General features: G+C 60.7%; 52 protein-coding genes, 2 tRNA genes, 1 rRNA gene and 3 pseudogenes (1 of these 58 running past the window's edge). 37 read left to right on the top strand and 21 right to left on the bottom strand.

Features of this window, described 5'->3' with window-relative positions; genetic code table 11:
• Positions 1-50: the 3' portion of a uracil-xanthine permease family protein gene (locus tag CAF77_RS21750; RefSeq protein ID WP_064383992.1), read on the top strand. 1,225 nt of this gene lie to the left of the window's left edge; only the last 50 of its 1,275 coding nucleotides appear in the window; the start codon falls outside the window, past its left edge; the stop codon is at positions 48-50.
• Positions 51-138: 88 nt separating this feature from the next.
• Here the strand turns inward: CAF77_RS21750 and hemH are convergent, their stop codons facing one another.
• Together hemH and CAF77_RS21740 are read right to left on the bottom strand one after the other, a co-directional pair.
• Positions 139-1,164, bottom strand: coding sequence for a ferrochelatase (gene hemH / locus CAF77_RS21745; protein ID WP_085655273.1), 1,026 nt, complete (start codon positions 1,162-1,164; stop codon positions 139-141).
• Between the two features lie 13 nt (positions 1,165-1,177).
• Positions 1,178-2,080: a TIGR01777 family oxidoreductase gene (locus CAF77_RS21740; RefSeq protein ID WP_064383994.1), complete on the bottom strand. Its 903-nt coding sequence runs from the start codon at positions 2,078-2,080 to the stop codon at positions 1,178-1,180.
• A 197-nt stretch (positions 2,081-2,277) separates the two neighbouring features.
• Between CAF77_RS21740 and CAF77_RS21735 the strand changes: the two genes are divergently transcribed.
• From CAF77_RS21735 to CAF77_RS21680, 12 genes are all read left to right on the top strand, one after another.
• Positions 2,278-3,264 (top strand): NAD(P)/FAD-dependent oxidoreductase, encoded by a 987-nt coding sequence (locus CAF77_RS21735; RefSeq protein WP_064383995.1) that lies wholly within the window; start codon positions 2,278-2,280, stop codon positions 3,262-3,264.
• Positions 3,261-3,476: a TIGR02450 family Trp-rich protein gene (locus tag CAF77_RS21730; protein ID WP_064383996.1), complete on the top strand. Its 216-nt coding sequence runs from the start codon at positions 3,261-3,263 to the stop codon at positions 3,474-3,476. Before CAF77_RS21735 ends, CAF77_RS21730 begins: the two co-directional genes overlap by 4 nt.
• Before the next feature lie 112 nt (positions 3,477-3,588).
• Positions 3,589-4,551: a DUF523 and DUF1722 domain-containing protein gene (locus CAF77_RS21725; RefSeq protein WP_011335909.1), complete on the top strand. Its 963-nt coding sequence runs from the start codon at positions 3,589-3,591 to the stop codon at positions 4,549-4,551.
• The gene (locus CAF77_RS21720) at positions 4,551-5,492 is read left to right on the top strand and encodes a MerR family transcriptional regulator (RefSeq protein WP_064383998.1); all 942 of its coding nucleotides are present in this window, start codon (positions 4,551-4,553) and stop codon (positions 5,490-5,492) included. Before CAF77_RS21725 ends, CAF77_RS21720 begins: the two co-directional genes overlap by 1 nt.
• A 20-nt stretch (positions 5,493-5,512) precedes the next feature.
• The gene (gene phrB / locus CAF77_RS21715) at positions 5,513-6,958 is read left to right on the top strand and encodes a deoxyribodipyrimidine photo-lyase (protein WP_139831619.1); all 1,446 of its coding nucleotides are present in this window, start codon (positions 5,513-5,515) and stop codon (positions 6,956-6,958) included.
• Positions 6,951-7,373, top strand: coding sequence for a nuclear transport factor 2 family protein (locus tag CAF77_RS21710; RefSeq protein ID WP_064384000.1), 423 nt, complete (start codon positions 6,951-6,953; stop codon positions 7,371-7,373). The genes phrB and CAF77_RS21710 overlap by 8 nt, the downstream gene beginning before the upstream one ends.
• Positions 7,370-8,152, top strand: coding sequence for an SDR family oxidoreductase (locus CAF77_RS21705; protein WP_064384001.1), 783 nt, complete (start codon positions 7,370-7,372; stop codon positions 8,150-8,152). The genes CAF77_RS21710 and CAF77_RS21705 overlap by 4 nt, the downstream gene beginning before the upstream one ends.
• Positions 8,149-9,396: an NAD(P)/FAD-dependent oxidoreductase gene (locus CAF77_RS21700; RefSeq protein WP_064384002.1), complete on the top strand. Its 1,248-nt coding sequence runs from the start codon at positions 8,149-8,151 to the stop codon at positions 9,394-9,396. Before CAF77_RS21705 ends, CAF77_RS21700 begins: the two co-directional genes overlap by 4 nt.
• Positions 9,393-10,208 (top strand): DUF1365 domain-containing protein, encoded by an 816-nt coding sequence (locus CAF77_RS21695; protein ID WP_085655272.1) that lies wholly within the window; start codon positions 9,393-9,395, stop codon positions 10,206-10,208. The genes CAF77_RS21700 and CAF77_RS21695 overlap by 4 nt, the downstream gene beginning before the upstream one ends.
• A complete protein-coding gene (locus tag CAF77_RS21690; protein WP_011335916.1) occupies positions 10,195-11,466 on the top strand; it encodes a cyclopropane-fatty-acyl-phospholipid synthase family protein in 1,272 nt (423 codons plus the stop codon). The genes CAF77_RS21695 and CAF77_RS21690 overlap by 14 nt, the downstream gene beginning before the upstream one ends.
• A complete protein-coding gene (locus CAF77_RS21685; protein ID WP_064384005.1) occupies positions 11,459-11,950 on the top strand; it encodes a DUF2878 domain-containing protein in 492 nt (163 codons plus the stop codon). The genes CAF77_RS21690 and CAF77_RS21685 overlap by 8 nt, the downstream gene beginning before the upstream one ends.
• Positions 11,951-12,002: 52 nt before the next feature.
• Positions 12,003-12,308, top strand: coding sequence for a YkgJ family cysteine cluster protein (locus CAF77_RS21680; protein WP_064384006.1), 306 nt, complete (start codon positions 12,003-12,005; stop codon positions 12,306-12,308).
• Between the two features lie 57 nt (positions 12,309-12,365).
• Here CAF77_RS21680 and CAF77_RS21675 read toward each other — a convergent pair whose 3' ends face one another.
• From CAF77_RS21675 to hemA, 6 genes are all read right to left on the bottom strand, one after another.
• Positions 12,366-12,884 carry an acyloxyacyl hydrolase gene (locus tag CAF77_RS21675; protein ID WP_039766327.1) on the bottom strand — a complete coding sequence of 173 codons (519 nt, stop codon included), beginning with the start codon at positions 12,882-12,884 and terminating at the stop codon, positions 12,366-12,368.
• Positions 12,885-12,996: 112 nt separating this feature from the next.
• Entirely contained in the window at positions 12,997-13,788 is a 792-nt protein-coding gene (gene murI / locus CAF77_RS21670; RefSeq protein ID WP_085655271.1) for a glutamate racemase, read from the bottom strand.
• Complete coding sequence (locus CAF77_RS21665) at positions 13,781-14,536, bottom strand: molybdopterin-synthase adenylyltransferase MoeB (protein WP_064384008.1); 756 nt, start codon at positions 14,534-14,536, stop codon at positions 13,781-13,783. The genes murI and CAF77_RS21665 overlap by 8 nt, the downstream gene beginning before the upstream one ends.
• A complete protein-coding gene (gene prmC, locus CAF77_RS21660; RefSeq protein ID WP_085655270.1) occupies positions 14,530-15,360 on the bottom strand; it encodes a peptide chain release factor N(5)-glutamine methyltransferase in 831 nt (276 codons plus the stop codon). Before prmC ends, CAF77_RS21665 begins: the two co-directional genes overlap by 7 nt.
• Positions 15,361-16,443 carry a peptide chain release factor 1 gene (gene prfA / locus CAF77_RS21655; RefSeq protein ID WP_007951714.1) on the bottom strand — a complete coding sequence of 361 codons (1,083 nt, stop codon included), beginning with the start codon at positions 16,441-16,443 and terminating at the stop codon, positions 15,361-15,363. It lies immediately after the preceding gene.
• Entirely contained in the window at positions 16,440-17,726 is a 1,287-nt protein-coding gene (gene hemA / locus CAF77_RS21650; protein WP_007951716.1) for a glutamyl-tRNA reductase, read from the bottom strand. The genes prfA and hemA overlap by 4 nt, the downstream gene beginning before the upstream one ends.
• A gap of 182 nt (positions 17,727-17,908) precedes the next feature.
• Here hemA and CAF77_RS21645 point away from each other — a divergent pair, with 182 nt between their 5' ends.
• The 8 genes from CAF77_RS21645 to ychF all read left to right on the top strand — a co-directional run bounded on the left by CAF77_RS21645 (position 17,909) and on the right by ychF (position 24,833).
• Positions 17,909-19,633 (top strand): tetratricopeptide repeat protein, encoded by a 1,725-nt coding sequence (locus tag CAF77_RS21645; protein ID WP_085655269.1) that lies wholly within the window; start codon positions 17,909-17,911, stop codon positions 19,631-19,633.
• Positions 19,634-19,636: 3 nt separating this feature from the next.
• Positions 19,637-20,254 (top strand): lipoprotein insertase outer membrane protein LolB, encoded by a 618-nt coding sequence (lolB, locus tag CAF77_RS21640; protein WP_064384011.1) that lies wholly within the window; start codon positions 19,637-19,639, stop codon positions 20,252-20,254.
• Positions 20,255-20,257: 3 nt separating this feature from the next.
• Positions 20,258-21,109: a 4-(cytidine 5'-diphospho)-2-C-methyl-D-erythritol kinase gene (gene ispE / locus CAF77_RS21635; protein ID WP_064384012.1), complete on the top strand. Its 852-nt coding sequence runs from the start codon at positions 20,258-20,260 to the stop codon at positions 21,107-21,109.
• 37 nt (positions 21,110-21,146) lie between these two features.
• Positions 21,147-21,221, top strand: a tRNA-Gln gene (locus CAF77_RS21630).
• A gap of 47 nt (positions 21,222-21,268) precedes the next feature.
• Positions 21,269-22,210, top strand: coding sequence for a ribose-phosphate pyrophosphokinase (locus tag CAF77_RS21625; protein WP_003171603.1), 942 nt, complete (start codon positions 21,269-21,271; stop codon positions 22,208-22,210).
• A gap of 141 nt (positions 22,211-22,351) precedes the next feature.
• Positions 22,352-22,954, top strand: coding sequence for a 50S ribosomal protein L25/general stress protein Ctc (locus CAF77_RS21620; RefSeq protein ID WP_011335926.1), 603 nt, complete (start codon positions 22,352-22,354; stop codon positions 22,952-22,954).
• A 171-nt stretch (positions 22,955-23,125) separates the two neighbouring features.
• Positions 23,126-23,710, top strand: a complete 585-nt coding sequence (gene pth, locus CAF77_RS21615) for an aminoacyl-tRNA hydrolase (RefSeq protein WP_007951726.1) — start codon at positions 23,126-23,128, stop codon at positions 23,708-23,710.
• 22 nt (positions 23,711-23,732) lie between these two features.
• Positions 23,733-24,833, top strand: coding sequence for a redox-regulated ATPase YchF (gene ychF / locus CAF77_RS21610; protein ID WP_064384013.1), 1,101 nt, complete (start codon positions 23,733-23,735; stop codon positions 24,831-24,833).
• A 63-nt stretch (positions 24,834-24,896) separates the two neighbouring features.
• Here ychF and CAF77_RS21605 read toward each other — a convergent pair whose 3' ends face one another.
• Positions 24,897-26,114, bottom strand: a complete 1,218-nt coding sequence (locus CAF77_RS21605; protein ID WP_039766351.1) for an MFS transporter — start codon at positions 26,112-26,114, stop codon at positions 24,897-24,899.
• A gap of 333 nt (positions 26,115-26,447) precedes the next feature.
• On the opposite strand from CAF77_RS21605, the gene CAF77_RS21600 reads away from it, so the two are divergent.
• The 4 genes from CAF77_RS21600 to CAF77_RS21585 all read left to right on the top strand — a co-directional run bounded on the left by CAF77_RS21600 (position 26,448) and on the right by CAF77_RS21585 (position 30,431).
• Positions 26,448-28,505, top strand: a complete 2,058-nt coding sequence (locus tag CAF77_RS21600) for a methyl-accepting chemotaxis protein (protein ID WP_064384014.1) — start codon at positions 26,448-26,450, stop codon at positions 28,503-28,505.
• 115 nt (positions 28,506-28,620) lie between these two features.
• Positions 28,621-28,697: transfer RNA gene (locus CAF77_RS21595), tRNA-Met, on the top strand.
• Between the two features lie 224 nt (positions 28,698-28,921).
• The gene (locus CAF77_RS21590) at positions 28,922-30,184 is read left to right on the top strand and encodes an S-type pyocin domain-containing protein (protein WP_084777071.1); all 1,263 of its coding nucleotides are present in this window, start codon (positions 28,922-28,924) and stop codon (positions 30,182-30,184) included.
• On the top strand, positions 30,174-30,431 hold the full coding sequence (locus tag CAF77_RS21585) for a bacteriocin immunity protein (RefSeq protein WP_064384015.1): 258 nt from the start codon (positions 30,174-30,176) through the stop codon (positions 30,429-30,431). The genes CAF77_RS21590 and CAF77_RS21585 overlap by 11 nt, the downstream gene beginning before the upstream one ends.
• Positions 30,432-30,508: 77 nt before the next feature.
• Here CAF77_RS21585 and CAF77_RS21580 read toward each other — a convergent pair.
• A pseudogene (locus CAF77_RS21580) lies at positions 30,509-31,614 on the bottom strand (DUF2817 domain-containing protein).
• Positions 31,615-31,769: 155 nt separating this feature from the next.
• Here CAF77_RS21580 and ggt point away from each other — a divergent pair.
• From ggt to CAF77_RS21565, 3 genes are all read left to right on the top strand, one after another.
• Positions 31,770-33,602, top strand: a complete 1,833-nt coding sequence (ggt, locus tag CAF77_RS21575; RefSeq protein WP_064384017.1) for a gamma-glutamyltransferase — start codon at positions 31,770-31,772, stop codon at positions 33,600-33,602.
• A 263-nt stretch (positions 33,603-33,865) separates the two neighbouring features.
• The gene (locus CAF77_RS21570) at positions 33,866-34,168 is read left to right on the top strand and encodes a type II toxin-antitoxin system HigB family toxin (protein WP_064378527.1); all 303 of its coding nucleotides are present in this window, start codon (positions 33,866-33,868) and stop codon (positions 34,166-34,168) included.
• Positions 34,169-34,171: 3 nt separating this feature from the next.
• On the top strand, positions 34,172-34,543 hold the full coding sequence (locus tag CAF77_RS21565) for a type II toxin-antitoxin system HigA family antitoxin (RefSeq protein ID WP_085655268.1): 372 nt from the start codon (positions 34,172-34,174) through the stop codon (positions 34,541-34,543).
• A 136-nt stretch (positions 34,544-34,679) separates the two neighbouring features.
• On the opposite strand, the gene CAF77_RS21560 is transcribed toward CAF77_RS21565, so the two are convergent.
• The 4 genes and pseudogenes from CAF77_RS21560 to CAF77_RS21550 all read right to left on the bottom strand — a co-directional run bounded on the left by CAF77_RS21560 (position 34,680) and on the right by CAF77_RS21550 (position 38,114).
• Positions 34,680-35,279, bottom strand: a complete 600-nt coding sequence (locus tag CAF77_RS21560; RefSeq protein ID WP_064378528.1) for a flavin reductase family protein — start codon at positions 35,277-35,279, stop codon at positions 34,680-34,682.
• Between the two features lie 87 nt (positions 35,280-35,366).
• Positions 35,367-35,798 (bottom strand): annotated as a pseudogene (locus CAF77_RS29775) (methyl-accepting chemotaxis protein); the annotation flags it as partial.
• 156 nt (positions 35,799-35,954) lie between these two features.
• Positions 35,955-36,593, bottom strand: a pseudogene (locus CAF77_RS29770) (PAS domain-containing protein); the annotation flags it as partial.
• 207 nt (positions 36,594-36,800) lie between these two features.
• Positions 36,801-38,114: an MFS transporter gene (locus CAF77_RS21550; RefSeq protein ID WP_064378530.1), complete on the bottom strand. Its 1,314-nt coding sequence runs from the start codon at positions 38,112-38,114 to the stop codon at positions 36,801-36,803.
• Between the two features lie 200 nt (positions 38,115-38,314).
• Between CAF77_RS21550 and CAF77_RS21545 the strand changes: the two genes are divergently transcribed.
• From CAF77_RS21545 to CAF77_RS21525, 5 genes are all read left to right on the top strand, one after another.
• Positions 38,315-39,733, top strand: coding sequence for a short-chain fatty acid transporter (locus CAF77_RS21545; protein ID WP_085655267.1), 1,419 nt, complete (start codon positions 38,315-38,317; stop codon positions 39,731-39,733).
• Between the two features lie 199 nt (positions 39,734-39,932).
• Positions 39,933-41,630 carry a molecular chaperone HscC gene (locus CAF77_RS21540; RefSeq protein WP_085655266.1) on the top strand — a complete coding sequence of 566 codons (1,698 nt, stop codon included), beginning with the start codon at positions 39,933-39,935 and terminating at the stop codon, positions 41,628-41,630.
• A gap of 11 nt (positions 41,631-41,641) precedes the next feature.
• A complete protein-coding gene (locus tag CAF77_RS21535; RefSeq protein WP_085655265.1) occupies positions 41,642-43,369 on the top strand; it encodes a J domain-containing protein in 1,728 nt (575 codons plus the stop codon).
• Between the two features lie 61 nt (positions 43,370-43,430).
• On the top strand, positions 43,431-44,603 hold the full coding sequence (locus CAF77_RS21530) for a hypothetical protein (RefSeq protein WP_064378534.1): 1,173 nt from the start codon (positions 43,431-43,433) through the stop codon (positions 44,601-44,603).
• A gap of 180 nt (positions 44,604-44,783) precedes the next feature.
• Positions 44,784-45,308 carry a hypothetical protein gene (locus CAF77_RS21525; protein WP_064378535.1) on the top strand — a complete coding sequence of 175 codons (525 nt, stop codon included), beginning with the start codon at positions 44,784-44,786 and terminating at the stop codon, positions 45,306-45,308.
• Between the two features lie 8 nt (positions 45,309-45,316).
• Here CAF77_RS21525 and can read toward each other — a convergent pair whose 3' ends face one another.
• Positions 45,317-45,961 (bottom strand): carbonate dehydratase, encoded by a 645-nt coding sequence (gene can / locus CAF77_RS21520; protein ID WP_011335942.1) that lies wholly within the window; start codon positions 45,959-45,961, stop codon positions 45,317-45,319.
• A 141-nt stretch (positions 45,962-46,102) separates the two neighbouring features.
• Here can and CAF77_RS21515 point away from each other — a divergent pair, with 141 nt between their 5' ends.
• Entirely contained in the window at positions 46,103-46,507 is a 405-nt protein-coding gene (locus tag CAF77_RS21515) for a hypothetical protein (RefSeq protein WP_064378536.1), read from the top strand.
• Between the two features lie 124 nt (positions 46,508-46,631).
• Here CAF77_RS21515 and rimI read toward each other — a convergent pair whose 3' ends face one another.
• Both rimI and CAF77_RS21505 read right to left on the bottom strand, forming a co-directional pair.
• A complete protein-coding gene (gene rimI / locus CAF77_RS21510; protein ID WP_007951758.1) occupies positions 46,632-47,084 on the bottom strand; it encodes a ribosomal protein S18-alanine N-acetyltransferase in 453 nt (150 codons plus the stop codon).
• Positions 47,077-47,823: a hypothetical protein gene (locus CAF77_RS21505; RefSeq protein ID WP_064378537.1), complete on the bottom strand. Its 747-nt coding sequence runs from the start codon at positions 47,821-47,823 to the stop codon at positions 47,077-47,079. The genes rimI and CAF77_RS21505 overlap by 8 nt, the downstream gene beginning before the upstream one ends.
• A gap of 231 nt (positions 47,824-48,054) precedes the next feature.
• Between CAF77_RS21505 and mksB the strand changes: the two genes are divergently transcribed.
• Genes mksB through mksF form a run of 3 tightly spaced genes read left to right on the top strand, consistent with a single transcriptional unit; the run spans position 48,055 to position 52,863 of the window.
• Complete coding sequence (mksB, locus tag CAF77_RS21500; RefSeq protein ID WP_170928981.1) at positions 48,055-49,335, top strand: Mks condensin complex protein MksB; 1,281 nt, start codon at positions 48,055-48,057, stop codon at positions 49,333-49,335.
• Positions 49,325-50,026 carry an Mks condensin complex protein MksE gene (mksE, locus tag CAF77_RS21495; RefSeq protein ID WP_085655264.1) on the top strand — a complete coding sequence of 234 codons (702 nt, stop codon included), beginning with the start codon at positions 49,325-49,327 and terminating at the stop codon, positions 50,024-50,026. The genes mksB and mksE overlap by 11 nt, the downstream gene beginning before the upstream one ends.
• Positions 50,023-52,863, top strand: a complete 2,841-nt coding sequence (mksF, locus tag CAF77_RS21490; protein WP_064378540.1) for an Mks condensin complex protein MksF — start codon at positions 50,023-50,025, stop codon at positions 52,861-52,863. Before mksE ends, mksF begins: the two co-directional genes overlap by 4 nt.
• Before the next feature lie 214 nt (positions 52,864-53,077).
• On the opposite strand, the gene CAF77_RS21485 is transcribed toward mksF, so the two are convergent.
• The 4 genes from CAF77_RS21485 to rrf all read right to left on the bottom strand — a co-directional run bounded on the left by CAF77_RS21485 (position 53,078) and on the right by rrf (position 56,908).
• On the bottom strand, positions 53,078-55,381 hold the full coding sequence (locus CAF77_RS21485; RefSeq protein WP_064384018.1) for a PqiB family protein: 2,304 nt from the start codon (positions 55,379-55,381) through the stop codon (positions 53,078-53,080).
• Positions 55,374-55,997 (bottom strand): paraquat-inducible protein A, encoded by a 624-nt coding sequence (locus CAF77_RS21480; RefSeq protein WP_085655263.1) that lies wholly within the window; start codon positions 55,995-55,997, stop codon positions 55,374-55,376. Before CAF77_RS21480 ends, CAF77_RS21485 begins: the two co-directional genes overlap by 8 nt.
• A complete protein-coding gene (locus tag CAF77_RS21475; RefSeq protein WP_085655262.1) occupies positions 55,984-56,643 on the bottom strand; it encodes a paraquat-inducible protein A in 660 nt (219 codons plus the stop codon). The genes CAF77_RS21480 and CAF77_RS21475 overlap by 14 nt, the downstream gene beginning before the upstream one ends.
• Before the next feature lie 149 nt (positions 56,644-56,792).
• Positions 56,793-56,908 (bottom strand): 5S ribosomal RNA (gene rrf, locus CAF77_RS21470).
• Positions 56,909-56,918 lie beyond the last annotated feature (10 nt).

Here is a 56,918-nt window from a genome sequence, read left to right as displayed (position 1 = left end):
CGGGCAACGACAGCTGGAAACAGAAGAAGGCGGATGAGCCGCTGATCTAAGCCTTGGCTTCAAGATCGTTCCCACGCGGATCACCCCACACTGATCGTTCCCACGCTCTGCGTGGGAACGATCAATCATCGACGATCATCAAAGGGCCAATGGCGCCCGTTCACACAACGTTGCCAACGCCTTCGCCCATTGCGGGTCGTCATTCAGACACGGCACCAGCACCAACTCCTCGCCCCCCGCCTCGCGGAACTGCTCCTTGCCGCGATCGCCGATCTCTTCCAGGGTCTCGATGCAATCGGCGACAAACGCCGGGCACATCACCAGAATCTTCTTCACGCCACTTTTGGCCAGCTCATCCAGCCGCGCTTCGGTGTAGGGTTCGATCCATTTCGCCCGGCCCAGCCGCGACTGAAACGACACCGACCATTTGCCGTCCGGCAGGCCCATGCGCTCAGCGAACAACGCCGCTGTGCGCAGGCATTGGGCGCGATAACAGGTGGCCAATACGGCAGCCGAAGCATTCTTGCAGCAATTTTCATTCTTGAAGCAATGGTTGCCGGTCGGGTCAAGCTTGGTCAGGTGCCGCTCCGGCAAACCATGGAAGCTCAGCAACAGGTGATCGTAATCCTGCTGCAAGTGCGGTCTGGCGCTGGCCACCAGGGCATCGAGGTATTCCGGTTGATCGTAGAACGGCTGCAACACCGACAGTTGCACATCGAGTTTTTTCTCGCGCACCACACGCTTGGCTTCTTCAATCACGGTGGTGGTGGTGCTGTCGGCGAACTGTGGATAAAGCGGCGCAAGGGTGATGCGCTTGTGCCCCGCCGCAACCAGCTTCAACAGACTAGTCTCGATGGACGGCTCGCCGTAACGCATGGCCAGTTCCACCGGGCCGTGGGTCCACTGTGCCTTCATCTGCTGCTGCAGGCGACGACTGAGGACCACCAGCGGCGACCCTTCGTCCCACCAGATCGAAGCGTAGGCATGGGCCGACTGCTCGGGGCGCTTGATCAGGATCAGCGACACCAGCAGACGCCGCACCGGCCACGGCAGGTCGATCACGTAAGGATCCATCAGGAATTGATTGAGATAGCGGCGCACATCGGCCACCGAAGTGGAGGCCGGCGAACCCAGGTTGACCAGAAGCAAGGCGTGATCGGTCATGCAACGTCCTATTTCAGAGGCGGCTGGAAAGATCGTCCAGGGCCGCGCGTAAATCCGTGAACCGGAAAGTGAATCCCGCTTCCAGCAAGCGCTTGGGCATGGCCCGTTGGCCACCCAGCAACAGCAATGACATCTCGCCGAGCCCGACCTTCAAGGCGAGGGCCGGCATCGGCATGAACGCCGGGCGGTGCAGCACACTGCCCAGCGTCTTGGCGAATTCGCGATTGCGCACCGGTTTCGGCGCGCACGCATTATAAGGACCGCTCGCCTGATTGCAGTGCAGAAGAAAATCAATCAGGGCGATTTGATCGTCGATATGAATCCACGGCATCCACTGCCGACCGTTGCCCAAAGGCCCGCCCAGCCCGAGCTTGAACGGCAGCAGCAGGCGCGACAAAAAGCCGCCCTCGGCCGACAGCACCAGCCCGGTGCGCACCAGCACCACGCGAATATCCATCGCCTCGGCACGTTGCGCGGTTTCTTCCCAGGCGATGCACAACTGGCTGGCGAAATCGTCGATCACCGGCGGCGAGTCCTCGGTCAACTCGCGCTCGCCGCCGTCACCGTACCAACCCACCGCCGAACCCGAGATCAGCAGCGACGGTTTTTGCCCGCGCTTTTCCAGCCACGCCAACAACGATTCGGTCAGCGAGATCCGGCTGCTCCACAACAGCGCCTTGCGTCGATGGGTCCACGGCCGGTCGGCAATTGGCGCGCCGGCGAGGTTGACGATCACGTCGACCGGCTCGTCGCCAAGGTCCTCCAGACGCGCAATGCCACGCACCTGGGCGCCACAGATGTTCGCGACTTTTTCCGGACGACGACTCCAGACCGTCAGGCGATGCCCCTGCCCGGACCAGTGCCGGCAAAGCTGGCGTCCGATCAATCCAGTACCGCCGGTCAGCAATATGTGCATGACTTCTTCCTCGCGTGGCGTTTTACCCCGATCACTAGTCTATTTTTATAAACAGGGATCTTTTCTATCGGGCAGGCTCTATTGTTTAACCATAGGCCAAGCTGTCAGAACCAGAACGCTGGAAGTTATACCAAAAAACAGAATTGTACAGGTTTCATCCACGGCGTAGTCTGTACAGAAAGGTAAACGAGGCCCCTATGACTGTACCTATCGCAATCATTGGCACCGGCATCGCCGGACTCTCCGCCGCCCAGGCCCTTACGGATGCCGGGCATACCGTCCAGTTGTTCGATAAAAGCCGCGGCAGCGGCGGGCGTATGTCAAGCAAGCGCAGTGACGCCGGCTCGCTGGACATGGGCGCGCAGTATTTCACTGCCCGTGACCGACGCTTCGTGACCGAAGTCCAGCGCTGGCAAAGCAAAGGCTGGGTTACCGAATGGGCGCCACAGCTCTACACCTTTCATGGCGGGCAGTTGAACCTGTCGCCGGACGAGCAGACCCGCTGGGTCGGCACGCCGCGCATGAGTGCCATCACCCGGGGCCTGCTCGATGGCCTGGAAGTGCATTTCGCCTGCCGCATCACCGAGGTCTATCGCGGTGAACAACACTGGCACCTGCAGGACGCCGAAGGCTTCACCCACGGGCCGTTCAGCCACGTCGTGATCGCCACGCCGGCGCCCCAGGCCACTGCTCTGCTGGCCGCTGCGCCGAAACTCGCCGGTGCCGCCGCCGGGGTGAAAATGGACCCGACCTGGGCCGTCGCCCTCGCCTTCGACACGCCGCTGGATACGCCGATCGAAGGCTGCTTCGTCCAGGACAGCGCCCTCGACTGGCTGGCCCGCAACCGCAGCAAACCGGGGCGCGACACCACATGCGACACTTGGGTCCTGCACGCTACCAGCGCCTGGAGCAGGCAGCACATCGACCTGCCCAAGGAAGCGGTGATCGAACAATTGCACGGCGCCTTCGCCGAGTTGCTGCACAGCGCCATGCCGGCCCCGACCTTCAGCCTCGCCCACCGCTGGCTCTATGCCCGGCCTGCCAGCAGTCATGAATGGGGCACTCTGGCCGACGCCGACCTGGGTCTGTACGCCTGTGGCGACTGGTGCCTGTCGGGTCGGGTCGAAGGGGCATGGCTCAGTGGTCAGGAGGCGGCAAGACGCTTGCACGAACACTTGCAGTGAACCGTATCAATCCGCGCAAATTGCTGCTGTCGAAATGGACAGCAGCCCACCCGCAAAACCGTGAAAAGCATTTTCTGGTGACCGAACTGTTCCGTGACGAGGACGGTACGGTGCTGGAAATCGAATTGCAGGCTGTGCTCACCCGGCGTACCGAGCAATGCGACTGGCGCGCTTTGCAGGATGATTCACACTGGAAAATGGGCTGGCGCTAAAAACCTCAAAAAAACTTATACAAAAAGTTTGACTTGTACACCCATGAATCTATGCTGAGAGAATGTTGTACAGATCTATTCGTCTGTACAGGATCAGATTCGAGGTTGTTGCATGTCCGACTCATCGACGTCCCTGCCAAAAATCGCCATCAGCGCCTGCCTGATGGGGGCCGAAGTTCGCTACAACGGCGGCCACAAGGAATCGCGTTTGTGCAGCCGCACCCTGGCCGAGCATTTTGAGTTCGTTCCCGTCTGTCCTGAGGTAGCGATTGGTCTCGGGATACCCCGCGAGCCGATTCGTCTGGTCGGCGACCCGCAAAAGCCTGATGCGGTCGGCACCGTCAATCCATCGATCAATGTTACCCAGCCACTGGCCGCTTACGGCGAGAAAATGGCCGGGGAACTCAGTGACATCTGCGGCTACATCTTCATGCAGCAATCGCCGTCCTGCGGACTGGAGCGGGTCAAGGTCTACCACGCCAACGGCGCACCGGTGAATGGTGGCGGGCGCGGCATTTACGCCGACGCGTTCTGTGCACGGCATCCGGACCTGCCGGTGGAAGAAGCCGGGCGTCTTAACGATCCGGTGCTGCGGGAAAATTTCATCACCCGCGTACTCGCCTACCGCGAATGGCAGCAAGTGCTCCAGCAAGGCTTGAGCCGCCGCGCGCTCACCGACTTCCATTCGCGCTACAAATACCTGCTGATGGCTCACAACCCGGTGCAATACAAGGCGCTGGGCAATCTGCTGGGCAACATGGGCCGGACCGACCCGATCGAACTGGGCCCACGCTATTTCAGTGAACTGATGGCGGCACTCAAGAAATGCGCCACCCGCCGCACCCACAGCAATGTCCTGCAGCACATCAGTGGCTACCTGAAGCAGGCCATCAGCCCCGAAGACAAACAGGAAGTGCAGCACATCATCGGCCAATACCGACACGGCATCGTGCCGCTGGTAGTACCGCTGACGCTGCTCAAACATCACTTTCGCCTCCACCCGGATCCCTACATTGCGCAGCAGGTGTACCTGCAGCCGCATCCGGAAAACCTCAGCCTGCGAAACGCCATTTGATGAACGACTCACTCGACACCAGCGCCCGTGAAGACCTCGGCGCCGACTTCAAGAAAGCCCTCGACGAAGGCTGGCTGCCGATCCGCGAAGTCGCGCGTCAGACCGGCGTCAATGCCGTCACCCTGCGCGCCTGGGAACGGCGCTACGGGCTGATCGTGCCGCAACGCACGCCCAAGGGCCATCGCCTGTACAACGCCGATCATGTGCTGCGTATCCAGAATATTCTCACCTGGCTCAACCGTGGCGTAGCGGTCAGCCAGGTCAAACCGCTGCTCGACACGGCTCAGGCCTTGAACGAACCGGTGGAAGACGAATGGCATCCCCTGCGTCAGGCCGCCCTGTTGGCGGTCACTCAACTGAACGAGCGCAGCCTTGACGACAGCGTCAACCAGGCGATGGCGCTGTATCCGCCGCGCACCCTGTGTGAGCAATTGTTGCTGCCGCTGCTGAGCGATCTCGAACAACGTTGGCAGGGCCAGTTCGGGGCGCAGATGGAGCGCGTGTTCTTTTATGCCTGGTTGCGCAGCAAATTCGGCGCACGCATCTACCATAACAACCGTCAGTTGCGCACTGCGCCGCTGCTGCTGGTCAATCAATCGGACCTGGCGCTGGAGCCGCATCTGTGGCTCTGCGCCTGGCTCATCAGCAGCGCCGATTGCCCGGTACAAGTACTCGACTGGCCGCTGCCGGCCGGCGAACTGGCATTGGCAACCGATACCCTGCAAGCCCGTGGCGTACTGCTGTATTCCAGCAAAGCCCTGAACCTTGCCCAACTGCCGAAACTGTTGAATGGCATCAGCTGCCCGAAACTGATTGCCGGACCAACGGTGTGCATTCACCACGCCGAGTTGTCCGCAGAGACTTCCGATTTCGCTGATCTGCTCCTGGCCGAAGACCCTCTTTCGGCGCATCGGGTGCTCATTCAGCGTGGATTGATTTAATGATTCAGACAGAGACCGACATGCAATTGATCTGGCTGCGCAGCGACCTGCGCCAACACGACAACACCGCCCTCGCGGCCGCCGCCGAGCGTGGCCCGACCGTGGCTGTGTACCTGTTGAGTCCGCAGCAGTGGCAGGAACATGACGACGCGCCGTGCAAGATCGATTTCTGGCTGCGCAATCTGCACGAGCTGAGCAAAAGCCTCGGCGACCTGAACATGCCGCTCCTGATCCGCACCGCGTCTCACTGGGATCAGGCACCGGCGGTGCTGCTCGAGCTGTGTCGGCAACTGAAGATCGAGGCAGTGCACGTCAACGAGGAATACGGCATCAACGAAAGCCGTCGCGACGCAGCCGTTGCCAAGGCGCTGCAAGCCGAAGGCATAACGCTCCATAGCTACCTCGACCAATTGCTGTTCAAGCCCGGCAGCGTGCTGACCCGCACCGGCACTTACTTTCAGGTGTTCAGTCAGTTCCGCAAAGTCTGCTACGAGCACCTGCACCGTTCGATGCCTTCGCTGAAACAGGCGCCGGGCAAACAGTCAGCGCTGAACATCGCCAGCGACCCCGTTCCAGAAGCCATCGAAGGATTCCCGACTCCCGGCGCATCCCTGCGCGCCCTGTGGCCCGCCGGTGAAACCGAGGCCCGGCGACGCCTCGACACGTTCGCCGATGCACAGATCGACTATTACAAGAGCGAACGTGACTTCCCGGCCAAACCCGGCACCAGCCAGCTCTCGGCCTATCTGGCCGCTGGCGTGATCTCGCCGCGCCAATGCCTGCACGCCGCCCTGCAAAGCAATCAGGGCGAATTCGAAAGCGGCAAGGTCGGCGCTGTCACCTGGATCAACGAATTGCTGTGGCGTGAGTTCTACAAACACATCCTCGTCGGTTACCCACGGGTTTCACGGCATCGCGCATTCCGTCCGGAAACCGAAGCCCTGGCCTGGCGTGATGCCCCCGAGGATCTGGCCGCCTGGCAGGAAGCCCGCACCGGCCTGCCGATCATCGATGCAGCCATGCGCCAACTGCTGGAAACCGGCTGGATGCACAACCGGCTGCGAATGGTGGTGGCGATGTTTCTGACCAAGAACCTGTTGATCGACTGGCACGAAGGCGAGCGTTTCTTCATGCGCCACCTGATCGACGGCGACCTGGCCGCGAACAACGGCGGCTGGCAGTGGAGCGCCTCGACCGGCACCGACTCGGCGCCGTACTTTCGCATCTTCAACCCGGTCAGCCAGTCGGAAAAATTCGACAGCGAAGGCTTGTTCATCAAGCACTGGCTGCCGGAGCTGGCCGGACTGAACAAAAAAGACGTACACAACCCGGCCAGTGCCGGCGGGCTGTTCGGCGTCGCGGACTATCCGCCGCCGATCGTCAATCTGAGCACATCGCGGGAGCGGGCGCTGGCAGCCTTCAAGAACCTGCCGTCGCGGTCGTCTCAAGGAGAGAGCGATGAGTGAATTTCTGCGCGGTTTTGCCCAGCGGTTCGCACAGTTGAATAAAGACAATTTGCGCAAACTGGACGAACTGTACAGCGAGGACATTCATTTTACCGATCCGCTGCACGAAGTGCAGGGACTGGCGCAACTGCGCAGCTACTTCAGCGAGTTGTACGCCAACGTCAACGAACTGCGCTTTGATTTCCACGGTTTCGACCAGATCGGCGACGGCGAAGGTTATTTGCGCTGGGTCATGAGCTACCGCCACCCGCGCCTGGCCAGCGGGCAACTGATTCGAGTCTCCGGCTGCTCGCACCTGCTCTGGCGCGACAAGGTTTACCGTCATCGGGATTACTTCGATGCCGGAGCACTGCTTTATGAACATTTACCCATATTGGGTCGGGTGATCGCCTGGCTGAAAAGGAGATTGGGATGAGTCGTACAGCTCCACGGCGTTATTGGCTGACCGGTGCCAGCAGTGGCATCGGCGCGGCACTCGCGGAAGAAATTCTGAAGAGCGGCGCACATCTGGCGGTCAGTTCCCGACAGGTCGCGCCGCTCAAAGTGTTGGCACAGCGCTATCCGGGCCAGGTGCTGGTAGTGCCGGGAGACCTGACCAACAGCCAGACTGTCCGGGAAATCGGCGAGAAGATCGCCATGGACTGGGGCGCGCTGGACACAGTGATCCTCAACGCCGGCACCTGTGAGTACGTCGATGCCCGACAGTTCGACGCCTCGATCATCGAGCACGTGGTGCGCACCAACCTGCTCGCCAGCAGCTATTGCATCGAAGCCGCGCTGCCCTTGCTGCGCAAAGGGACGGCACCGCATCTGGTGGGCATGGCCAGCTCGGTGACCTATGTGCCGCTGCCCCGCGCCGAAGCCTATGGCGCATCGAAGGCCGGGCTGCGCTATCTGTTCGAGTCCCTGCGTATCGATCTGGCGGACGAAGGCATTGAAGTGACCGTGATCAGCCCCGGTTTTGTAGAGACACCGCTGACCGCCAAAAATGATTTCCCGATGCCGCTCAGTTGGCCTGTGGATAAAGCCGCACGGCACATCTTCGCCAAGCTGAAAGATCGACCGCTGGAAATCGCCTTTCCGGCACTGTTCATGGCGGTGCTGTGGCCACTGTCGAAAATGCCTGCGCGGGTACAACTGGCAATTGGCAAACGCATGGTGCGCAGCAACCCTCCGCTCAAGGACGCAACATGAAGATCGCCATTGTCGGCAGCGGCATCGCCGGTTTGACCTGTGCCTATCTGCTCGCTCGTCGGCATGACATTACGGTGTTTGAAGCCGACGCCCGGATCGGCGGCCACACGCACACCGTGCCTGTGACCGTGGACGGGCGCGAGTATGCGGTGGACACCGGCTTCATCGTGTTCAACGACTGGACGTATCCCAACTTCATCCGTTTGCTTGGCCAACTGGGTGTGACGTTCAAACCCACCGAGATGAGCTTTTCGGTCAACGATCCGGACACCGGTCTGGAATACAACGGCAACAACCTGAACAGCCTGTTTGCCCAGCGCAGCAATCTGCTGTCGCCCGGATTCTGGGGCATGTTGCGCGACATCCTGCGATTCAATAAAGAAGCCCGGCGCGACCTTGCCGAACAGCGGATCACCGCGGACACCACACTCGACGATTACCTCAAGGCCGGCGCTTACGGCGAGCGCTTCATCCTGCATTACATCGTGCCGATGGGCGCGGCGATCTGGTCGATGCCGATGGCCGAAATGCTCAATTTTCCGTTGCAGTTCTTCGTGCGTTTTTTTGAGAACCACGGGTTGCTGTCGGTCAGCAACCGTCCGCAATGGCAGGTCATCGAGGGGGGTTCCAGCGCTTACATTGCGCCGTTGACCGCATCGTTCAAGGAGCGTATCCGCCTGAATTGCCCGGTGGGCCGGATTGATCGTGATGCGCACGGCGTGGTTATCCACAGCCCGGCCGGCATCGAACGTTTCGACAAAGTGGTGCTGGCCTGCCACAGCGACCAGGCCCTGCGACTGCTGGGGAGTCCTGACGATAAAGAAAGGGAAATCCTCGGCGCCCTGCCCTACGCCGACAACGAAGTGCTGCTGCACACCGACACCCGTCTGCTGCCCACGCGCAAGCGGGCCTGGGCCAGCTGGAACTATCGCCTCGGCGGAGCCGGTCATACCCGGGCGGCCGTGACCTACGACATGAACATTCTGCAAGGCATCCAGAGCGACACCACGTTCTGCGTCAGCCTCAACCAGAGCGCTGGCATCACGCCGTCCAAAGTGCTGGCGCGCTTCACCTATGCCCACCCGCAATTCAGCCTCGCGGCCGTGGCGGCACAGCAGCGCTGGGCTGAAATCGACGGCGCGCAACACACGCATTATTGCGGCGCCTATTGGGCCAACGGTTTTCATGAGGACGGCGTGGTCAGCGCCCTGCGCGTGGCCGCAGCCTTCGGAGAAAGTCTGTGAACAGCGCGCTCTACAGTGGCTGGATTGCCCATCGGCGATTCGCACCGCGCCGTCATCAATTCCGTTACCGGATCGGCATGCTGTATCTGGATCTGGCTGAACAGGAAGCGGTGCTGGGCCTGTCCCGACTGGCGGGTTCGAGCCGCTTTGCGCCGTTTTCATTTCGCGAAACCGATTACCTGAAAACCTTCACCGACCGGGGCGTGCGCCTGAGCGATGCGGTGCGCCAGTTGGTCGGCGAAGCCCTGGGCCATGCGCCGCAAGGTTCGATCTGCCTGCTGACCCAACCGCGCAGCTGGGGCCTGTCGTTCAACCCGGTGAGCTTTTTCTATTGCCACGAGGCCGACGGCCAACTGGCGGCGATTCTCTGCGAAGTCCGCAACACACCGTGGCGCGAGCGTTATCACTACGTGCTGCCGGCTCGAGCGCCGACTCATCTGCAGGACTTTCATCAGCACTTTGCCGTGACCAAGGCCTTTCACGTGTCGCCGTTCCTGCCGCCGGACCTGGAATACCGCATGAGCTTCAGCCCGGCCGCGCAGACTTTGGGCGTACACATGGCCGACTGGCAGGGTGAGCAAAAACTGTTCGACGCCACCCTCGACCTGCAACGCGACCCCCTTGATCGAAGCCACTTGCACCGGCACCTGTGGCGCTTTCCCTGGATGACTGCCAAGACCGCGCTGGCGATCTATTGGCAGGCGCTGCGCCTGTTGCTCAAGCGCACCCCGGTGTATGACCACCAGCGCGCCGACGACCGTTTTCGAACCGCCACTGTACCGACCGAGGAACGCCACCATGAAATCCACTAGCGTCTCGGCCAAAGCCAGCCTGTTCAGCCCTCACGGCCTGAGCGGTTCGCTGCTGCGCCGGGGAGTACTGCGCCAGCTGGAGCAGCTCAAGCAGGGTCAACTGATCGTCATCGAGGACGGCGAGCGCCACGTCTTCGGCACGCCGGGCAGCGCCCTGGTGGGCGAGATTCAAGTTCTGGATCCGGCCGTCTGGGGCCTGGTCGCCGGCAATGGTTCGATCGGTGCGGGCGAAGCCTTCATCCATGGCTACTGGCGCTCGCCGGACCTGACGGCCGTGGTGCGGGTCTTCGTCAGCAACCTTGAAGTGCTCGACGCAATGGAAGGTGGCCTGGCCCGGCTCGGTCGCCCGCTGGTGCGCGGGCTGCACTGGCTCAACCGCAATACGCGCAAGGGCTCGCAGAAAAACATCGCCGCTCATTACGATCTGGGCAATGACCTGTTCGAGCAGTTTCTTGACCCGACCATGATGTATTCGGCCGCGCAGTTCCTCAGCCCTGACGACAGCCTGGAGCAGGCGCAACTGAACAAGCTGGAGCGGATCTGCCAGAAACTCGCGCTCAAGCCCGGCGACCATCTGCTGGAAATCGGCACCGGTTGGGGCAGCATGGCGCTCTACGCGGCGCAGCATTATGGCTGCAAAGTCACCACCACCACGCTGTCGAAAGAGCAGTTCGCCTTCACCGCGGCCCGCATCGAACGCCTCGGTTTGCAGGATCAGGTGACGCTGCTACTCAAGGACTACCGCGACCTCACCGGCCAGTACGACAAACTGGTGTCGATCGAAATGATCGAGGCGGTCGGCCACCGCTTTCTGCCGACCTACTTCAAGCAATGCGCGCAACTGCTCAAGAGCAACGGCCTGATGCTGCTGCAAGCGATCACCATCCGCGAACAGCGTTACGAACAGGCCCGCCGTGGCGTGGACTTCATCCAGCGCTACATTTTCCCCGGCGGCGCCCTGCCCTGCGTACAGAAAATGCTCGAAATCGTCGGCCGCGACACCGATATGAACCTGTTGCACATGGAAGATTTCGGCCTGCACTACGCTCGCACCCTGCGCCTGTGGCACGAGAACTTCCGCCATGCTCACGGCCGTCTGACCGAACTGGGCTATGACGATTACTTCCTCAGGTTGTGGGAGTTCTACCTGTGTTACTGCGAGGGCGGATTCCTCGAGCGCACCATCGGCACCGCACAACTGGTGCTGGCCAAACCGGCGGCGATGACCGAGCCTTTGCTGGGCCGGTTCGATGCTTGAGCGGTTGGCCAACGCGGTGCTGTTCCAGATCGGCTGGCTGGCCTGCGTGCTCGGTGGCGACAGCCTTTGGCTGCTACTGGCGCTGGCGGTGCTGGTGATTCATCTGCGCTGGATCAGCAGCTGGGCGCAGGAAGGTCGCCTGTTGCTCTGCGTAGTGATTATCGGCACGGCGGTGGACAGTACGCTGCGCGGTCTCGGGGTCTTCGAGTTCAAGGATCTGTCGCCGCTGATCCCGCTGTGGCTGATGTTGCTCTGGGCGTTGTTTGCCACGACGTTGCGCCATTGCTTGCAATGGAGCGCCAGGCCGTGGTGGCTCGCCAGCCTGCTTGGCGCAGTCGGGGGCGCCCTGTCCTACGGTGCCGGCGGACGACTGGCCGGCGTGCAGTTTCCTCACGGTGAGCTTGCGACCCTGATCGGCGTGGCGCTGCTGTGGGCGATGCTGTTTCCGTTGCTGCATCAATTGTCCCGACGGCTGGCGCGCTAAACGCCTGTCAGGCCTTTCACACGGTCATCGGCCACTGCCGTACACTGGCGCCATGAAAACCATTCCCCATCGGCAAATCGCCGAACCCGTTGTCACCTGCTCGACCTGTGCAGCCTGCTGCTGTCAGCTCGAAGTGATGCTGATTACCGATACCGGCGTGCCCGAGCGCTTTATCGATACCGACGATTGGGGTGGAGAGGTGATGCTGCGTCTGGATGACGGCTGGTGCGCGGCGCTGGATCGCGACACGATGATGTGCACGATCTACGAGAAGCGCCCGCTGATCTGCCGCGAGTTCGAAATGGGCGCCCCGGAATGCCTCGACGAACGCCAGGGGATTGCTACGGCGTACCGCTGAGCACAAAAAAAAGGAGCGCCTGGCGCTCCTTTTTTCTTGAACTGACTTTCCGCGTGCTTACAGCGGCATCGTGTAATGCAATGCGTAGCTTTCCACACCGTCGTTGTCGCTGCTCAGACCGGCGTTGGAATAGTGCGTCGCACGGATCCCCACCTCATGCCCGCCATTGAAGCGCAGGCCGAAACCGATACGGTCTTCGAACTGGAAGGAACCGCCGAGCTTGTTGTCTTCGTATTCGGTGTTGGAGAACAGCGCCACGCCGATCCCCGCCTCGACATACGGTTTGACCGACTGACCGGCGAACTCGTAAACAAACACCGGCGAGAACGACAGGCTGTTGTTGCTCGACGTCTTGTCGCCTTCCCAATAAGTGTAGGCGCCGCTCCAGTAACCGGTCAGACGACCAACGTCACTTTGCAGCCAACTCTTGTCCCAGTCGAAATTCATGCCCAGGCGATAAGTCATGGTCGAATCACTGGTAGCACCCACTGCAAACTCGACGCCAGCAGCCTGTGCGGTAAAACTTTGCCCCATCAGTGCAGCCGCAATCGCGGCCAAGCAGAATAGTCGCTTCACTTTGAAACTTCCTTTTCCGGAACGATCGTTTGGTTTTCTAGGTCACTCTGCGCTATAGAAATCTGCGCTTGGTCAGAAGTTCAGCTGACTTTTTAGATATTTCACATTTTTTTTACAAGTTGAATTTCTCGACTTCGCCGGCGACTTGCCCCAGCAGGGCCAGGGTCTTGCGTAAAGACGCGGGATCAGCGCTGGTCCAGAATCTGACCGGTCGGTTCGAACCTTCGGCAAGCAGATCACGCTGGGCCAACAACCGCTGCAGCTGCCGTGCTACCGCCGCGCCCGTATCGATCAGGCTGATGGTCTCGGGAATCATCGACTTGAGCATCGGCTTGAGAAACGGGTAGTGGGTGCAGCCGAGGATGATCGTGTCGCAACCATTGGCCAGAAGCGGATCGACATAGTGCTTGAGCAATGCACGCAACTCGGGGCTGTGCAGATCGCCGCTTTCAATGCGCTCGACCAGTCCGGGACACGGCTGAGTGATGACCCGCACATCGGTGGCGAAACGATCGAGCAGCGCGGCGAACTTGGCGCTCTGCAACGTACCGGTGGTGGCGAGTACGCCCACAACACCGCTGCGGGTGGCGGCTGCGGCCGGTTTGACCGCCGGCTCCATGCCGACGATCGGCCAGTCAGGAAAGTCCCGGCGCAGATCGGCGACACCGGCCACGGTCGCGGTGTTGCAGGCGATCACCAGCGCCTTGGCGCCCTGCTCGCGGAAAAAACCGGCCATCACGCTGCAACGCTGGCGGATGAATTCCGGAGTTTTCTCGCCATAAGGAATATGGCCGCAATCACCGAGGTACAGCAGCGATTCATTCGGCAGCAGACGCTGAATTTCCGCCAGCACCGACAGACCGCCGACGCCGGAATCGAAGACGGCAATCGGCGCTTCACGCATGCTGCGAACCACAGACGCTGCAACCGGGGTCGCGCTTGACCCGCAGCTCACGGAAACGCGAGCCCAGTGCATCGATCAACAGCAGACGCCCCACCAGCGGCTCGCCGAATCCCGCCAGCAACTTCAGGGCTTCCAGCGCTTGCAGGCTGCCGACCAGACCGACCAGCGGCCCGACCACGCCGGCTTCGCTGCAGGTCAGTTCGGCTTCGCTGCCGTGCCCGTACAGGCAGTGATAGCACGGGCTTTCGGCGCGACGCGGGTCGAATACCGAAAGCTGCCCTTCGAGGCGAATCGCGGCGCCGCTGACCAACGGCTTGCGCCCGGCCACACAGGCGGCGTTAACCGCTTCGCGGGTGGAGAAATTGTCTGAGCAGTCGAGCACCAGATCAACCGCCGCCACGGCTGCGGCGAGGGAATCCTCGTCAAGCGCCTGACGATGGGGCACCAGCTTGATGTCAGGATTGATCGCGCTCAGGCGCTTGAGCGCCGAGTCGACCTTGGGCATGCCGACGCTATCGGTGTCGTGGATGATCTGGCGTTGCAGGTTGGTCAGGTCGACCGTGTCGAAATCCGCCAGATGCAATTCACCGACACCCGCCGCCGCCAGATATAAGGCAACCGGCGCACCGAGACCACCAAGGCCGACGATCAAAACCCGGCTGTCCTTGAGCTTCAACTGGCCATCGATGTCGATGTGTTGCAGCAGGATCTGCCGACTGTAGCGCAACAATTCCTGATCATTCAGCACGGCAGGCGCCCCAGGCTGATCCGTTGATGGCCGCCCAGATCGGTGCGGCTGTGGACTTCTTCGAAACCTTGCGTCAGCAGCAGATCGCGCACAGCTTCGGCTTGATCATAGCCGTGTTCGAGCATCAGCCAGCCACCGGCCTCCAGATGCGCTGGCGCCTGGGCGATGATCAGACGCAGATCGTCGAGCCCGTCGATGCCGGCAACCAAGGCGCTTTCCGGTTCGAAGCGCACATCGCCTTCCACCAGATGCGGATCGGCGGCGCGGATGTATGGCGGATTGCTGATGATCAACTCGAAACGCTTGCCTTCGAGGGCGCTGAACCAGTGGCTGCTCAGCACCGTGGCGTTGTTCAGGTGCAGGCGCTGCCGATTGCGCTCGGCCAGGGCCACGGCTTCCAGCACGCGATCCACGGCAGTGACCTGCCACGCCGGGCGCTCGCTGGCCAGGGCCAGAGCAATCGCCCCGCTGCCGGTGCCCAGATCAAGCACTTTGGCCGGGGTTGCCGGCAACAATTCCAGCGCGGCTTCCACCAGCAGTTCGGTGTCCGGGCGCGGGATCAGCGTGTGCGGCGCGACTTCCAGATCGAGCTTCCAGAAACCCTGCTGACCCAGAATGTAGGCGACCGGCTCGCCGCCGCGGCGACGTTGCAGGTACTCGGCAAAAACCAGAGCGGCTTCGCTGGGCACGATGCGCTCGGGCCAGGTGTGGAGAAAACTGCGGGATTTGCCCAGCGCGGCAGCCAGAAGCAATTCGGCGTCCAGACGCGCCGTGGGCGAGTCCGGCAGTTCGGCGGCGCGCAACAGGCTGGCGATGATGGTCATTTACTCACCTATCGCTGCGAGCTGGTCGGCCTGGTATTCGGCCAGCAACGGCTCGATCACCGCTTCGACGCCACCGGCGAGGATTTCGTCGAGGGAATACAGGGTCAGGTTGACGCGGTGGTCGGTGACCCGGCCTTGGGCAAAGTTGTAGGTACGGATGCGCTCGGAGCGGTCACCGGAACCCACCAGCAATTTACGTTCGCTGGCGATGGCGTTGGCCGCCGCCGCCGTCTGCTGGTCGTTGAGTTTGGCCGCCAGCCAGGCCATCGCCCGGGCACGGTTCTTGTGCTGGGAACGTTCTTCCTGGCACTCGACAACGGTCCCGGTCGGGATGTGGGTGATGCGGATCGCCGAATCGGTGGTGTTGACGTGCTGACCACCGGCCCCGGAGGAGCGGTAAGTGTCGACGCGCAAATCCGCCGGGTTGATCTCGATGGCTTCACGCTCGTCCGGCTCGGGCAATACCGCCACGGTGCAGGCCGAGGTGTGGATACGGCCCTGGGATTCGGTGGCAGGTACACGCTGTACGCGGTGCGCGCCGGATTCGAATTTCAGCTTGCCGTAAACGTTGTCGCCTTCGATGCGGGCGATGACTTCTTTATAGCCGCCATGTTCGCCTTCGTTCTCCGAAAGGATTTCCACCCGCCAGCCACGCCGTTCGGCGTAACGCGAATACATGCGGAACAGGTCACCCGAGAAGATCGCCGCCTCGTCACCACCGGTGCCGGCGCGAATTTCGAGAAACACGTTGCGCCCGTCGTTGGGATCCTTGGGCAGCAGCATGCGTTGCAGGTCGGATTCCAGCGTGATCAGCAATTCCTTGGCTTCGCGGACTTCTTCCACGGCCATTTCACGCATGTCCGGGTCGCTGTCCTTGAGCAGCGCCTGCGCGCCTTCAAGATCGCTTTGTACACCGAGCAGCTTTTTATAGCCTTGTACCACCGGCTCAAGTTCGGCGTATTCCTTGGAATAGGCGCGGAATTTGGTCTGGTCGGAAATGACTTCGCCGTCGCCGAGCAGCGCGGTCAGTTCCTCGAAACGGTCCTGGAGAATGTCCAGCTTATTGAGCAGTGACGCTTTCATTGCGGTTTTTTATCCGAAAAGCTATCCGGTGAGCCCTCAAGGGCAAAGAGTTCCTGAGCCATGGCCAGCGCATCGAGGCGGCCTTCGGCAGAAAGCTTTTTCAACTGCACGCTCGGGGCGTGCAGGAGTTTGTTGGTCAGGCCACGGGCCAGTTGGCCGAGCACGTCTTCGGCGTTGCCGCCATTGGCCAGCAGGCGCAGGGCCTTTTGCAGTTCTTCGTCGCGCAGGCGTTCGCTCTGTTGACGATAGGCCTTGAGTACATCGACCGCTGCCAGCTCGCGCAGGCGCACCATGAAATCGTCGGCGCCGACCGAAACCATCTCTTCGGCAGCCTGGGCCGCGCCCTGACGGCTCTTGAGGTTTTCGGCGACCACTTCGTGCAGATCGTCGACGCTATAGAGGTAAACGTCGTCGAGTTCGCCGACTTCCGGCTCGATGTCACGGGGAACGGCGATGTCGACCATGAAGATCGGCTTGTGCTTGCGCAGCTTCAGCGCGCTTTCCACCGCACCTTTACCGAGGATCGGCAACTGACTGGCGGTGGAGCTGATCACGATATCGCTGCGCACCAGTTCAGCCGGGATGTCCGACAGCAACACCGCGTGCGCGCCGAACTGTTCGGCCAGCAGGCTGGCACGTTCCAGGGTCCGGTTGGCGACCACGATACGCTTGACCCCCAGCTCGTGCAGATGACGGGCGACCAGGGTGATGGTCTCGCCAGCGCCGATCAGCAGGGCCTGGCTGCGTTGCAGGTCGCTGAAAATCTGTTTGGCCAGGCTGACGGCGGCAAACGCCACGGACACCGGGTTTTCGCCGATGGCAGTGTCGGTACGCACCTGCTTGGCGGCGTTGAAGGTTGCCTGGAACAGTCGCCCGAGCAGCGGCCCGATGGTGCCGGCCTCGCGGGCCACGGCGTAGGCTGACTTCATCTGGCCGAGAATCTGCGGCTCGCCCAGCACCAGCGAGTCGAGCCCGGAGGCGACGCGCATCATGTGACGAACGGCCGCATCGTCTTCATGCACATAAGCGCTCGCGCGCAGCTCATCGAGGCTTAAATGGTGATAGTCGGCCAGCCAGCGCAGCACGATATCGGCCGACAGCTGATCCTGTTCTATATACAGCTCACTGCGATTGCAGGTGGAGAGGATCGCAGCTTCGCGGCTGTCGGTGAGTCGGCAGAGCTGCTGCAAGGCCTCCACCAGCTGCTCAGGGGTAAAGGCCACGCGCTCGCGGACGTCTACTGAAGCAGTCTTGTGGTTGATACCGAGTGCAAGGAAGGCCATTCAAGGTCGCTGATGGTGACGTGAAGCCGGCAATTGTCCTACTTCGTCAGATTCAGAACAACTACCGCTGACTATTGTCCCAATTGCCAGCCCCTATAATGGCCACAATCGAGACTCGGTTATGTTTGGCCGAAGGCTTGTGTCATGATGATCCGACCGCAGGTTAGTCGTCCTCTTCCTATATGAATAGATCTTCCGCGTTGCTCCTCGCTTTTGTCTTCCTCAGCGGCTGCCAGGCCTTGGCCCCCGTTTCGCAGGACGGTGCCTCACCGGTCGAAGACACCACGCCGGCCCCTGAAAAGCCCAAGGTTTACAGCTCGTTCAGCCAGGAAACGGTGTTCAGCCTGCTGAGTGCCGAACTCGCCGGCCAGCGCAATCGTTTCGACATTGCCCTGGACAACTACGTGACCCAGGCCATCAACACCCAGGATCCGGGCGTTTCCGAGCGTGCCTTCCGTATCGCCGAGTACCTGGGCGCCGACCAGCCGGCCCTCGATACCGCGCTGATCTGGGCGAAAAATGCCCCGGACGATCTCGAAGCACAGCGCGCCGCCGCCGTGCAACTGGCGCGCGCCGGGCGTTATGACGACTCGATGGTCTACATGGAGAAAGTCCTTCAGGGCAAGGGCGACACCCATTTCGACTTCCTCGCGCTGTCGGCTGCCGACACCGATCAGGAAACCCGCAACGGCCTGATGAAAAGTTTCGACCGCCTGTTGCAGCGTCACCCGAACAACAATCAGCTGATTTTCGGCAAGGCCCTGCTGATGCAGCAGGATGGCGACACCCGAGGTGCGCTGACCCTGCTCGAAGACAATCCGCCGGAAGACGGCGAGATCGCCCCGATCCTGCTGCGCGCGCGCCTGCTGCAAGGGCTGAATCGCGGCGACGAAGCCTTGCCGCTGCTGCAAAAGAGCATCAAGAAGTATCCGGACGACAAGCGCCTGCGCCTGACCTACGCGCGGATGCTGGTGGAACAGGACCGGATGGACGACGCCAAGGTCGAGTTCTCCACCCTGGTTCAGCAATACCCGGAAGACGACGAACTGCGTTACTCGCTGGCACTGGTCTGCCTGGAAGCCAAGGCCTGGGACGAGGCCAAGGGCTATCTGGAAGACCTGATCGCCCGGGAAAGCCATGTCGATTCGGCGCACCTGAACCTGGGCCGCATCGCCGAAGAACGCAACGACCCGCAAGGCGCGCTTATCGAGTACGCCCAGGTCGGCCCCGGCAACGACTATCTGCCGGCGCAACTGCGTCAGGCCGATATTCTGATGAACAACGGCAAGACCGCCGAAGCCCAGAGCAAACTCGCCGCCGAGCGTGACGAGCAGCCGGACTACGCGATCCAGTTGTACCTGATCGAAGCCGAAACCCTGTCCGCCAACAATCAGGGCGACAAGGCCTGGAAAGTCCTGCAACAAGCGTTGCAGCAGTATCCGGACGATCTGAATCTGCTTTACACCCGCGCCATGCAGGCGGAAAAGCGCAATGACCTGGCGCAGATGGAAAAAGACCTGCGTCTGATCATCAAGCGCGATCCGGACAACGCCATGGCCCTCAACGCCCTCGGCTACACCCTGTCCGACCGCACTACCCGCTACGCTGAAGCCAAGGCGCTGATCGAACAGGCCCACCAGATCAACCCGGAAGACCCGGCGGTTCTCGACAGCCTCGGCTGGGTGAACTTCCGCATGGGCAATCTGGAAGACGCCGAGAAATACCTGCGCCAGGCCCTTGAGCGCTTCCCCGACCACGAAGTCGCCGCACACCTGGGCGAAGTGCTGTGGACCAAGGGTAAACAGCGCGAAGCGAAACAAATCTGGGGCAAGTTCCTCAAGGACCAACCCGACAGCACCATCCTGCGCAGCACCATCAAGCGCCTGACCGGATCCGAGACTCTTTAACTCATGTTTTTGCGCCACGTCATCGTTTTCAGCTTCATCGCCCTGCTCGCCGGCTGCGCGGGCTTCGGCGCCCGTGAATCGGTCGAGGGCCAAGGCAGCCCTGCACAATGGGCCGCGAACAAACAGCAACTGACCGGCCTCGACGGCTGGCAGATCGATGGCAAGATCGGTATCCGCGCCCCGAAAGACTCGGGCAGCGGCACATTGTTCTGGCTGCAACGTCAGGACTACTACGACATTCGCCTGTCCGGCCCGCTGGGGCGTGGCGCGGCGCGACTCACCGGCCGCCCGGGTGCCGTGTCGCTGGAAGTGGCGAATCAGGGCCGTTATGAAGCGCCGACTCCGGAAGCACTGGTCGAAGAGCAACTGGGCTGGAAACTGCCGGTCTCGCATCTGGCCTGGTGGGTTCGCGGCCTCCCGGCACCGGACAGCAAAAGCCGTCTGACCCTGGACGGCAACAGTCGCCTGGCCAATCTGGATCAGGATGGCTGGCAGGTCGAATACCTCAGCTATGCCGAACAGAACGGTTACTGGCTGCCCGAGCGGATCAAGCTGCACGGCAGCGATCTGGACGTGACGCTGGTGATCAAGACCTGGCAACCGCGCAAACTGGGGCAATAAAGCATGACCGTTCCACGCCTCACGCTGCCATCGCCGGCCAAACTCAACCTGATGCTGCACATTCTCGGTCGTCGTGAAGACGGTTATCACGAGTTGCAGACGCTTTTTCAGTTCCTCGACTACGGCGACGAAATCACCTTCGCCGTCCGTGACGATGGCGTGATTCGCCTGCACACCGAATTCGACGGTGTGCCCCACGACAGCAACCTGATCGTGCGCGCGGCCAAAAAACTCCAGGAACAATCCGCTTGCCCGCTTGGCATCGACATCTGGATCGACAAGGTCCTGCCGATGGGCGGCGGCATCGGCGGCGGCAGCTCGAATGCGGCCACCACCCTGCTTGGCCTCAATCATTTATGGCAACTGGATTGGGATGAGGATCGCCTGGCCGCACTGGGCCTGACGCTGGGCGCCGACGTGCCGGTGTTCGTGCGTGGCCATGCGGCTTTTGCCGAAGGTGTCGGTGAGAAACTCACCCCGGTCGAGCCCGCCGAACCTTGGTATGTCGTGCTCGTTCCGCAAGTCTCTGTAAGTACGGCAGAAATTTTTTCAGATCCTTTGTTGACACGTAACACGCCGCCCATTAAAGTGCGCCCCGTTCCCGAGGGAAACAGTCGAAATGACTGCTTGCCGGTGGTTTCGAGGCGTTATCCAGAAGTACGTAACGCATTGAATTTGTTAGGTAATTTTACCGAAGCAAAACTTACCGGAACTGGAAGTTGTGTGTTTGGGGGCTTCCCAAGCAAAGCTGAAGCTGATAAAGTCTCGGCCCTTCTGACAGAGACCCTTACAGGGTTTGTAGCAAAAGGAAGCAACGTTTCGATGTTGCATCGCAAGCTGCAAAGTCTGCTCTAAAGGAATCAAGTGCCCGGCACTTGAAAGCAACAGATACAGGGGCGTCGCCAAGCGGTAAGGCAGCAGGTTTTGATCCTGCCATGCGTTGGTTCGAATCCAGCCGCCCCTGCCATTTTCCTATACTCATCCAGGTATACCCTCAGCCTTCAGGTACTGCGCGTGTCCAAGATGATGGTCTTTACGGGGAACGCTAACCCCGATCTGGCTCGGCGTGTCGTACGTCAGCTGCATATCCCTCTCGGTGACATCTCTGTCGGTAAATTCTCCGACGGCGAAATTACAGCCGAGATCAATGAAAACGTTCGTGGTAAAGACGTCTTCATTATTCAGCCGACTTGCGCTCCGACCAACGATAACCTGATGGAACTGGTAGTGATGGCTGATGCCTTCCGCCGCTCCTCGGCTACTCGTATCACTGCTGTTATTCCTTATTTTGGTTATGCCCGTCAGGATCGCCGTCCGCGTTCCGCACGTGTGGCTATCAGCGCAAAAGTCGTTGCTGACATGCTTACCGTAGTCGGCATCGACCGTGTTCTCACGGTTGATCTGCATGCTGACCAGATTCAGGGTTTCTTCGATATTCCGGTAGATAACATCTACGGCTCCCCGGTTCTGGTGGATGACATCGAAGATCAGCGCTTCGAGAACCTGATGATCGTGTCCCCGGACATTGGTGGCGTCGTGCGTGCACGTGCCGTTGCCAAATCCCTGGGCGTGGATCTCGGGATCATCGACAAACGCCGTGAGAAAGCCAATCACTCTGAAGTGATGCATATCATCGGTGATGTCGAAGGGCGTACCTGCATTCTGGTCGATGACATGGTCGATACCGCCGGCACTCTGTGCCACGCGGCCAAGGCCCTGAAAGAGCATGGCGCAGCCAAGGTCTTTGCCTACTGCACACACCCTGTGCTGTCGGGTCGGGCCATCGAGAATATCGAAAATTCCGTGCTGGACGAGCTGGTGGTCACTAACACCATCCCGCTGTCCGCTGCAGCACAAGCCTGTGCACGTATCCGTCAACTGGATATCGCACCGGTTGTTGCCGAAGCGGTTCGCCGCATCAGCAATGAAGAATCGATCAGCGCGATGTTCCGTTAAGGGCCCTGCCCTTCGCGAAATGTCTCGTTGACGAAAAGCGCCCCGCCCCGGCATTCCTGCCGGGGCGGGGCTTTTTTGCCCATACCGTGTTCGGCGCTGGTCGCAAACGCCACTCGGTCATGGCTATTTTGGAGATACAAAATGAACGATTTTACTTTGAATGCTGAACTGCGTTCCGACCTGGGGAAAGGTGCGAGCCGCCGCCTGCGTCGTCTCGCTGCCCTGGTTCCAGCTGTTGTTTACGGTGGCGACAAAGCCCCTGAATCCATCAGCATGCTGGCCAAAGAAGTTGCCAAACTGCTCGAAAACGAAGCGGCCTACAGCCACGTTATCGAACTGAACGTTGGTGGCACCAAGCAGAACGTGATCATCAAGGCTCTGCAACGTCACCCGGCCAAAGGCCACGTGATGCACGCTGACTTCGTACGCGTTGTAGCTGGCCAGAAACTGACCGCTATCGTTCCTGTGCACTTCATCAACGAAGCTGCTCCAGTGAAGAAAGGCGGCGAAATCTCGCACGTTGTTGCCGAGATCGAAGTTTCCTGCCTGCCGAAAGATCTGCCTGAGTTCATCGAAGTCGACCTGGCTAACGCTGAAATCGGCACCATCGTTCACCTGTCGGACATCAAAGCTCCTAAAGGCGTTGAGTTCGTTGCTCTGGCACACGGCGATGACAAGGCTGTTGCCAACGTCCACGCTCCACGTGTTGCTCCAGAAGCTACCGAAGAAGGCGCAGCAGAGTAATTCACTCTGCCATGCCTGAGTGAACAGGTAACATCGCGGACTGGAACGTAGCGAGAAAGCGGGCGGGAACGCGGAGTTTACATCCATGGTAAATGAGCATTTTTCGTCCACTTTCGCCGCCTTCACGGATCGCGGCGATGTTATCCACCACTCAAAGGAAGGGCCCCTATCGTGACTGCCATCAAACTGATCGTTGGCCTGGGAAATCCAGGCGCTGAATACGAGCAGACCCGGCATAACGCAGGGGCCCTTTTTGTTGAGCGCATCGCCCACGCACAGAACGTGAATCTCGTGGCCGATCGCAAGTATTTCGGCCTGACCGGGCGTTTTTCGCATCAGGGTCAGGATGTTCGTCTGCTGATTCCCACCACCTACATGAACCGCAGCGGCCAGGCCGTGGCGGCACTCGCCGGTTTCTTCCGCATCAAGCCTGAAGAAATCCTGGTGGCACACGACGAACTCGATCTGCCTCCGGGCGTCGCCAAACTCAAAGTCGGCGGCGGCCATGGCGGTCACAACGGGTTGCGCGACATCATTGCGCAATTGGGCAATCAGAATACGTTCCACCGCCTGCGGCTTGGCATCGGCCACCCGGGCGTCGCCAGTATGGTTTCAAATTTCGTCCTGGGTCGTGCGCCACGCGCCGAACAGGAAAAACTCGATGCCAGCATCGACTTTGCCCTCGGCGTGCTGCCGGATATCCTCGCCGGTGAATGGAACCGCGCGATGAAAAACCTGCACAGCCAGAAGGCCTGACTCTAATCCGAGGGGAAACACCATGGGATTCAATTGCGGCATCGTCGGCCTGCCTAACGTCGGCAAGTCCACCCTGTTCAACGCCCTGACCAAATCCGGGATCGCGGCCGAGAACTTCCCCTTCTGCACCATCGAGCCGAACAGCGGCATCGTGCCGATGCCGGATCCGCGTCTGGACGCTCTGGCGGCCATCGTCAATCCGAAGCGCATCCTGCCGACCACCATGGAATTCGTCGACATCGCAGGCCTGGTGGCTGGCGCCTCGAAAGGTGAAGGTCTGGGCAACAAGTTCCTGGCCAACATCCGCGAAACCGACGCGATCGCCCACGTCGTGCGCTGCTTCGAAGACGAAAACGTGATCCACGTTTCCAACAGCGTCGACCCGAAGCGCGACATCGAAATCATCGACCTGGAACTGATCTTCGCCGACCTCGACAGCTGCGAGAAGCAACTGCAGAAGGTTTCGCGCAACGCCAAGGGCGGTGACAAGGACGCGGTGGCCCAAAAGGCCCTGCTTGAGCAGTTGATCCCGCACTTCACCGAAGGCAAGCCTGCGCGCAGCCTGATGAAGAACATGAGCGCCGACGAAAAAGCGATCATCAAGGGCTTCCACCTGCTGACCACCAAGCCGGTCATGTACATCGCCAACGTCGCTGAAGACGGTTTCGAGAACAACCCGCATCTGGACGTGGTCAAGGCCATCGCCGAAGAAGAAGGCGCCATGGTCGTTCCGGTCTGCAACAAGATCGAAGCGGAAATCGCCGAGCTGGATGACGGCGAAGAGAAAGACATGTTCCTCGAAGCCCTGGGCCTGGAAGAGCCTGGCCTGAACCGCGTAATCCGCGCCGGCTACGAGATGCTGCACCTGCAGACCTACTTCACCGCCGGTGTAGAAGAAGTCCGCGCCTGGACCGTCCGCGTCGGTGCCACCGCACCGCAAGCCGCTGGCGTGATCCACACCGACTTCGAGAAAGGCTTCATCCGCGCCGAAGTGATCGCCTACAACGACTTCATCCAGTACAAGGGCGAAGCCGGTACCAAGGAAGCCGGTAAATGGCGCCTGGAAGGCAAGGACTACATCGTCAAGGACGGCGACGTGATGCACTTCCGCTTCAACGTGTAAAAGCTGCACCCAAGAAAAAGCCGCGTTCGATACGCGGCTTTTTTATGCCTGAAATTCAGCCTGTCAGGCCTTTCTGGTTCTCGGCAGGAAGATCGCCAACACACCGAACAGCGGCAGGAACGAGCACAGGAAATACACGTATTCGATGCCGTGAATGTCCGCCAGATGGCCAAGCAACGCAGCACCAATCCCGCCGAAGCCGAACATCAGACCGAAGAACACCCCCGCAATCATTCCGACGTTGCCCGGCACCAGCTCCTGCGCGTACACCACGATCGCCGAGAACGCTGAAGCGAGGATGAAACCGATCACCACGCTCAGGACGCTGGTCCAGAACAGGTCGACATGTGGCATCAGCAGCGTGAACGGCGCCACGCCAAGGATCGAGAACCAGATCACCGCCTTGCGCCCGATCTTGTCGCCAATCGGCCCGCCAAAGAATGTGCCCGCCGCCACCGCGCCAAGAAACAGAAACAGGTGCAACTGCGAACTGGCCACCGACAGGTCGAACTTCTCGATCAGGTAGAAGGTGAAGTAACTGGTCAGGCTGGCCATGTAGAAATACTTGGAGAACACCAGCAGACCCAGCACCACCAGCGCACTGACCACCCTGCCCTTCGACAGTCCATGAGTGGCGGCCTGGCCGGCCTTGAGCTTGAACAGGTTCAGGTGATGGGCGTACCAGCGACTGATGCGATAGAGCACGAACAGCGCAAACACCGCGAACAGCCCGAACCACGCCACGTTGCCCTGCCCGAAAGGAATGATGATCGCCGCGGCGAGCAACGGGCCGAAGGCCGAACCGGCGTTACCGCCCACCTGAAAGGTCGATTGCGCCAGACCGAAACGCCCGCCCGAGGCCAACCGTGCTATTCGGGAAGCTTCGGGGTGGAAGGTCGAAGAGCCGATACCGATCAGCGCCGCCGCCAGCAAGATAAGCGGAAAACTGCCGACCATCGACATCATCACAATACCGATCAGCGTACACACGGAACCGGCCGGCAACAGCCACGGTTTCGGATGCCGGTCGGTGTGATAACCGACCCACGGCTGCAGCAGCGAAGCGGTCAATTGGAATGTCAGGGTAATCAGGCCGACCTGGGTAAAACTCAAACCATAGTTGGCCTTGAGCATCGGATAGATCGACGGCAGCACCGACTGGATCAGGTCATTGATCAAATGCGCCAGCGCCACCGCGCCGATGATGCGCATCACCAGTGGACTGCTCTGGGGAGGAGCGGACGCCGAGGCAGCGGCGGTCTGAACGTTGCTGATAGCCATGGGAGTTTCCGGACTGCAGATGGGTGCACGCGGGCAGGTGCGTCAATGTGCCATTTTTCGGTGCGTCAGCGCCATCCCCTTAGCCAGCTAACGAACTATTCAGTCGTCGCGCCGCAAGTGATAGCGCAACGCCATGGTCTGAATCTTGCCTTGCTTATCGGCTTGAACGCGGCGCCCTTACAAAGGGCATCGAGAATGGGAAGTTTCGCTACAGAGCCGGCCTACAGAGCGGGCAAGGGTGAACTTTCGAGGCCTTTTAGCAGGGCACCAATCCCGGTCGCAGTGACCGCGATGCACGCCGATGGTGCGTGGTGTCCAGAGGAGTCATGGGGCATGCAGGCTTTTTTATCACCGGGGATCAGGTTGCTGGGGCGGTTTGGCTTCGCGCGTAAATTCCAGTTGTTGTTTCTGCTGTTTATCCTGCCATTGGCCGGTAGCCTGTTGATGATCGGCCAGGACTATCGCGACAAACTCAACCTGATCGCCGGCGAACGTGCCGGTGTGCGGCAGTTGCTCGCCCTCGATGCACTCGACAACCTGCTCGCCGCTCAACGTGACCGCGCCGCCCGCTGGCGCGCCACGGAAACCAACCGCCAGCCGACGCCCGCCACCCTGGCCGCCGTGGCCGCATTCGATGGCGTGCAACCTGCCGTGGCCCAGGCCACGCTGGAGCTGGGCAATGCCTTGCAAGCCGAAGGCGCGGAAAGCGAAACCCTGACCCGCTATCAGGCTCTGCAAGCCGCGCTCAATGGTCTGGACTCGAAAAGCCTTTCCGGTGTCGGCTGGTGGCCGGATGGTTACGACCGCTTCACCAATGCGCTCAGCGCCCTGCAAGCGTTGCGCGAACAAATCGCGATGGACAATCGCCTGATCCTCGCGCCGTGGCTGGAAACCTATCTGCTGACACAGATTTCCACCCAGCACGCACCGGACCTGATCGAGCGGGTCGGCCGACTGGCAGCCGTCGGCCAGGCTTCTGTAGTTTCCGGCCAGTTCACCCTGCAAAGCCGTCTGCAACTGCGTGACCTGCGCAGCCGCATCGGCGATGCCCGCGAGCAGCTTGTAAAAACTGCCGGCCTGCTCGAAGCGCGTCTACCGAGCGCTCTGCAAGGCTGGGCCGGGCAATATCACGACAGCCTCAAGCAACTGGATGCCGGTCTCAAAGTGCTGGATGACGGCGTGTTCGGCGGCAGCATCAACCTCAAGCCGGAAGAGTTCGAGCGCACCCTCGACGCCCTGCTCGGCAACCTCGCCACGTTGCGCCAGCAATCGCTGGTGTCGCTGGATCAGAGGCTGGATGACTACCATGGGTCGGCGATTCGTCAGTTCATCGTTGTCGCGGCGGTCTTCGGTTTTCTGTTGCTGGCGGCGCTGTACCTGTTCGTCTGCCTGCAAGCCTCGATCCGCCGCAGCGCCAGTGGCATCACGCTGCTGGCCGAGGCCCTGCGTGACGGCAATCTGAGCCTGCAAGTGCCAGTCGTGGGCCGTGATGAACTGGCGTCGATCAGCACCGCGCTCAACGTGGCCGTGGTGCAATTGCGCAACAGCCTGCTGGGTGTCGATCACGAGACTTCGCAACTGAGCAACGCGGTGCGCAGCCTTAATGATCACTCCAGCGGAGCTCTCAGCGAAGTCGAAGCGCAGCAATTGCAGATCAGCCAGATCGCCGCCGCAGCCACGCAATTGGCGGCGACCTCCCAAGGCGTGGCGCAGAGTTGCGAACAGGCTTCCGGCAGCGCCCAGCACACCCGGCGCATCGCTGCCGACAGCAGCCGTGACAGTCAGCGCACCACGGCGAGCATTCAACAGCTCAATCAGCGCCTGAACGAAACTGCCGCAGCGCTCGGCCGGGTCAGCGAGCAAGGGCAGCAGATTCAACTGGTGGTCGACACCATCCGTGGCGTCGCCGAGCAGACCAACCTGCTCGCCCTCAACGCCGCTATCGAGGCCGCTCGCGCGGGTGAACAAGGTCGTGGCTTTGCCGTGGTGGCCGATGAGGTGCGCAGCCTGTCGCAACGTACGCAATCGTCCACGGCGCAGATCGCCGGTACGGTCGACAGCCTGCGCAATACGGTCAACGAAGCCGTGAGCCTGATGGAGGCTGCGTGCGGCCAGGCGCAATCGGATGCCGCGGCGGTCACGGGACTTGGCGAACGCCTGGGGGAAATCGCCAGCGCCGTGCAGAGCGTCACCGACACCCTCGCCCAGATCGCCACGGCGGTCGAGGAACAGGCGAGCACCGCCGATGAGGTCAGCGGCAATATCCAGCAGGTGGATCAGGCGGCGGTTCGCCTGCTCGAAGGCGCGCGGGCGGTGAACCTTGCGGCGGACACCTTGAGCCAGGGCAGCCATGCCTTGAGTGCCAACACCGGAAGATTTCAGCTGCGTTGAAAGCCCTTCCCGCGCCTTTTTTCGGCGCGGGAGGATAAGCGGTTGAAAATAAGAAGAAATATTTTGAATTTACGCTTGACGCTTTTTCATTTCAGGGGAATAATGCGCGCCACTTGGCTACATAGCTCAGTTGGTTAGAGCATAGCATTCATAATGCTGGGGTCCGGGGTTCAAGTCCCTGTGTAGCCACCAAGTACTAAAAACGGCTTACCGAAAGGTAGGCCGTTTTTTTATGCCTCGAGAAAAGTGCCCTCCCCGCTGGATCGGTCTGATTCTGTAGGAACCCGGTGCGAAAGGCGTAAGAAGAGGATTATTCGTTCGTTCAGGCACCTGCATCTGCGCCAGTCGATTTGATCGCCATCCCGATTGACCGACACGCTCCCCTGTCTCGATTCCAGGACAGACAGGGAGTGGTCATGGACCTGAACAAATTCCTTTTCGACGATGAGTGGCGTCGAAAACGCCCGAGCGAAAACGCGACATGGACCGGATGGATTCCACCCCCGCCACCAGAACCCGTTTATATCCGGACAGACGAATGGCCCACCCCGACGCCCCGCGAAGATCTGGTATTTGCCAAATCCTGCACACCGGATAACTGGTGCCGAACGGAGGCCGGTACAACACCTGAGCCCGCCTCCAGTTTCGGCAAGATCATGGTGGCGGGCGCCATACGCTTTCCCGCAGCCAGTACCGCCATAGCCAAGGCCATCGGCGCCGATCTGGCCCTGGGGCGCATGGCGGGCGGTGGCATCCTGCAGCAACGCCTCAACTGGGCAATACGAGGCACCGGCGGCCCCGCCAGTGTGTTCATCCTCGGGATGCTGCCGACCCGAATGGGCGACGGCACGCTCTACACCGACGATCAGCTACGCACCTTGTCTCGCGCAACCACTCGCGTGCGGTTCCAGTTCCGACGCGATGCCGAAGGCGTCATGCAGGTTTACGGCATCCACACCGGAGCCTCGGGCGACGACTCCGTGCGTACCGTAAAAGTCGAGTGGAACAGCGACAAGACCGCCATGGAGGCGAAGCTCAACGGCATCACGATTTTGTGGACGCCGCAACGCGGGCCGCTGGGATCGATGCCGCCGCTGGTGTATCCGGAGCACGGCGAACCACTGAGCACGATCCTCGTCCACCCGATCGCAGCGAACACCGACAGCCAGATTGAAATCCTGCCCGGCGAAGACATCACCGCCGAGGATTGTATTCTGGTGTTTCCGGCTGAGACCGGGCTGAAGTCGTTGTATGTGGTGTTTTCGAAGCCGGCCAGATTGATGCCTGGGACGGTGACGGGAATTGGTGAGGATGTTTCCGGGATATGGCTGGCGGGAGCAGGAACGGGGATTGGTGTGCCTATTCCGACGCGGATTGCGGACAGGCTCAGAGGACGGGAGTTTTCAAGCTTTGACAAATTCAGGGAGGCGTTTTGGGAGGAGGTGGCCAATGATCCAGAATTGGTTGAGCAGTTTAAACCGGAGAACATTGCATTGATGCAAAACGGCGGAGCGCCTCACGCCAGGTACAACGATGCAGCCGGGAAAAGGAAAACATTCGAACTGCATCACGTTGAATGGGTGTCGAAAGGTGGATCCGTGTATGACGTCGACAATTTACGTGTCACCACACCTGCAAATCACTTGAACATTCACCGGGTCAACTCCCATGTCAAATAAAATCACTGGCTACACTGAAGAGCAGTTTATAGAACTGCTGCAAGAAATATTCACCTCTAACAGGAATGGCACGCCAGAGACTGTACTGGCAGACATGCTGGATAACTTTTGTGAACTGGCAGAACATCCCGCAGGTACTGACTTGATCTATTGGCCTGAGAATGATGCTCAATGCACTCCTGAAGGCATCACGAAAACTGTGAAAGATTGGCGTGCTGCCAACGGCCTGCCTGGTTTCAAGCAGTAACAATCTGGCATTGAGACTCCAAACGGCAGCGTATAGCTAAGTGGTCAAAACGGCTTACCGAAAGGCAAGCCGTTTTTTTATGCCTCGCCCCCTAACGCCCTGAGCCCCTTCGCCCAAATCTGCCGCGTCCGTAAACCGACCATCGCCCGCCAGTCCGGATCCGCCGGATAAAACTGCTCCAGCAGATTCAACTTGATCGCCCTCCCCGTCGCATCCAGCGGATCGCCATGCAGATGCAGCCAGTGATCGTCGCGCAGATAACGATGCACGTCCGGCCCCGGATAAGTCCCGCACTCGATCACGAACGGCATCAGTTGCACATTCGACAACGCGTTGAGCAACGCCTGCGAGGTGTAACCGGTAGCGGTTGCCGCGACACCGGTTTCGCTCAGGGTTTCGGCGCCGGTGTGCAGCGTGTAGAGCCACGGGCCGTAATCGATTGCGCTTGGGCCAGTGCTGGATACGGCGCTTGGGTAATCGTCAGCAGCATCGGATGCCCGTACTCACCGGCGCCGGTGTGCAGGTCGAAACACATCACGGTTTCAGCGCCGGCCAGATGATTCTCGATGATGGAATGCAACGTGCGATTCGACCAACTCGGCGCGAGCCCGCCGAAGAACAATCCGTCGGGATGACTGTGCTGACCGCCCTCGACAATCGACATCACCGCCGGCCAGCCGTGCTCGGCAATTTGCGCATCGAGCAAGGCATCAGCCTTTTGTCGCTCGGGGCCGTTAAAATCGGTGCAGGCGTAGATTTCATGCAGCGCCGCGTAAGCACGGTTGTCCGGAAGCGGTCGGTTGAAATCCAGGTGATTGCGGTTGAGGTCAATATTGTCTTCATTGACCCGCCGCAGCCACGCCGTGCCCCACGGGTTGATCAGGTGAACCATCACGACCGCGACATCCTTCGGCAGCGACTGCGGCGTGAAATGCTTCAGCCAGTCGATCTGGCACTCCGAACCATAATAACCCTCAACACCGTGGGTGCCGCTGAGCGCCACCAGGCGCCGCTTGGCCGCTGGATCCCCCAGCACCGCGACATCGGTACTCAAAGACTCGCCAAACGGCCCATTGAGCGGATGCGCGTACGAAGAGAGCGTGGCACCCGCCACCTTCGCGGCAGCAAGAAAGCGCTCGCGCTGTTCGCGATAGCTGGGCTGTGTCGGAAATGCGTTGTGCATGACGGCCTCTTGTTGATTGTTCTGGCTTCACTATTGGCTCTGACCCTACAGAAAATTCGCCAAGGCATGAAGGACAAACACACCGATGGTTTGCGTCCTGCACGGTCGGCCGATACAGTCCGTCAGACTTTTATCCCACGGACGGAGAGCCCCGCGTGCTTCCAGCCCTTTCCCTGAACCGCTTTCGTCTGCCCGCCCTGACACTGATCGTCAGCGCCATTGCCCTTACGGCCTGCAACGCACCGCCCTCCTCGACCCTGCCGCTGGCGCCGGAAGCCGCCTCCGGCTACCGCACCGGCCTGCAAGCCAGCCACGCCGAGAAACACATGGCCGCCGCTGCCAATCCACTGGCCGCCGAAGCCGGTCGCGAGATGTTGCGTCAGGGTGGTTCCGCCATCGATGCCGCCATCGCAATGCAAGCCGTGTTGACCCTGGTCGAGCCGCAATCCTCGGGGATCGGTGGTGGCGCGATGATCGTGCTGTGGGATGGCAAGCAAGTGCGCACCTATGACGGTCGCGAAACCGCACCGGCCGGCGCGACCGAGAAGCTGTTTCTAAACGCTGACGGCAAACCGATGCCGTTCCCGCAGGCGCAGATCGGCGGGCGCTCCGTCGGCACGCCGGGCGTGATGCGAGCGCTGGAACTGGCGCACAAAAAGCACGGCCGCTTGCCGTGGGCCAAGCTGTTCGAACCGGCGATCAAACTCGCCGAGCAGGGCTTTGCGATCTCCCCGCGCCTGCATTCACTGCTGGAATCCGATCCGGAGATACGCCGCTCGCCAGACATGGCCAAGTACTTTCTGAACAGCGACGGCAGCGTCAAAGCCGTCGGCACTCGCTTGCAGAACCCGGCGCTGGCCGCCGTGCTCAAGCGCATCGCCAACGAAGGCGCAGACACCCTGTACAAAGGCCCGATCGCCGAAGAGATCGTGGCCAAGGTTCAGGGCCACGCCAATCCCGGCAGCCTGTCGCTGACCGACCTTCAGCACTATCAGGCCAAGGAACGCGCGCCCCTGTGCACCGACTACAAGCGCTGGCAGGTGTGCGGGATGCCGCCGCCATCATCGGGCGGGATTGCGGTGGCGCAGATTCTCGGCACCTTGCAGGCGCTGGAAACGCGCGATCCGCGTCTGGCCCTGACGCCGCTCAAGCCTGCGAAGACCGATAAACCCGCCGGCATCGAACCTGCACCGCAAGCCGTGCACCTGATCGCCGAAGCCGAGCGTCTGGCCTACGCCGACCGCGCGCAATACGTAGCCGATACCGACTTCGTGCCGGTACCGGTCAAAGGCCTGGTCGATCCGGGTTACCTGGCCAGCCGCGCCAGCCTGATCAGCGAACGCAGCATGGGCAGCGCCAAACCCGGTACACCGCCGGGCATACAGGTTGCCTATGCGCCGGATCGCTCGCCGCTGCGCATTTCCACCTCACAAGTGGTGGCCGTGGATGACTTCGGTGGCGCCGTGTCGATGACTACCACCATCGAAGCAGCGTTCGGCTCGCACCTGATGGTTCAGGGCTTCCTCCTCAACAACCAGATGACCGACTTCTCGTTCATCCCCGAAGAGAACGGCCAGAAAGTCGCCAACCGCGTGGAACCCGGCAAACGCCCGCGCTCATCGATGGCGCCGACCCTGATCTTCGACCGCAACAGCGGCGAGTTCGTCGCCACCGTCGGCTCTCCGGGCGGTTCGCAGATCATCGAATACGTGGCCAAAACCACCGTCGGCCTGCTCGACTGGAACCTCGACCCGCAAAGCGCCATCAGCCTGCCCAACTTCGGCAGCCGCAACGGCCCGACGGAACTCGAACAAGGCCAGTTCAGCCCGACGCTGATCCAGGCACTCAAGGACAAGGGCCACACCGTCAGCGAAATCGACATGACCAGCGGCACCCAGGCCATCGTGCGGGTCAAGGATGCTGCGGGGAAGGCAACGCTGTCAGGTGGGGCAGATCCTCGGCGCGAAGGAGTAGCGTTGGGGGATTGAATCAACGCTGCCAACTGAAAAAGGCTTACCGAGAGGTAAGCCTTTTTTGTATGTCCATGAATCCAATTCGGCTAATTCACGCTGCCTTTTCCTACACCGGAAAAATGCTGTCCGGGATAGAGTTTTCATCCACTGAATTCACTCACACCCCCTTTCCCTCCACTGCCGACAGCATCGGTAAAAGTCATCAATTGACACCAACCATTTGTCCAGAATTCACCGACAGACTTGCAGCAGTCCCACAGCGGGACTAGGATCACGCCATGAGAATCATCGCCATCAGTCAGCTAAAAGTCTTTTGGGAACGATATCCGGAGGCAGAGCAGCCATTGCTGGCATGGATAGACGAAGCAAGAAAGGCAAGCTGGAAAACACCTGTGGATATCAAGTCACAGTTTGCTTGCGCCAGCATTCTGAAAAGCCGAAGAGTTGTGTTCAATATAAAAGGCAATTCCTATCGCCTGATTGTCGCCGTGGCGTACCGCTTTGGCGCGGTGTACATAAAATTTGTCGGCACTCACAAACAGTACGACGCAATCGACGCTGATACCGTCGAAATGGAGTAACCCATGAACATACGTCCGATTCATACCGAAGAAGACTACCGTGCGGCACTCAAAGACGTGTCCGTTTTTTTCGAGAATGAGCCAGAGCCCGGCACACCTGAAGGTGATTACTTCGACATCATGATCACCCTTATCGAAGCCTATGAGGCCAGGCACTTCCCACTCGACCTGCCCAACCCGATTGACGCCATAAGGTTTCGGATGGAGCAGTCCGGGCTGTCAGCAGCCGATCTCGCTCCTGCAATTGGCCGGACAAACCGCGTTTATGAGGTTCTGAATGGCAAACGCGCGCTGACGCTTCCCATGATCTGGAAACTTCACGATTTGTTCGGTATTCCGGCAGAGAGTTTGATCAAACCCATGAAATCGGTCTGATAAAAAACAGCCATGCAGGCACCTCAACATCTATTGCTCACCCTGAATTCCCCACCCTCCAACTGAAAAAGGCTTACCGAGAGGTAAGCCTTTTTTGTATTGCAACATCCGGCCATGACTTGTCATTCAGCGGCGCTCAAACCTCGAGCATCTTGCCATCCACCGGATCGCCAATGGTCAGGAAATGTCCACCGGCCACATGGTGCAGCGTGCGCAGGCCGTCATGCCCTTCAAAATGCCAGCGTCCATCGCTGAAGACCCGCGAATCAGCCTGCGCCGCGATCACCTCGGCCAGGAACAGATCGTACTGTTCATGATTGCGCGGCTCCGGCAGCAACCGGCATTCGAGCCAGGCCACGCAACCGTCCAGCATCGGTGCCTCAACCTGTTCACCAGCGAAAGTCTGCAGGCCATAAGCCTGGAACTTGTCCTGACCTTGATCGCGATTGATTTCCAGGCCCGAGGTCGAACCGACAGTCTGCACAATGTCGGCCTGATGCACACAAGGAACGTTCAGAACAAAGGTGCCCGACGCCTCGAGCAGTTGCCGGGTCCAGGTGGATTTGTCGAGGACCACCGCGACTTTCGGCGGTTCGAAATCCAGCGGCATGGCCCACGCAGCAGCCATGATGTTGCGCTGCCCGTCATGGGCGGCGCTGACCAGCACGGTCGGCCCGTGATTGAGCAAGCGGTAGGCTTTGTTCAGGGGAACCGGGCGACGGAAGGACTCGCTCATGGGATCTGCTCCGGGAAAAAGAGCCGATTGTAGCGGGATAAAAACAACGAAGGGATTGCCGTGGGCAATCCCTTCGCCTGGCAGGCATCAGCTGGATAGCTGGTTGGCGAACTGGCCGACTGCATCCACCACTTTCTGCGCGCCGTCCTGAATCTCGACAATCACCGTACCCGCCTCCGCCGCCAGCGCCAGCCCCTGTTCGGCCTGTTGTTTGCCGTCGGTCATCAGGGCCACGGCGTTGCGCGCCATGTCCTGGTTCTGGCGCACCACACCGACGATTTCCTCGGTCGCCTGGCTGGTGCGCGAGGCCAGTTGCCGCACTTCGTCGGCTACCACGGCAAAGCCTCGGCCCTGCTCACCCGCGCGTGCGGCTTCGATGGCAGCGTTGAGCGCCAGCAGGTTGGTCTGTTCGGCAATGCCGCTGATGGTCTTGACGATGGTGCCGATCACCTGGGATTGCTCGTTCAGCGCCTCGATACCCTCGCCGGCGGTCTGCATGTGCTTCGACAGATCGCGCATCACATTGACCGCTTCGGTCACCACACGGGTGCCACGCTGGGCGGTGCTGTCGGTTTGCAGGGACGTGCTGTAGGCGATATTGGCGGCATCGGCGACGGCCTGCTCCTGATTGACCTGATCGGTGATCACCGTGGCGAACTTCACCACTTTGTAGAGTTTTTCGTTGGCGTCGAGCACCGGGTTATAGGAGGCTTCCAGCCAGACGACACGACCATGGCTGTCGAACCGCTTGAAACGGCCGGCAACGAATTCGCCGTTATTCAGGCGACGCCAGAAGTTCTGGTACTCGGCGCTGTTGTACTCCTCCGGCTCGCAGAACTGGCGGTGATGTTTACCCTTGATCTGCGCCAGGCTGTAACCCATGCCCTGCAGGAACCGGTCGTTGGCACTCAGTACGTTGCCGCTGAGGTCGAACTCGATCACGGCAGTCGAACGCACCAGCGCGCCGATCAGGTTTTCGTGTTCGCGGGAGGCCTCGATGGTGCGGGTCAGGTCGCTGGAGAAAATCGAGAAATGCTTGATCCGGCCATCCGATGAGCGAACCGGTTGGACGATGGAGCGCAACCACGCCTCTTCGCCGTTACCGCGTGAAAGGCGCACAGCGCCAGCGAAATGCTCACCACGGGTCAGAGCGGCCTTGAAGCGGTGATGAAACTCGTCCGACTTCACATGGGCCGGCACGATGTCTTCGATGGCGCGGCCGATCAGGTCGTGGCTCTTGTAGAGCATTTCGTTGAGGAAGTTCTGATTGACCGACTGAATCCGTCCGTCGGGCTCAAGGGTGAGCACCAGCATCTCGCTTTCCAGGCTCTCCTTCACTTGCAGAAGGCTGGAGAGTTCTTCACGAAGAGCCGCCAGCTCTTGCTTCAGGCGTTTGTTGAACATGGGAAAGCACCGATGGACTGGATGGATAGCGGGTATGCAGCCTAACCATCGGCCTTGGAAATCTTTTCTGAAGAGCGCGCGAGGCTTGTCCTACAAAAATAGTTAAGCCTCGACAACTCAGGCGGTGCCGGCCACCGGACACGGCTCCGCGCGCGGCATCCGCGAGCCGAAATACGCTGCACTGACGACGCCCACCGCGCCCATCACCGCGCAGAACATCACGCAGATCCACGGGCTCCATGGCATCAGACCGATCAGCAGCAACGGCGTGAAACTGGCCCAGGCGGCGTAGGCAATGTTGTAGGTGAAGGAGATCCCGGAAACGCGGATCCGCGCCGGGAACAGGCTGACCATCACTGACGGCACCGCACCGACCACGCCACAGCACAGCCCGGCGATGGCGTAGGCCAGACCGATCCAGTCCCCGCCGCTGATCAGGCAGGTGTAAAGCAGGCCGATCCCCAGTGGCAGCAACAGACTGTAGAGCATGACCGTGCGCCACGCGCCGATGCGATCGACCAGTCGACCGGCGATCACGCAGCCGATGTTCAGGAAAACAATGCCCAGCGCACTGAGCGCAAAAGTGTGGCCGGCAGTCATGCCGAAGGTCTTCTGCATCATGGTCGGGGTGATGACCACGAACACCACTACCGCCGAGGTCAGTACGCAGGTCAGCAGCATCGCCGGCAACATGGCCAGTCGATGATCGCGCAGCACGGTGCGCAGCGGGAGTTCGACCCGCGCCTCGCGTTGCGCCTCCATGGCCATGAACACGGGGGTTTCGCTCAGCCAGCGGCGCAGCCAGACGCCGATCACGCCAAACACGCCGCCGAGCAGGAACGGATAACGCCACGCGTAATCGAGCACTTCGGCCGGGGTGAACACTTGCGCCAGGAAGGTCGCGGTCAACGCGCCGATCAGATAACCGAAGGTCAGCCCCGCCTGCAGAAAGCCCAGGGCATAACCGCGATGGCCGGCCGGCGCATGCTCGGCCACGAACACCCAGGCGCTCGGCACTTCACCACCCACCGCCGCGCCTTGCAGGATGCGCAGCGCCAGCAGCAACAGCGGTGCGAAATAGCCGATCTGCGCGTAGGTCGGCATGATCCCGATCAGCAGGCACGGCAGCGCCATCATCAGGATGCTCAGGCTGAAGACTTTCTTGCGCCCCAACCGGTCGGCGAAATGCGCCATCAGAATCCCGCCCAGCGGGCGCGCCAGATAGCCGGTGACGAAGATCCCGAAGCTTTGCAGCAGGCGCAGCCACTCGGGCATTTCCGGCGGGAAGAACAACTGGCTGAGGGTCAGGGCGAAGAACACGAAAATGATGAAATCGTAGATCTCCAGCGCCCCGCCCAGGGCCGCAAGGCCGAGGGTCTTGTAGTCGGAACGGCTGAACGGCGCCGGTCGGGCAGTGGAATGGGCAGTCATGGCAAAGAACTCTGGCAGGCAAAAAACCAAGGCGCCCATGGTCTACGCAAACGGGCCGCCGGACAACCCGTTAGACCATAGTCCTGATTGCTGCAAAACACGCTCACAAAAATCCGCCGTTGATTTACTGTTGGCACCTGTCCAGACGGGCCGTCCAGGCCCTGAAGACCACAATAAACATAAAAATCCGAGGTACTCCCGTGGCCGTTGATATCGAAGATAGCCGCTCTGCGCGCTTTGCCTTGCGCTGTTCAAGTTTTGCCGAACGCTGGTTTCCCGACTCCTGGGTATTCGCCGCGCTGGCGGTGATCATCGTCGCGCTGGCGACCCTGGCCATGGGCGCCAGACCCACTGACGCCGCCATGGCCTTCGGGGACGGGTTCTGGAGCCTGATCCCGTTCACCATGCAGATGGCGTTCGTGGTGATCGGCGGGTATGTCGTGGCCAGTTCGCCGCCCGCCGTGAAATTGATTGATCGCCTGGCGCGGATCCCGAAGAACGGTCGCTCGGCCGTGGCGTGGGTCGCGCTCATTTCGATGGTCGCGTCCTTGCTCAACTGGGGCCTGTCGCTGGTGTTCGGCGGTCTGCTGGTGCGCGCCCTCGCCCGCCGCACCGATCTGAAAATGGACTATCGCGCCGCTGGTGCCGCCGCCTACCTTGGCCTCGGCGCCGTGTGGGCGCTGGGCCTGTCGTCGTCCGCCGCGCAGTTGCAGGCCAACCCGGCCAGCCTGCCGCCGTCGATCCTGTCGATCACCGGGGTGATTCCGTTCACCCAGACGATTTTCCTCTGGCAGTCGGGCGTGATGCTGCTGGCACTGATCGTGATTTCGATCATCATCGCCTACGCCACCGCGCCCGGCCCGAACTCGGCACGTGACGCCAAGGCCTGCGGCATCGACCCGGCCTTCAACCTGCCGCCGCTGCAACCGCGCACCCGTCCCGGCGAATGGCTGGAACACAGCCCGCTGCTGATCATCCTGCTGGTGCTGCTGGCGGCCGGATGGCTGTTCCACGAGTTCTCGACCAAACCGGCGATCACCGCGATTTCCGGGCTCAACACCTACAACTTCCTGTTCATCATGCTCGGCGCGTTGCTGCACTGGCGTCCGCGCAGCTTCCTCGACGCAGTGGCGCGCGCCGTGCCGACCACCACCGGGGTGCTGATCCAGTTCCCGCTGTATGGCTCGATTGCCGCGCTGATGACCACGGTCAAAGGCACCGATGCCCAGACCCTGGCCCATCACATCTCGACGTTCTTCGTCAGCATCGCTTCCCACGACACCTATGCATTGCTGATGGGTGTGTACTCGGCGATTCTCGGTTTCTTCATTCCGTCGGGCGGCGGTAAGTGGATCATCGAGGCGCCGTACGTGATGCAGGTGGCCAATGATCTGAACTATCACCTTGGCTGGGCGGTGCAGATATACAACGCCGCCGAAGCCCTGCCGAACCTGATCAACCCCTTCTACATGCTGCCGCTGCTGGGCGTTCTGGGGCTGAAGGCGCGGGATCTGATCGGTTTCTCGTTCGTGCAATTGCTGGTGCACACGCCACTGGTGCTGGTGTTGCTGTGGGCGCTGGGCACGACCCTTTCCTATCTCCCGCCCGTGATGCCATAAACGATGGCGACAGGGTGCCGGCCCCGGCGCCCTGTCTTTCTCTTCAACAAAATCACCCGAACGAACCGTTCTGCGGTTGCCTGTCGCAAATAATGGCTCAGAGCCATCATCTTTCTTTACCGCGCCACTGCCTCGGTAATATTCTTGCGCGCCAATATCTGTTTCATTTTTTGTCTGAGCGCAAAGGGAGTTCGTTGCAATGATCGTCGGGATTGACCTGGGAACCACCAATAGCCTTGTTGCCGTATGGCAGGGCGATGCCACTGAGTTGGTGCCCAATGCCCTGGGCCAGTTCCTGACACCCAGCGTGGTGGGTCTGGACGATCAGGGCCGGATTCTGGTCGGACAAGCTGCCCGCGAACGCCTGCACACTCATCCGCGTCTGACCGCGTCGCTGTTCAAGCGCCATATGGGCAGTGCGACGGAGGTCTACCTCGGGGATAAAAAATTCCGTCCAGAAGAACTGTCTGCGCTGGTGCTCAAGAGCCTGAAAGAAGACGTCGAGCGCACCTACGGTCAAGCCGTCACGGAAGCCGTGATCAGCGTTCCGGCCTATTTCAGCGACGCCCAGCGCAAGGCCACGCGCATCGCCGGTGAGCTGGCGGGCCTGAAAGTCGAAAAACTGATCAACGAACCCACCGCCGCCGCACTCGCCTATGGTTTGCATCAACGGGACAAGGAAACTTCGTTCCTGGTGTTCGACCTGGGCGGCGGTACGTTCGACGTGTCGATTCTCGAACTCTTCGAGGGTGTCATGGAAGTGCGCGCCAGCGCCGGTGACAACTTCCTCGGCGGCGAGGACTTCGACAATGTGCTGCTCGAGCACTTTATCGATCAGCATCGCAACGTGTCGGACTTCCCCGAGCGCTCGACCATCCTCCAGCCGCTGCGCCGCGAAGCCGAGCGTGTGCGCCGCGCACTGGGCCAGGACGCCAGCGCCGAATTCAGAGTGCAGGTCGGCGAAAAGCAATGGATCCAGACCATTACTCAGGCGCAAATGGCGACGCTGTACATGCCGTTGCTCGAACGCCTGCGCGCGCCGATCGAACGGGCCCTGCGCGACGCACGCATCCGCGTCAGCGACCTCGATGAAATCCTGTTGGTCGGCGGCACCACCCGCATGCCACTGGTGCGCAAACTGGCTGCCGGGCTGTTCGGCCGCTTCCCGTCGATCAGCCTCGATCCGGATCAAGTGGTCGCTCAGGGCGCGGCGATTCAGGCAGCGCTCAAGGCCCGTTCGGCCGCGCTGGAAGAAGTGGTGCTCACCGATGTCTGCTCCTACACCCTGGGGATCGAGACCTCCACTCAGGTCGGTCGCCAGTATGAAAGCGGTCATTACCTGCCGATCATCGAGCGCAACAGCATCGTCCCGGTCAGCCGGGTGAAAACCGTGCAGACCCTTCACGACAATCAAGAACAGGTCGTCGTCAAAATCTTTCAGGGCGAAAGCCGTCTGGTCAAAGACAACGTGGCGCTCGGCCAACTGGACATCAAGGTGCCCAAGCGCAAGGCCGGCGAAGTCGAGCTGGATGTGCGCTTCACCTACGACAACAACGGCTTGCTCGAAGCCCAGGTCAGCATTCCTCTGACCGGTCAGCAGCATTCGCTGGTCATCGAGAACAACCCCGGCGTGCTGACGCCCGAGGAGATCCAGCAACGCCTGCAAAGTTTGGCGCAACTGAAGATCCATCCGCGCGAGCAGCAAGTGAACACCCTGCTCAGCGCACGGCTGGAACGTCTGTATCAGGAAAGCCTGGGCGACCTGCGCGATCAGATCGGCTACTGGGCCAAGCAATTCCAGCAAGCGCTGGATTCCCAGGACGAGCGGCAGATCCGCGAAACCCGTACCGAACTGAGCAAGCAGTTGAGCGCCCTCGACCGCAGCCCCTGGCAGTAAGGAAGCACGACATGGAATGCTGGTCTGTCCTGCAACTGCCCGAAGACGCCGGGCTGCGTGATATCAAGCGCAGTTACGCGCGTCTGCTGAAAGTCTTCCGGCCTGATGAAGATGCCGCAGGCTTCCAGCGCCTGCGCGAGGCTTATGAACGCGCACTGTCGATTGCCCAGTGGCGCCTTGAAAACGAAGAGACCGAAGAGCACGACGACGTCATCCTAGCCCCGGGGATCGCCGCGCTGGCGGTACAAGAGCTGTCCATGGCCCAGCCACTGCAGAAAACCGGGACCGATGCGTGGGATTACCCTGCGGCGCTGTTCGAACCGGTGGCCCCGGCCGCGCCCGAAGCACCGCTCGAGTCGCCGATCTTGCGGGTACAGTCCCTGAATCCGGAGCCTCTTAACCTGGAACCCGAGCAGCCGACTGCCGACCCGGCCATTGAAGCCGCATCGCAATTGCTGAACGGCCTCTCGGACACCAATCTGGACCAGCGCTGGGAGCAAGCGCGCCAGCAGGATTGTGCGCAAGCGTTCCAGGAACTGTTGCTGACGTTGTGCTTCGATCAGCCCGCCCTGCGCCTTTCGATTGCCCGCTGGGCGGTACAGCACCTGGGTTGGCTGGGCCCGTGGCAGGAAATCGTCATCGGCGACGGGCAGCGCAGCATTCTCGCCAACGAACTGCTGGCCGATTATCGACAATCGCTGGAAACGCTGCTCGCCTCGCAAAACGAGCGTGAATTTCTCGCCCTGCTCAAGACTTACACGGCCCAACCCTGGCTCCAGGTGTTCGACCGTCGGGAACACTGGCAGCAGATCGTTCTGCAATTGCTGCAGGACACAGAGTGGAGCGTGCCGCTGTTCGACCGAGTGTCCCAGTTGTTTGGCTGGGACGACACCAAGGGCATTCATCCGCAACCGGACTGGCTCTGGCAGGAGATGATCGAGCGCTGCAATCAGGAAAGCCTCTACGACAATCTGTGCGCCCGGGCCGAAGATCAGCGCAACGGGTCGCCCGATGCGCTGGCCGCACGGATGCTGATCAGCCCGATGAAGCCGCGGCAACACAAAGACATGACCGACCGCTTCATTCCGGCGGACTGGCAGGCCTGCCAGCAGTTGTCGGAAACCCTCAAGTGGCGTTTCCCTGACCTGCTCGCCCGTCTTCCGTACGCCGATGTTTTCTACTGGCGACGGTTTCTGCCGCGCTACATCGCCGCCGAAACCTGGATGCAGTCATGGGCGGCGATCGCGCTGGCGCTGTGGCTGTTCTATCTACCCGCCGAGCACAAGACCACGGCGATGAGCATCGTCATCCCGCTGGCCTTCGCCTGCGTTCCTGTCTGGTTTTTCCGGATCGGCCTGAGTTATTGGTTTCTGATCAGCGCCCATTTGATCGTTCAGGATCTGTGGTTGACCGAAAAGATCATTCCACGCCGATGGAACCCTGACACCCGCTGGCTCGTGCTGCGCCATGGCGTGCCGCAAGCCGTCATGATCCTGCTGTTCTCGGTCATGCTCGGCGGCCTGGGGGCCTTCACCTATATCGGCGTGATTCTGATCGGGCTCTGGCACAAGCGACGTATCGGCACGCTCGACCCGGAGTTCAGCGACAAGCACCCATGGCTGACCGCGCTGCACTGGGCGCATTTCAGCCCGTTGCAATTGCTGTTTCTGGTGGTCATGACCGGCGTGATTCTTGCCAGTCAGCTTGGTTATTCGCTGAAACACCTGTTCCCCGGCTAGGCTAGACGCGGGCCGGATTGCCCTCCACCAAGGTTTTACCCTCGCTGAAAAGGATCTGAGCATGTTGAAACTCGCAGGCCTCACCCTCGCGGCGCTCACGTTGAGCGCCGCAGCCCACGCCGATGTCGACCTGAAACTGGGCAGCACCGAACGCGTCACCCGCCTCTTCGCCTACCCCAACAATTGCAGCGTGATCTGCTTTCGCAACTGGACGCTGGAGCAGACCGTCGCCCATTACCTGAGCCAGAGCGTGCAGCGCGACGGCTACACCAACGCCAAAGTGCTGGTGAAAAACGACAACGATCAGCTCTATGCCGAAATCAGCGGCGTACCACAGGGCTACGACAAACCGCTGACAGCGCTGCTCGACGCCGGCGATCTGGCCTACAACGGCGCCAGCAAACTCAATGCCGACGGCAAATGGTCGTACAGCTGGTATCTGTTCCTGCCACTGGGCATGGCCCTGGAAAACCGCAAAAGTGTCGAGCTGCTGCACTTCCCGCCGGATTACTCGCTGACCCAGGCCCAGGATTACCTGCGCTCGAACACCACCGACCGCTGGGCCGCGCTGCTGGCCGACAATGGCATCCCCGCCGACCAGACGCCGGCCTACCAGACCATCATCGACATCGCCCCGATCGCCGCGCCCGCCAGCGCCGGCAAGGATCTGGAAGGCGTGTACGACTACTTCAAGGATTACCAGACCACCATGGTCAGGCAGGTCAGCCAGAACGCCAGCGGCGTCGTGCTGCCGATGGTTGCCTTTGGTGCGCCAGTGCGTAACTGGATCAAGCAGCAATACGGTGCGACCGTGAATGTACTGGGCCTGGCGACCATCAGCCCGAGCGCGGGGGTGAACGTACCGGTGCTGGGTTCCAACCACCCGAGCTACATCTGGTACGCCGCCGACCCGAGCAACTACACCGGCGACGATGCCCAGGCCAAGGCCGATGCGGCCGGTCTGAAGGTGATGGGACAAGACTTGAGCGCTGCCTGCTGGCAGGCCGGAATGGGCAGCAAACCGGGCACCGATCCGAAGACACTGCTCAACAGCTGCACCCAGACCTGGCAAGTGACGCAGAAAGCCAAGACCTGCGAGCTGTTCTACACCACGATCCGCAACGAGACCGTGGCACAGGCGGACAAAACCTGTTCGACCGCACCGGTCAAATCCCAACTGCAACAGCTGAAAAGCCCATTGCCGGACATGGCCGCGCCCGCCGCCCACCTCTGAACGAACGTGCGACGTTCCCGTGTCAGCCTCGGCTGACTCGGGAAAGCGTCTATTTCGCCTGTCAGATCTGACAGTAGACCGCTAGTGTGATTTACGGGATCTTGGATCCAATCATTGTGTTGCAGGACTGACAGGACGTCAGCCCAGGGAAGTCGCGACACCGAGCCAACAGGGAGCGTTATGAACACTTACGCATTACCGGGTAAACCGGCACGCGATACCGAGGGCATTTATCCTTTTGCCGGACTCCCCGTCCGCCTGGGATTTCCGTCGAAGCAGGATTTCGAGATTGTTCACGATCCCGAAGGCGTGGCCACCGCTGTCATAGCGTGCCGGGCATTTATGCGTATCACCCGAATGTGCCGGTTTTCGGGCCAGTTGCTGCCCTATCGCTGCCGACAGACTCGGCAACTGCTGGCCGGCATCCATCTGTACGATCCGCGTTTTTGCGGGGCAATCGAGCATTGTTGCGACCCGAACACCTTTCTCGACATGAGCGAGTTATGGCTGTGGGCATTGCGCGACATTGTCGCGGGAGAACGGCTGACGGTGGATTACACCGCCACCGAAGACAAACTGCTGCGGCAGTTCGCCTGCGGTTGCGGGTCCTCGCGCTGCCGTGGGTGGATCACCGGTTACGACGAATCACCCAATCTTGAAGGCCAGCGCTATTTGCTCAGCTGGCGGCGACAAGGTTTACGCTGAACGACCGGTCAAGGCGCGCCGACCGGACGTAAACGGTACTGCGGCGGCAATTGCTCGAAACCGCTGATCGTGGTGTTCAGACTCTTCCAGCGACCATCCTTGATGCCGTAGATGCAACCGTGGATCGACAGGCTCTGCCCGCGATGCCAGGCGTTCTGGATGATGCTGGTGTGGGCGACGTTGGCCACTTGCTGAATCACGTTGAGCTCGCACAGACGATCGACCTGTTCCTCTTCGGTCGGCAGCCTGGCCAGTTCTTCGCGTTTCTCGTAGTACAGGTCACGGATCGAACGCAGCCAGCCATCGATCAGGCCGAACTGACGATCCTGCATCGACGCACGCACACCGCCGCAGCCGTAGTGTCCGGTCACCAGGATATGTTTGACCTTGAGCACGTCCACTGCGTACTGGATCACCGACAGGCAGTTGAGGTCGGTGTGCAGCACCACGTTGGCGACGTTGCGGTGAACGAACAGATCGCCCGGCAGCATGCCGACGATTTCATTGGCCGGAACCCGCGCATCGGAGCAGCCGATCCACAAGTATTCAGGCGTCTGCTGGCGAGCCAGTTTGGCGAAGAAATCCGGGTCTTCCTTGGTGATCGCGTCAGCCCAACGCTCGTTGTTATCAATCAGGTCTTGTAAGTCATGCATGCTGTAAGGCCTCAAGAAAGATGCGCTGGTATGACAGTCGACCGCCCGTCGGGGTCACGCACGGATCGCTGGTGATTTGCTTTGAATTCTCGCGCACCCGGTGAGTCCACCTCAGTAAGGCCCACAGAATGAGGATTTGCCATGACTGATTCACGACGTCCCCTCGATGCGGTGCAACCGGAGCCCATCGATAATAACGAAGACCGCATGGGGTCGGTGCACGAGCTGGATTTCGACGATGAAGAGCCCAGTGCGAAGATCGGCGATGAACTGCCTGAACGCGAGCGCGAACAGTTGATGCCACGCGAGCGCGTGCGCGAAGCCGGTTTGACTGGGGCATCGACCGCCGATCATGAGCCTACCGACGACGACCTCAGCCCGGAAACCCTGATCCGTGAGGACGGTGCCCGGGATGCCCGGGAACTCGGCGAAGGCGATCAGGCCGATTGGGATTTGAGCGTGGTCGACGAGGACGACATCGGCGGCGGCAATGGGCTGGATGAAGCGGAACTGGCGCGCCGCGATCCGCTGGATGGCAACCGCTGATTGTATTGCCTGACAGGACGCCATCGCGGGCAAGCCCGCTCCCACAGAGATCCGGGTCGTACTCAAATTATGTATACGACACCAGAACCTGCGGGAGCGGGCTTGCCCGCGATGCTTTAACGTTTTAATCGACCAATGTGCAGGCCATGACCACGGCATCTTCACGCCCACCGACCGCCGGGTAGTAATCCCGGCGCCGGCCGATCTCGTTGAAGCCATAGCGCTCGTACAGGCGAAAGGCCGACGTGTTGCTGTCGCGCACTTCCAGGAAACATTCCCGGGCATCGGCGGCGTAGGCGCGGGACATCAGGTATTCGAGCAAGGTCAACCCCAGCCCGCGCCCCTGGTTTTCCGGCTTGACCGTGATGTTGAGCAGGTGCGCCTCATCGAGAATGATCTGCACCACCCCGTGGCCCACCTGCTGCTCTCCTTCGAACATCAGCCAGATCTGGTACTTGCCCAGGCCGTCGAGAAAAATCCCGCGAGTCCATGGATGGCTGTACGCGGCGAATTCAATCTTCAGCACAGCGTCCAGATCCGCCTCGGTCATCGGGCGAAACGATACAGCGTCACTCATTCGATTCTTTCCAGCGCGCCATCAGCCGACGCATGGCTTGCCACACGGCGGCCTTGCGCTGTGGCTCATCCATCAACAATTCCAGCCCCGGCACGGCCCACGCCAGGCCAAGACCCTCGATTTGCAATTCAGTGTTGAACGCCTCGGCATCCGCCTCACCGGCAAAGCGCACCGCCGGCAGGCCGATCAGCCACAGGCAGGCGCACGGCGCCGCCTCCATCTGCACCGACAGGAAACCCTGAACGAAATCCCGGGCCGCTTCAGGGCCCTGATCCATCGTGCCGCGGTTCAGCCAAGGCCAGCGCACCGGCTCACCGACAATCTGCGGCGCGTCCGGCAGACCGGCGGCACGCAGCATGTCCTTGAGTAACAGATAGGCAGGATCGCGGGACTGGAAGGCTTCGCCTGTGGGTAACTCCACCAGCAGCAGGCAACGGCCGGCGCGCAGCAATTGCAGGGCAAAACGCGGTGGCGGCACCGGTGCCGGCTTGGCCACCACGGGTGTTTCGTCGACTTCTTCGACCGGTATGGCGCCCGTGCGGGTGCTGGCCAGCGAAGGTCGCGGAACTTCGATTTTCGGCCGTTCGACCGGACGCGCGGCCGGCTGCTCCGGCGCTTCGGCCGGGGTGGCCGGGATCACCGGCGCAGCAATCTCGGGCTCGGGCATGTCCAGCAGCTCGGGCCGCGACGGCGCGGCAAAGGGCAATTCGGTGCGCGGCAGCCAGTTGACCACCTGCATGGCGTTCAAATAGGCGCGGCGGCGGGACTCGATTAGCAAGGGTCGGCCACTTGTGGATAACTGAAGTGCGCTGATTCTACCGCCCTTCGCTCAAGATCGCGCGCTGTTGATCGATAGTCTTGACCGATACCTTGACGCAAAGAAAAGCGACAGCCCGTCCCGAGAGTGAATCGCATCCTTCGTGATGCAGTACAATCGCGGCTTTTAATCGCCAACCAGCCGGCCATTCCGATGATCGAACCCAAGCGCGTCTTGCGCGCCCTCGCTGAACACTGGGCACTTCTGGAGCCACTGTGCGAGCACTTCGACCAGGGCACCCTGAGCCTCAACGAACTGCGCACGCAACTGGCCGCCCAACAACTGGACAGCACGCCGCAGGACATCACCAGCCTGCTCGACGTGTGGATCCGCCTCGACATTCTGGTTCCCGTGGCGAAAAGCCCGAACCGTTTCGAACTCAATGCGCAGATTCACGACTTTCTCGCCTACCTGCGCCGCGAACACCGTCTGGGCCTGTGCCTGGAAATCGAAGCCTACCTGCGCCACCTCGAACGTCTGGCCGGTTACATTCAGGATGCATTCGACGTCCGCGACGGCAATGATCTGGCCCGCCAGTTGCGCCTGCTCGACATGCGCGTGCGCGACGTTCTGAAGAAACTCGACAACGACGAACAGGCGCTGGTGGCCGTGGCCGAACGGGCCAAGACCAGCGACCGGCAGATTCCGCTGCGTCAGCGTTACGCCGAAGTACTGGCGACGTGGGACGAATACGTCGAGCCGATGATCGATCTGGTGAACGCCGACGGCGCTTTCGAGCAAGGCGTGCGCAAGGTCGAAACCGTATTGCTGAAGATGCTCAGCGAACAGCAGCGCCTCGGCCATCTGGTCGATGACGACATGCTGCTGCGCACCCACGCGCGCATACTCGAAATGCAGACCAGTGCCCAGCTGACCTTGCGTCACGCTCGGGAATTGCTGCTGCCGCTGCGTGAAGAAGCCCGCCGGCACAACGCCGTGACCCGTGGCGCCGCCCTCGCCCTCGCCGCGATCCGCCGGAAAGGCATCGACGCCGTGCCGCAAGCCGCGATGCCGCTGTTCACCCGGCCGCAAAGCACCTTCCTCGGCAGCGCCAGTCAGGTCGAAGCCTACGTTTACGCCCTGGCCCGTTTCGAGCCGAAACCGGCGCGTTTTCCCAAGGCGCACAAATCGCAGAAGACCGGCGATGCCCCGCGCGCACCGCGCACAGTGCGCGAGATGGTCGACCGCTGCGAAGAATCCCTGCCGATGCCGGACCTGATGACCTGGCTGCTGGAGCAGGAACCGGACGGCGCTACCGACGAATTGCTGTACTGGTTCTCGCGCCTGTCGCGGGAAAAACGCTTCAAGCGCGAGCGTCTGGAACGCCGCGAATACCACACTCACGAGCACCAGGTCAGCCTGCGCTCCTTCGCCCTGCTCTCGGCCGCCGACACCGCCGCCGAGGATTCTGCGAGCATCCCCAATGCATCTTGATCTATCTGAACTGTCGCAACTCGCGCCGATCTTCCGCGAGCTGTTCAAGGGTTACCACGTCAGCCGCCGCGACCCGGAGCTGTACGCGCAACTGTCGAATTTCCAGGACCAATACCGCACGCTGTTCAAGGCACTGGGCTTCGAACTGGTCTGCGACACCCGTGGTTTCTATTACTTCGTGCCGGACATGGCCGCAGCGGCGGTGAACAAGACTGCTCAGCGTCTGGCGCTGTTCACTTTCATCCTGGTCGAGCATCTGGCCGATCAGGGCCGCGACCCGATCGCCGTACTCGACGGCGGCAGCCTCGGCCGCGAAGAACTGCCGTCGCTGCTGGAAAAGTACCGCGACCTGTTCATCCAGGCCGAAGTGCAGACGGTTGAAGAGCTGGAAGAAAAAATCATGCGCCGCATGACCCAGCTCGGTTTCGCCAGCGAGGAAAACGGCGTGTACCGTTTCCTGCCGCCGATGCACCGGTTCCTCGACGTCTGCCTGTCGGTTCAGCAGGACCGCGATCTGGCGGCCAGCGTGCACAGCGTTCTGCCGCTGCCGGCACCGGTGCTGATCGACGAAGAAGCCGAGGCGAAATTCCTCGCCACCGACGACCCGCTCGATCTTTCCGAATTTGATGAAGAGAGCGAAGAAGACGCACTGGCCCGCGCCATTGCCGAAGAACAGGAGTCCGACGCATGAGCCAGGAACGCTACGGCATCCGCCGCTTTGCCCTTTTGAACACCGCCGGTTACAGCCTTGGCCTGTTCCCGCTGGAAGAACCGCTGTCGGTCTACGGCGCGAACAACCTCGGTAAATCCGCCTCGATCAACGCCTTGCAGTTCCCGATCCTGGCGCGCATGTCGGACATGAGTTTCGGCAAATACAGCCTGGAACAATCCCGGCGTTTCTACTTTGCCTCCGACACCAGCTACATCCTCGTGGAAGTGAACCTGCCCCACGGCCCGCACGTGATCGGCGTGGTCGGTCGCGGCCCGGGTGGCGGTTTCGGTCACCAGTTCTTTGCCTACGCCGGCAAACTCGACCTGGCGCACTACCAGAAAAACGACACCTGCCTGCGCCAGAAGGAGCTGTTCAGCAACCTTGAGAAAGAAGGCCTGAAAGCCTACGAACTCAAGCCGGATGAACTGCGTCGCTTGCTGGTTGGCGGTCATACGTCGATCCCGCTGGATCTGACCCTGATCCCGCTGCGCTCCACCAGCGAGCAGAGCCTGAAAACCTTCCGTGCGCTGTTCATCAACCTGCTGCACATGCGCGAAATCACCGCAGCCAAGCTCAAGCAACTGTTCCTCGATGCTTTCGAACACAGCCTGCGTTCCGGCAGCGTCGATTACATCGCCGCGTGCGAAGAAGCCTTCCGCGACGTGCGGCGCATGGAACAGGACTACAACTCGCTGGTGGCGGCCGGCCCGTTGGTCGAAGCCTTGTCCAACGGCGTGAAACAGCGCGATGTACTGCGCGGCAAACTGCATCGCCTGTCGCCGCTGCTCGACTCGTTGCTCGGCACCTGGTCGGACTACGCCACGGCGCGCAAGGAAGAGCTGACCATCCAGGCCGAGCACTACCGTCGCGAGCAGGACGATCTGCAAAACGATCAGCGCGGTGGCACTCAGGAACTGATGCGTCTGGAACGGGAAATCTCCGGCATCCAGCGCTGGCTCGGCGAGTTGTCCGTTCTGAAGAACCGCTTCGCCCTGGTCGATGACGTCAAAGTCCTGGAGCAGCAACTGCTGGCGGCCAAGGACGCTCACGACGAACTGGCCGGTGCGCTGGCGCAGTCTCGTCAATTCAGTGCCGAGGATCTCGAAGAACGTCTTCGCGATCTGGAAAAACGCCTGAAGTCGGTGAAGCAGCAACTCGATCACGCCGACAACAACAGCTACGCCCGTCTGCGCGAAGAGTTCTCGCAACAGGACGTCGAGCGCCTGATGCGCCTGTTCAACAGCGCGCTGTTCAGCCTGCCGCTGGGCGAACACGGCATCACCCTCGACGACGATGGCGAATGGGTGAAATCGGTCGAGCTGATCCTCGACGGCTTCAAGGGCGAGCGTTTCGAAGTGCCGGGCCTGTCGATCGACATCTCGCACATCGAGCCGCCGGCGCTGCAAGCGCTGGCCGACCGTGCCGCGCTGCGCGATCAGAAAGAACGTCTGGAAAAAGAGCTCAAGCAACTCAAGACCCAGCAAGCCGTGGCCGCCGACCGCGCCGCGAGCAAGACCCAGACCGAAGCGCTGTACCAGCAGGTGCTGGATGCGCAGAAGGCGCTGGAAGATTTCCGCCGCACTCAGACCCTGAGCGCCGAAGAAAGCGACAAGCTCGAGCAACTGGCGCAGATGGAAGCCGCGCAGGACGAACTCAAGCGCTCCAGCGACGCGTTCACCGAGCGCGTCCAGCAACTGTCGGCCAAGCTGCAACTGGTCGGCCGGCAAATTGCCGATATGGAAGCCAAGCAACGCACCCTCGACGATGCCCTGCGTCGTCGTCAGCTGCTGCCGGCGGATCTTCCGTTCGGTACGCCGTTCATGGATCCGGTCGACGATTCGATGGACAACCTGCTGCCGCTGCTCAACGACTATCAGGACAGCTGGCAAGGCCTGCTGCGCGCCGACGGGCAGATCGAAGCGTTGTACGCGCAGGTGCGCCTCAAAGGCGTGGCCAAGTTCGACAGCGAAGACGACATGGAGCGCCGTCTGTCGTTGCTGATCAACGCTTACGCGCACCGCACCGACGAAGCCCTGACCCTGGGCAAGGCGCGTCGTGCAGCGGTCACCGATATCGCGCGGACCCTGCGCAACATCCGCAGCGACTACGACAGCCTCGAGCACCAACTGGCGCTGTTCAACCGCGAGATCAACAAGCGTCAGGTGTCCAACCTGCAGAGCTTCCGCATCGTCCTTGCGCCGAACAAGGAAGCGCTCAAGCACATCGACCAGATCATCCACAGCGCCGGTCAGTACGAAGAAGGCGAAACCCTGTCGGTGTTCGACCTGAGCCAAAGTGCGGAACAGGACAACAAGAACGAAGAAGCCAAGGAATACCTGGCGCGGCTGGTGGCGGCGAACCACAACCAGCTCGGCCTCAAGGACTTGTTCGAACTGGCGTTCGAGATCACCAAGGTCAACGGCCAGCCGGTGATCCACACCGACATCGATGGCGCGGCGTCCAACGGCACGACGATGACCATCAAGGCGCTGACCAACATGTACCTGTTGCTGCACTTGATGGACCGCGATCTGGCCGGTCGCGTGCGCCTGCCGTACTACCTCGACGAGGCAGCAGACATCGACGAGAAGAACCAGGCAGCGCTGCTGGAAACCAGCCTGCAACTGGGCTTCGTGCCGATTCTGGCGAGTGTGAAGCCGCAGGTCTGCGCCAGTGTCGCCATCGACCTGGAAGGCGGCAGTGGCCCGGCCGGGATCTACATCGACGAGGCCGACTGGAAGTACATCCGTCGCCACGATGTGGTGAAGGCCACCGTCAATGTCGAAGCGGACGAGCCGGAGCTGGATGCGGTTTGATGCGTAACTGACGGGCACAAAAAAGGGCCGCGTTCCATTGGATCGCGGCCCTTTTTTATGTCTTGGAATTTTGTGCTGAATGACAGGACCTCTTCGCGGGCCAGCCCGCTCCCACAGGGATTGATGTCTTACACAAATTTGTATTCAACACAAAAACCTGTGGGAGCGGGCTTGCCCGCGAAGGCGTCCTCAACAACGCCCCATATTTCCCGGATTATTTACCGAGGGGGATTTTCGGTGCCCAGTTCAGCCACTCGTCTTCGAACTTGTCGAACAGCGGGAAGGTTTGCTCGGCGCGCGCGGGGTTACCCATCTGCTCGCCGTCCGGCGTGGCGAAGGCAATGCCGCCCTGAATCGCTGTCTCAAGCGACTCCGTGCGCACCGTTACGCCTTTGAACAGGCCGATGTCGAAACCGACGCCGCTGGTGTTCCAGAAGCGACTGCCGCTGCGCACCAGTGGCGCGTATTTCGGTTCGATCAGGATGTGCACCAGTACGCGATCCGCTGTCTGGCCCAGTTCGTAACCGGTGACTTTACCTACGGTGATCTCACGGTAAGTCACCGGAACACCTGGCTTGAGCGAACCGCGACGGGCAGCGCTCAACACAAGGCTCAAGCCTGCCTCCTGCTTGGTGACTTCCGGCGGATTGGCCAAGGCCACGAAGTTCTTCTGCGGGCCGAGGTTCTTGGCTGCCGGTTGCACTTCGATGTACTGACCGGTGACCAGGGTCTCCAGGTTCGAGGTCTTGATCAGCCCCAATTCCGGTTTGACCACCCAGAACTGGCTGCCAACCCGGGCAATCTTCTCCGGCACTTCAGTGATGCGCGCGGTGAGGATGACCGATTGCAGATCATCGGTCAGGTCGACACTTTCGATCTTGCCGACGTCCAGGCCTTTGAAGCGAACCGGGGTGCCGCTGCGCAGACCGTCCGCACGATCCACCTTGATGGTGACGACGGCGCCTTTCTGATTCGCTTCATCATGGCTGGCGAACAGACGGAAGCGCGGGATACGTTTTTGCAGCGGCGCTTTGGCTTGCGGCGTTTCGAAGGCGATGCCGCCCGCCATCAAGGTCTGCAACGATTCACTCTTGACCTGAATGCCGCCGGTCAAACCGCCGGTCAGCGTGACGCCGCTGACGTTCCAGAACCGGGTCGAGGCGTTGACCAGGTTTTCGTATTCCTTCTCGATGTGGACGCCGATCACCAGTTGCTTGCGGGTCTTGGAGAACTGATAGCTCTGCACCGAACCGACCTTGACCTGCTTGTAGAGGATCGGGCTGCCGACATCGATTGAACCGAGGGTATCGGTGAACAGCACAAGGTGCAGGCCGGGTGAGCGCAGATCCAGCGGCGGCGCTTTTGGTCGGGCTTCGAATTCACGTTGCGGAGCGCCGCCCTTGTCGCCCGGGCGCACGGCGATGTAGTTACCTTTTACCAGTGCTTCCAGACCGGTGATGCCGGCCAGGGAAATCGACGGTTTGACCACCCAGAATTGCGTGCCGGTGACCAGATAGTCTTCGGCCAGCGGGTCGAGAGTCAGTTCGGCGGTCGCGCTGGACAGGTCCGGATCGATCTTCAGCGCTTTCAGGTTACCGACCTGAATGCCCTTGTACATCACCGGGGTGCGCCCGGCTTGCAGGCCTTCGAAATCGCTGAGTTTGACCTTTACACGGATGCCGGCGGCGGCCGCATCGAAGTCTTCGTAGAGACGGAACGGCAGGCTTGGATCGGTGGGCGGGCTGTCCTTGCGGTTCTCCGGCGTAGCGAAGGCGATACCGCCGGCGACGATGCTGGCCAGGGATTCGCTGCGCACTTTCACCCCGGACAGGTTGGCGTCGATGCTGATGCCGCTGGCGTTCCAGAAACGGGTGTGTTTGCGCACCAGTTTGGCGTAGGTCGGTTCGATGAACACCTTGAGCTCGACCGTGCTCTGATCTTCCGACAGCACGTAGCTTTTGATCTGGCCGACTTTGATCTGCTTGTAGAACACCGGGCTGCCGCGGTTCAGCGAACCGAGGCGATCAGCCTTGATCGTCAGGTGCAAACCGGGTTTGGAGTCCGACAGCGGAGGCTCTTCGGCCAGGGCCTTGAACTTGCGGGTCGGCTCGCCTTCGCCGGGGCTGATGGCCACGTAGTTACCCGATACCAGGGTTTCCAGGCCGGTGATTCCGGCCAGGGTCACGCTCGGTTTGACCAGCCAGAAACGAGTGCTGGTCTTCAGGTACTGATCGACATCCTTGTTCATCTCGATGGTCGCGATGACACCTTTGGAGTTGCCTTCATCATCGAGCTTGAGTGCTTTCACCTTGCCGACCGGCATGCCTTTGTAGACCACCTCGGTCTTATTGGCTTGAATGCCTTCACCGCTTTCAAACCGCACCTGAATCTCGATGCCGGTTTCGTTATAGGCACGCCAGCCGAGCCAGCCACCGATAATCAGAGCGATCAGGGGCAGCACCCAGATGGCAGACCAGTTCGAAGCCGGTCGGGTTTTCGCTACAGGCAAATCAGTCATGGTCGGCATCCGACTCCGTGTTATCCCAAATCAGTCGGGGATCGAAAGTGACAGCGGCGAGCATCGTCAGAATCACCACACTGGCGAAGGCGATGGCGCCAAGATTGGCTTCGACACTGGCAAGCCGGCCGAAGTTGACGACCGCCACCAGAATGGCGATCACGAAAATATCGAGCATCGACCAGCGGCCGATGAACTCGATGAAGCGGTACATCCAGATCCGCTGACGGGCGGACAAGGGCTGGCGGCGCTGCACGGAAAACAGCAGCAGCGCGATGCCCACCAGCTTGAACGTCGGCACCAGGATGCTGGCAATGAACACCACGGCGGCAATCGGAATCATGCCGTGCTGCACCAGCTGGATGACGCCGGACATGATCGTGCTCGGATCACCCTGCCCCAGTGAGCTGACGGTCATGATCGGCAGTACGTTGGCCGGGATGTAGATAATCGCGGCCGTAATCAGCAGCGCCCAGGTTCGCGCAAGGCTATTGGGCCGCCGAGCGTGAACCAGCGCACCGCATCGGGTGCAGGTCTGCACATCGGTGTCGGTATCCTGCCTGTTCAGTTCGTGGCATTCGGTACAGATCAAAATGCCCGCATCAATCGCCCGCATGGGCATCTTCTCCTGATAACGCCTGCCAGATCTGATGCGGTGACATCACCACTTCGAGCCAGACCTGAACCAGTAACAAGCCGATGAAACATGCCAGACCGAGACCGACGGTGATGGCGGCCATGTCCGCCAGTTTGACGATCGCCACCAGGACGCCCATGAGGTAGACCTCAAGCATGCCCCAGTCTTTGAGGTGGTGATAAATGCGGTAGAGCAGCAGGCCGTAGCTACGACCGATGTTGAAACGGATGGTCAGCAACACGACCAACTGACACAGCAGTTTCAGCAGGGGAATTGCCATGCTGCACAGGAATACGACGACTGAGACACCGCGCATATCGGTATTGAACAGACCGATCACACCGCTCCAGACCGTGTCCTGCGACGATTGCCCGAGAACATTGAGCTGCATGATGGGTAAAAAGTTCGCCGGTATGTAGAGCAACAGCGCGGCAATGACCAGGGCAAGACTGCGCTGCACCACGTTATGACGATGAGCGTAGAGTTCGTAACCGCAGCGTGGGCAGAGGGCTTTTTCGCCGTGAGCAAGCTTGGGCTTGCGCATCAGCAGATCGCACTCATGACAGGCCACCAAGTCATCCAGCGGTAAATCTGACAGCCCGGGGGCGTCAACCGAATCTGACATAAGGGCTCTGGCTCCGAAAAAGTTGGGATCTATTCTAGTGTTCTGATTCGAAAATAACTGTGCAAATTTGTTCGCTGACGCGAGCAAAAACTTTCCTGCAGGCAAAACAAAACCCCAACTGCTTTCGCAATTGGGGTTTCGGAATTTAATCTTGACGATGACCTACTCTCACATGGGGAAACCCCACACTACCATCGGCGATGCATCGTTTCACTTCTGAGTTCGGGATGGGATCAGGTGGTTCCAACGCTCTATGGTCGTCAAGAAATTCGGGT

The sequence above is a fragment of the Pseudomonas sp. R15(2017) genome (assembly GCF_002112685.1).
Classification (GTDB): domain Bacteria; phylum Pseudomonadota; class Gammaproteobacteria; order Pseudomonadales; family Pseudomonadaceae; genus Aquipseudomonas; species Aquipseudomonas glycinae.
Note: the sequence above shows the minus strand (reverse complement) of the source record. Positions and strands in the feature narration are given on the sequence as shown.

Bases quoted from the DNA above. Each gene is read 5' to 3' on its own strand.
- CAF77_RS21550 (WP_064378530.1), bottom strand. From the start codon at position 38,114: ATGACTGCCCATTCCACTGCCCGACCGGCGCCGTTCAGCCGTTCCGAC.
- CAF77_RS21740 (WP_064383994.1), bottom strand. From the start codon at position 2,080: ATGCACATATTGCTGACCGGCGGTACTGGATTGATCGGACGCCAGCTT.
- CAF77_RS21645 (WP_085655269.1), top strand. From the start codon at position 17,909: ATGAATAGATCTTCCGCGTTGCTCCTCGCTTTTGTCTTCCTCAGCGGC.
- CAF77_RS21680 (WP_064384006.1), top strand. From the start codon at position 12,003: ATGAAAACCATTCCCCATCGGCAAATCGCCGAACCCGTTGTCACCTGC.
- CAF77_RS21600 (WP_064384014.1), top strand. From the start codon at position 26,448: ATGCAGGCTTTTTTATCACCGGGGATCAGGTTGCTGGGGCGGTTTGGC.
- CAF77_RS21585 (WP_064384015.1), top strand. From the start codon at position 30,174: ATGTCAAATAAAATCACTGGCTACACTGAAGAGCAGTTTATAGAACTG.
- lolB (WP_064384011.1), top strand. From the start codon at position 19,637: ATGTTTTTGCGCCACGTCATCGTTTTCAGCTTCATCGCCCTGCTCGCC.
- CAF77_RS21530 (WP_064378534.1), top strand. From the start codon at position 43,431: ATGTTGAAACTCGCAGGCCTCACCCTCGCGGCGCTCACGTTGAGCGCC.
- murI (WP_085655271.1), bottom strand. From the start codon at position 13,788: ATGCGTGAAGCGCCGATTGCCGTCTTCGATTCCGGCGTCGGCGGTCTG.
- ispE (WP_064384012.1), top strand. From the start codon at position 20,258: ATGACCGTTCCACGCCTCACGCTGCCATCGCCGGCCAAACTCAACCTG.
- ychF (WP_064384013.1), top strand. From the start codon at position 23,733: ATGGGATTCAATTGCGGCATCGTCGGCCTGCCTAACGTCGGCAAGTCC.
- CAF77_RS21505 (WP_064378537.1), bottom strand. From the start codon at position 47,823: ATGCAGGTGGTCAACTGGCTGCCGCGCACCGAATTGCCCTTTGCCGCG.
- mksE (WP_085655264.1), top strand. From the start codon at position 49,325: ATGCATCTTGATCTATCTGAACTGTCGCAACTCGCGCCGATCTTCCGC.
- CAF77_RS21700 (WP_064384002.1), top strand. From the start codon at position 8,149: ATGAAGATCGCCATTGTCGGCAGCGGCATCGCCGGTTTGACCTGTGCC.
- CAF77_RS21690 (WP_011335916.1), top strand. From the start codon at position 10,195: ATGAAATCCACTAGCGTCTCGGCCAAAGCCAGCCTGTTCAGCCCTCAC.
- prfA (WP_007951714.1), bottom strand. From the start codon at position 16,443: ATGAAAGCGTCACTGCTCAATAAGCTGGACATTCTCCAGGACCGTTTC.
- CAF77_RS21515 (WP_064378536.1), top strand. From the start codon at position 46,103: ATGACTGATTCACGACGTCCCCTCGATGCGGTGCAACCGGAGCCCATC.
- rimI (WP_007951758.1), bottom strand. From the start codon at position 47,084: ATGAGTGACGCTGTATCGTTTCGCCCGATGACCGAGGCGGATCTGGAC.
- CAF77_RS21710 (WP_064384000.1), top strand. From the start codon at position 6,951: ATGAGTGAATTTCTGCGCGGTTTTGCCCAGCGGTTCGCACAGTTGAAT.
- CAF77_RS21565 (WP_085655268.1), top strand. From the start codon at position 34,172: ATGAACATACGTCCGATTCATACCGAAGAAGACTACCGTGCGGCACTC.
- CAF77_RS21485 (WP_064384018.1), bottom strand. From the start codon at position 55,381: ATGACTGATTTGCCTGTAGCGAAAACCCGACCGGCTTCGAACTGGTCT.
- CAF77_RS21475 (WP_085655262.1), bottom strand. From the start codon at position 56,643: ATGTCAGATTCGGTTGACGCCCCCGGGCTGTCAGATTTACCGCTGGAT.
- CAF77_RS21685 (WP_064384005.1), top strand. From the start codon at position 11,459: ATGCTTGAGCGGTTGGCCAACGCGGTGCTGTTCCAGATCGGCTGGCTG.
- CAF77_RS21525 (WP_064378535.1), top strand. From the start codon at position 44,784: ATGAACACTTACGCATTACCGGGTAAACCGGCACGCGATACCGAGGGC.
- prmC (WP_085655270.1), bottom strand. From the start codon at position 15,360: ATGACCATCATCGCCAGCCTGTTGCGCGCCGCCGAACTGCCGGACTCG.
- CAF77_RS21720 (WP_064383998.1), top strand. From the start codon at position 4,551: ATGAACGACTCACTCGACACCAGCGCCCGTGAAGACCTCGGCGCCGAC.
- CAF77_RS21535 (WP_085655265.1), top strand. From the start codon at position 41,642: ATGGAATGCTGGTCTGTCCTGCAACTGCCCGAAGACGCCGGGCTGCGT.
- mksF (WP_064378540.1), top strand. From the start codon at position 50,023: ATGAGCCAGGAACGCTACGGCATCCGCCGCTTTGCCCTTTTGAACACC.
- CAF77_RS21560 (WP_064378528.1), bottom strand. From the start codon at position 35,279: ATGAGCGAGTCCTTCCGTCGCCCGGTTCCCCTGAACAAAGCCTACCGC.
- CAF77_RS21540 (WP_085655266.1), top strand. From the start codon at position 39,933: ATGATCGTCGGGATTGACCTGGGAACCACCAATAGCCTTGTTGCCGTA.
- CAF77_RS21735 (WP_064383995.1), top strand. From the start codon at position 2,278: ATGACTGTACCTATCGCAATCATTGGCACCGGCATCGCCGGACTCTCC.
- CAF77_RS21480 (WP_085655263.1), bottom strand. From the start codon at position 55,997: ATGCGGGCGATTGATGCGGGCATTTTGATCTGTACCGAATGCCACGAA.
- CAF77_RS21570 (WP_064378527.1), top strand. From the start codon at position 33,866: ATGAGAATCATCGCCATCAGTCAGCTAAAAGTCTTTTGGGAACGATAT.
- can (WP_011335942.1), bottom strand. From the start codon at position 45,961: ATGCATGACTTACAAGACCTGATTGATAACAACGAGCGTTGGGCTGAC.
- mksB (WP_170928981.1), top strand. From the start codon at position 48,055: ATGATCGAACCCAAGCGCGTCTTGCGCGCCCTCGCTGAACACTGGGCA.
- hemH (WP_085655273.1), bottom strand. From the start codon at position 1,164: ATGACCGATCACGCCTTGCTTCTGGTCAACCTGGGTTCGCCGGCCTCC.
- CAF77_RS21590 (WP_084777071.1), top strand. From the start codon at position 28,922: ATGGACCTGAACAAATTCCTTTTCGACGATGAGTGGCGTCGAAAACGC.
- phrB (WP_139831619.1), top strand. From the start codon at position 5,513: ATGCAATTGATCTGGCTGCGCAGCGACCTGCGCCAACACGACAACACC.
- CAF77_RS21725 (WP_011335909.1), top strand. From the start codon at position 3,589: ATGTCCGACTCATCGACGTCCCTGCCAAAAATCGCCATCAGCGCCTGC.
- CAF77_RS21705 (WP_064384001.1), top strand. From the start codon at position 7,370: ATGAGTCGTACAGCTCCACGGCGTTATTGGCTGACCGGTGCCAGCAGT.
- hemA (WP_007951716.1), bottom strand. From the start codon at position 17,726: ATGGCCTTCCTTGCACTCGGTATCAACCACAAGACTGCTTCAGTAGAC.
- CAF77_RS21620 (WP_011335926.1), top strand. From the start codon at position 22,352: ATGAACGATTTTACTTTGAATGCTGAACTGCGTTCCGACCTGGGGAAA.
- CAF77_RS21605 (WP_039766351.1), bottom strand. From the start codon at position 26,114: ATGGCTATCAGCAACGTTCAGACCGCCGCTGCCTCGGCGTCCGCTCCT.